Origin of the sequence: Paractinoplanes maris (assembly GCF_023544465.1) — a bacterium.
GTDB lineage: Bacteria > Actinomycetota > Actinomycetes > Mycobacteriales > Micromonosporaceae > Actinoplanes > Actinoplanes maris.
Map to the genome: position 1 here is coordinate 166980 of NZ_JALPVL010000009.1, position 57671 is coordinate 224650.

The window sequence follows — 57671 nt, forward strand, 5'->3', positions numbered from 1 at the left end:
TCACGGCGTCGACCATCGAGCTGACCAAGTTCGCCGGCGACACGCTCAACACCCGGGTCAACCCGACCCCGCTGGTGGTGGCCGGACTGCTCTACCTGGTGCTCACCCTGCCGCTGTCGCAGCTGGTCCGGGGGCTGGAACGTCGCGCGGCGAGGGAGAGGTGACGGCGATGTCGACGATCGAGATCAGCGGGCTGCACAAGTCGTTCGGCCGGCTGGAGGTGCTGCGCGGCATCGATCTCTCGGTCGAGCCGGGCGAGGTGGTCTGCGTCATCGGGCCGTCCGGGTCGGGCAAGTCGACGCTGCTGCGCTGTGTGAACCTGCTCGAGGAGCCGACCAGCGGCTCCATCCGGGTGGCCGGTGTCGAGGTCACCGACCCGGACTGCGACATCGACGCCGTACGCCGGGGCATCGGCATGGTGTTCCAGCAGTTCAACCTCTTCGGCCACCTGACCGTCCGGGAGAACGTCACCATCGCCCAGCGCCGCGTCCTCAAGCGGAGCCGGGCCGAGGCGTACCGGATCGCCTCGGACAATCTGAACCGGGTGGGCCTGGCCGACAAGGCCGACTCCTACCCGGCGCAGCTCTCCGGCGGCCAGCAGCAGCGGGTCGCCATCGCCCGCTCGCTGGCCATGGAGCCGCAGCTGATGCTCTTCGACGAGCCGACCAGCGCCCTCGACCCCGAACTGGTCGGTGAGGTGCTGGCGGTCATGCGCGGTCTGGCCGCCGAGGGCATGACCATGCTCGTGGTGACCCACGAGATGGCCTTCGCCCGCGAGGTCGCCTCCCGGGTGGTTTTCATGGACGCCGGGGTGATCGTCGAGCAGGGCCGCCCGGCGCAGGTCTTCGGCAGCCCGCGTGCGGAGCGCACCCGCGAGTTCCTGCACCGTGTGCTCGAGCCCACCCGGGTCAGCGAGTCCGAGATCGGGGCGAACCCGGGCGAGTGAGCCGCCGGCCTTACGGTGTCGCTCGCCGCCGGTTGTCGTTCTGCGGGGCCAGCTGCACCGTCCACGTGCGGGCCGCGCCCACCGCGGCGATGGCCCGGCACAGCAGGTCGCAGCCCAGCTGGGGGGTGCCCTCGGCGAAGCCGCGGTTGATGATGGTGACCGCCCGCGGGTGGTCACCCGACTCGAGCGCGTCGTCGAGCGCGGTGGCCAGGACCGCGCCGAGCGCGGCGTGGAAGCTGTCCGCACCCTTCTCGCGGAAGGTCTTGGCGGGTGCGGCGGTGACCTGGGGCGGGGCTGTCACGAAGGTCGCTCTCCTGTCGATGAGCTCGGATGGCGGCGGCGCGCCGAAATGATTTTGACGAACCGATCCGGTGACCAGCCTACTCGCGTTGGGCTCGGCCGACGAATCTGTGCTAGCTTGGCGTCGTTGCAGTTTTGATTTCCGTAGACGTTTTCGGCGCCTGATGGGGTTATCTGAAACCCGCGGGCGCTTTTTCGTTTTTCGTGTCGGTTCGGCGCGGGTGATCAACGCGGCGGCGTGCGAGTCCGCACAGTGCGAGCTCGAACAGCCTGCGAGGAGCAGACATGGTTACAGGTACCGTGAAGTGGTTCAACGGTGACAAGGGCTTCGGCTTCATCGCCCAGGACGGCGGCGGCCCCGACGTCTTCGCCCACTTCTCCGCGATCGCGTCGAGCGGATTCCGCAGCCTCGACGAGAACCAGCGGGTTGAATTCGATGTCACCCAGGGCCAGAAGGGCCCGCAGGCGGAGAACATTCGCCCGCTCTGATCTTTGAATTGACGAACGGCGGCCCGGCTGAATCAGCCGGGCCGCCGTTCGCCTATGTGATCTATACCGGCGGCGCTGTTGTGTAGATGGTGGCGTCGCCCTGTTTCAGCCAGATCCGGGGATTGTCGATCGGGGTGAAGGAACGGTCGCCGCCCGGCTCACGGGTGGTCGGCACGGTGTCCCCGTTCGGCCGGTGCAGGATGAAATTGATGGGCTTCGTGTCGTCGGCCAGCGGGATCTCGTAGGTCGCCCAGCCGTTCTCGATCCGGGTCGGCGGCCACGGCTTGTCCCAGGCGATCTGGGCCAGGACGGCCGGATCGACCGCCTCGCCCCACAGGTGCAGACCCCAGTCGCTGTAGTCGCCGGCCGGGCGGTGGTAGCTCACCGTGGCCGTCGTCAACGGCGGGCCGGCGTAGCGCACGGTCCGGATCGCGCTGACCACCGCCGGATCGCTGAGCACGGCCCGATAGCGGATCTGTGTGCCCGCGGCGAGGTTGAGCCGGGCCAGGTCGTCGAAGGCCGTGTACGTGGGCGACGAGTCGTCCCGGCCGATCGTGGTCCAGGCGCCGCCGGCCACGCTGCGCTCGAACCGGACGACGTGGGTGGCCCGCTCCGGATCGGCCACCGCTCGCACCTCGACGGTGCCGCGGACGTTGCTGCCCTCGGCCGGCGCCTCGATGGTCAGCGCCGGCGCGGCCACCCGGGTCGTCCGCGTCGCGCTGGTGGCGGTGTGCCCGGCGTTGTCGAGAACGACGGCGCGGTATTCCACCTTGGTGCCGGCGGCGAGCCCGGACACGTCGTGGAACACCCGGTAGGGCGCGTTGTCGTCGGTCCCGATCGGCGTCCAGCCCCCGCGCCCGGTGCGGGCGTAGAAGCTGACCTCGGCGAAGGACGAGCCGCCGACGGTCGCGCCGACCTGGATGCGTCCGCCCGGCTCGGCGGCCGGGGCGGCCAGGGACACGGCCGGGGCCGCCTTCGAGGCCGGGATCCGGCTCACCGAGGCGTAGACGACGGTGGACAGCGGCGGCACGGTGAGCGTGAGACGGCGGTCGGCGGCCGAGGTCGCCGTGGCCGGTCCGCTGCCGTGGACCCGCTCGAACCGGCCGCCGGACAGATAGGTCGGGATGGCCGCGGTCCTGGCGGTCGCACTGTTGTTGAGCGCGACCACGTACTCGCGCTGCTTGCCCCGCTCGGTGCGGGAGAACGCGTAGACCCCCGGGCCCTCGTCGGCATACCGGTGCTGGTGCGCGCCGTCCCGCAGGGCCGGGTGCCGCTTGGCCAGCGCGGCCAGGCCGGCGATGCCGGTATACAGCGGGTGGGTGGTGACGAAGTTGTCCTGCGCGTGCGTGGCGGCGGTGCCGAGCAGGTCGTCGTCCAGATACTCCGGGACCCGGCTGGCGAACATCGTCTGCCGGGCGTCCTGGTCGCCGCCCGGGCCGGTGAAGCCCTGCTCGTCGCCGTAGTAGATGACCGGGTTGCCGCGCGAGAAATACATCAGCTCGTGGGCCAGCCGGTCGCGGGCCAGCCAGGTGGCGTCGCCGGCGCCCGGGTTGTCGGCCTGCACGAAGCTGCCGATCCGGCCCATGTCGTGGTTACCGAGGAACGTGGGCAGCTGGTAGACGTTCGAGTCGGCGTCGGTGTACCAGTCGTCGCCGGCGAAGAACTGGCCCAGCGCGGCGGCCGACTGCCCCCGTGAGGCGTAGTTGCGGGCCGCGTCCTGGAACGGGAAGTCGAGCACGGCCTGCATGCGGTCGCGGGTGGTGAACTGCGAGGTGAAGCTCTTCGAGGTGTCGAAGACCTCGCCGAACATGAAGAACTCGGGCTTGCCGTGCTTGCGCGCGAACGACAGCACCTCGGGCCCGAACTTCTGCCAGAACTCGTCGTTGACGTGCTTCATCGTGTCGATCCGGAAGCCGTCGACACCGAAGTCGGCGATCCACTTCTCGTAGACGTCGGTCATGCCCCGGACGACCCGGGGGTGCTCGGTGAACAGGTCGTCGAGTCCGAAGAAGTCGCCGTAGAGGGAGTTCTCGCCGGTGAACGTCGTATCACCGCGGTTGTGATAAAGCGTGGGGTCGTTGAGCCAGGCCGGGACCTTGAGGTTCTGCTCGGCCGGGTCGAGGACCGGGACGTACGGGAACGAGGTCTTCGCGTCGAGCGGCGGGAACGTGGACTTCCCGGCGTAGTCGCGATCGTCGAACGGCCGGCCGGCGGCGGTCTTGTACGGCGAGACGTCCTTCGACACGTACGGCCGGCGGGCGCCCGACTCGTAGCCGATCACGTCCGCGGTGTGGTTGGTGATGATGTCGAAGTAGACCTTCATGCCCCGCCGGTGGGCCGCGTCGATCAGCGACTTCAGCTCGGCGTTGGTGCCCAGGTGCGGGTCGATCTGAGTGAAGTCGGTGATCCAGTAACCGTGGTAGCCGGCCGACGGGCCGTCTTCCAGCTGCACGGCCTTGTTCTTGAAGCTGGGGGTCAGCCAGATCGAGGTGGTGCCCAGGCCCTTGATGTAGTCGATCCGGCGTAGCAGCCCGGCCAGGTCGCCGCCGTTGTAGAAGCCCTTCTTGGTGGGGTCGAAACCCGACACCAGCGGGTCGGCGCCGAGGCCGCCCTGGTCGTTGGCCGTGCTGCCGTTGTCGAACCGGTCGGCCATCACGAAGTAGAAGTTCTCGTCGGTGACCGGCGCGCGCAGCGAGTGGCGGGCCGGGAGGCCGCCGCCACCGCCGGACGCGGCGGCCGGGGCGCTGATCGCCCCGCCGGCCAGCACCACGGACAGAAGGACGGCCAGTTTGCGGCGTATGTGCATCAGATCTCCTCGAGAGTCTGCGCTAGCAGGATTTCTCCGATGGCGGTGAGCAGTTCGTCGTCCAGGCCCAGGGCCTGCAGGGCTGACAGGCGGATCGCGAGGGGGCGGTCGGCGGTGGCGGTCTCGTGCACCCGGGTCTTGGTGGCATAGGCGATCTGGGCGCGGTCGAGCCGGGTGAAGAGCAGCCCGGCCACGTCGTTACGGCGCGGGCGGGGACGGGCGCCGACGCCGATCCGTAACGTGGCCGTGACAGGCACGTCTCGGACTGTAATGGATGTTCGAGTTTCATCGCGGTGAATCTCCGCCGGGACTGGCAGGTTGTCCACGCTCGCCACCGGATCGACGCCGGTGAGTGCCGGAAAGGTGGTTGTCCAGGTGCGCGTGACCAGCCCGGCCCCGGCCGCCGGCCCGGCCACGAGTTCACCCTGGTCCTGGCGCCAGCGCAGGGGCGTGGTGGCCGCGTCCTCGACGAGGTCGAACGAGCCGTCCGCGCCCACGACGACGAGCACCTCGAGGTGCTCCGGCTCGACCGGGTCGTTGGCGGGGACCGCCGCACCGTCCAGCGGGACGATCGCGCCGCCGGTGGCCAGGACGGGGATGGTGGCCAGGTCGCGGTGCAGATACAAGGTGCGCCCGCCGTCGTAGACGAGGTCGGTGAGCACGTCGACCCAGGTGCCCTCGGGCAGCCACGTCCGGACCCGGGCCAGGCCGGTCCGGCGGTCGGCGGGCGACGTGATCGCGGCGACCAGCAGCTCGGTGCCGAACTGATATTGGCCGGGCACCTCGTAGGCCTCGTCGGTGCCGGGCGAGCGGTAGTACATGGGCAGCACGAGGGGGAGTCCGGCCCGGTGGTTCATGGTGTGCAGGTAGGGCACGAGCCGGTGCCGCAACCGCAGGAAGGTTGTCATCACCTCCCGCGCCGGGGACGGGAAGGACCACGGCTCCTTGTGGAGGAACGGGTTCTTGGCCGAGTGCAGCCGCAGGATCGGCGAGAAGCAGCCGAACTGCACCCAGCGGGTGGCCAGCTCGTCGTCGCGGACGCCGAAGAAGTGCCCGCCGATGTCGTGACTCCACCAGCCGTACCCGATGTTGGCCGCCGTCGCCGTGAAGAAGGGCTGGAAGGCGAGCGACGCCCACGAGATGACGGTGTCGCCGGAGAACCCCACCGGGTAGCGGTGGCTGCCCGGACCGGCGTACCGGGAGAAGGTGAGCTTCCCGTTGTCGAGGAAGTGGAAGTGGTTGAGCATCCACAGCGGATCGATGCCGGCGATCCGCGAGTACGGGCCGGATTGCCAGTCCAGCCACCAGAAGTCGACGCCGTCGGCCTCGAGTCCGCGATGCAGCACCTCGAAGTAGGCGGTCAGGAACCGCCGGTCGGTGACGTCGAACGCGATCGGCTCGGCGGTGGACGGGTCGCGGTCGAGCGCGGCCGCCATCGCCGGATAGGCCTGTTCGTACGATCGGACGCCGTCGGCCGGATGGACGTTGAGCGTCACGCGCAGGCCGTTGTCGTGCACCCTCTTGAGGAATTCGGCCGGGTCGGGAAACAACGCGCGGTTCCAGGTGTAACCGGTCCAGCCGCTGCCGTGCCGGGGATCCACGTCGGTCAGGTGCCAGTCCATGTCGATGACCCCGACCGAGAACGGCAGACCCTCCCGGCCGAACCGGTCGAGCAGCGCCAGGTACGACTCGTCGGTGTAGGCGTGATGCCGGCTCCACCAGTTGCCCAGCGCCCACCGGGGCACGACCGGCGGCGGACCGGACACCGCGTAGAACGCCCGCACCGCCTCGGCGTAGTCGTGGCCGTAGGCGAACACGTACAGGTCGGTGCGGCCGACGTTGCCGGCGCTGACCCAGCCCTCGTCGTCGAACAGGAACGAGTGCGAGTCGTCGATGACCGCGAAGCCCGTGCGCGAGACGACCCCCGGTTCGAGCGGGATGGCCCCGTCGGTGTCGTCGAGGGTGCGGGCCGTGCCGCCCAGATCCCGCGGCGGCTGCCCGTACCGCCAGACCGAGTGATAGGCGCTGATCCCACCGCCCACCGCGAGGCTGAGGCCGCTGGTGGTGAAGGGCCCCCGGTCGTAGGTGAGCCGGAAGCGCGAGGTGACCACCTCGAGCCGGCCATCGCTTTCCCGTACGCGGAACTCCGGCACCGGCAGCAGCCGGTTGACCGCGAAGGTGGACGCGCGGTCCTCGAAGACGCCGTCCTCGGCGTACTCGAGGCGCACCAGGCCGTCGGTGAGCACGGTGATGCGGTAGTGCTCGCCCCGGACGACCGCCGCCGGATCGGCCACCGGCCGCATCAGTCCTTCACCGACCCGGCCGTGAGCCCGCCGACGATGTAGCGCTGCAGGTATTGGAAGAGCAGGACCACCGGCAGCGCGGTCATCAGCGCGCCGGCCGCGAAGACGCCCAGGTTGTTGGACCGGTCGGACTCGATGATCCCGTAGAGGCCGACCGCGAGCGTCTTGGAGCGGGTGTCGGTGAGGAAGATCGAGGCCAGCAGGAACTCGCCGATGACCCCGACGAACGCCAGCAGGCCGGTGACGGCCAGGATCGGCCGGGCCAGCGGCAGCAGGATGCGGAAGAAGACGGTGGCGTGGCCGGCGCCGTCCACCACGGCCGCCTCGTCGAGCTGGCGCGGGATGGTGTCGAAATAGCCCTTGATCAGCCACACCTGGGCCAGCGCGCTGCCCATCAGCACCAGGCTGTAACCGGCGATGGTGTTGAGCCCCAGCGCCGGCACCGCCGCACCGAGTTCGGTGATCATGGTGAACAGGGCGATCACGGCCAGGAACTGCGGGAACATCTGGATCAGGAGCAGGGTCAACAGACCGCCGCGGCGGCCCCGGAACCGGAAGCGGGAGAAGGCGTACGCGGCCATCGCGCTGGAGAGGACCTGCACGACGGTCACCGCGGCACAGACCACCACGGTGTTGAGCAGCCAGCGCGGGAACGGCCGGGCCGGGTCCTCGAACAACGACCGGAAGTGCACGAGGCTGAACTGGGTCGGCACGACGTCGGTCGACACCACGGTGCCCAGCGGGTTGAAGGCGGCCGAGACGATGTAGAGCACCGGGACGACGGCGAAGACCACGGCCACGAGACCGCCGGCGTGCCGCCAGCCGACCTCGCGCCACCAACGGGTTGTCACGTCAGTGCACCTCCTCGAGACTGCGGGTGGCCCGGAACTGGGCCGCGGCCAGCACCCCGGTGATGACGAAGAGCAGGGTGGCGATGGCGGCCGCGAAGCCGAACTGCGCGCCGCCCGCGCCGAACGCGAGCCGCACGGTGTAGCTGATCAGAATGTCGGTCGCGCCCGCGTCCGGGTTGTCGGGCGTGAACGGGCCGCCGTGGGTCAGCAGCTCGACCACGTTGAAGTTGTTGAAGTTGAACGCGAACGACGCCACCAGGATGGGCGCCACGGCCACCAGCAGCAACGGGAACGTGATCCGGCGGAACGCGGTGAACCCGCCGGCGCCGTCGATGATGGCGGCCTCCTTGAGTTCGCCCGGGATGGCTTGCAGGGCGCCGGTGGCCACCAGGAACATGTAGGGGAAGCCCAGCCACAGGTTGAGCAGCAGCAGTGCGACCTTGGCCCAGAACGGATCCCCGAGCCAGTCGATGCTCAGCCCGGTCAGGTTGTTGATCAGCCCGAACTCCTGGTTGAAGAAGCCCGACCAGACCAGGATGCTGATGAACCCGGGGATCGCGTACGGCAGGAGCAGGATCGAGCGGTACCACTTCTGACCCCGTACGCGCGGGTCGTTGAGCATCCCGGCGAGCGCCAGCCCGACGGCGAAGGTGAGCAGGACCGAGCCCGCCGCGAAGATCACCGTCCAGCCGAAGATGCGCAGGAAGCCGCCGAGGATGCGCGAGTCGGTGAACGCCCGCCGGTAGTTCTCCAGCCCGACGCCGGCCCGCCAGGACTGGTCGGACAGCCGCTCCCCGCCGCTGTCGACGTAGTACTCGCGGTCGCCCTGGCGCTGCACGGTGTATCGCGTGCCGGACCGCTGGTCGACGATGGTGTCGCTCTCCGGGTCGTACCGCAGCACCGCGCGTCCCTCGAAGGCTTCGCGCAGCCCGCGGCGCAGGATCGCGCCGCCTTCGGTGGGAACGGCGAAGTCCCGCAACTGCTCGGCCGCGTCGTTCACCTGGGCCGCCGACAGCAAGGTGTAGCCGGGCGCCGCCGTGACGAATCCCCGGGTGACCGTCACCGCCTCCGCGCTGAGCTCGGCCAGGCCGTCCGGAGTTCCCGCGTACGCCCGCCCGGTCGCCCGGTCGACCAGGAAGAAGGTGAAGCCGCCGGGACCGGTCGTGGCCACCGACAGGTTGAACGTGGGGGAGTCCGGTGTCGGCACGACCGAGTTGGCCAGGATCCGGGCGACGGTCTGCTCCTTGGTGGTGCGGGTGCCGTCGCCGTAGTTGGTGGTCGACATCTGCACGGTGGCCAGCACCGGGGCCACGGTGAACAGGACGAGCAGGAGCGTGCCCGGGACCAGATACTTGGCCAGCAGCGCCCGGCGGGTGGCGTAGGTGGCCAGCAGCACCGCGACGACAACCCAGGCGATGCTCAGCACGACGTAGTGGCCGCCGGCGACCAGACTGGGAGTGAGCGCCGCCGCGGTGCCCACGGCGGTGCCCAGACAGAGGATCCGGGTCACTTCGCCCGGACCGCGCTCTCGATGGTCCGGCCGGTCTTGGTCATCGTGGACGCGGGGTCGGCCCCGCCGACGATCGTGGCGTAGGCCTGGCCCAGCGGCGGCCACACGCCCGCCATGAACGGGAAGTCGGGCAGCAGCGTCGCGTTCCTGGCCCCCGCCGCGAGCTTGCCCATGTCGGCGTCCTGAGCCGAGACAGTGGCCAGCACGTCGGTGCGGACCGGTGGGCGCGGGTCCTGCTCGTACATGGCGGTCATCGCCTCCGGGGTGTTCATCGTCTTCGTGACGAACTCCTCGGCGAACGCCGGGTTCTTCGCGTTCGACAACATCCAGAAGGCCTGCACGCCCAGGAACGGTGCGGCCGGCTTCCCGCCCTGGAACGGCGGGATGGGCGTGATGTCGTACGGGAGCTGGGATTTGCGGATGTCGGCCAGCGCCCACGGGCCGGAGATCAGGTAGGCCGCGTTGCCCGCGGTGAACTGCGCGATCGCGTTGGAGCCGTCGATCGAGCGGGACAGCACCTTGGAGCCCTTCTCGCCCAGCGCCGCGATCTTCTTCGCGGCGGCGATCGACTCCGGCGACCCGATGCCGACCTTTGTGGTGTCGTACTGGCCGCTCGCGTCCATCGCGAACAGCGAGCCGCCGGCCGAGGTGAAGAACGGGTGCATGTGGTAGGCGTCGCCCTCCTGCCCGACCGGCAGCGAGAGTGCCCGCTTGACGGTGCCCTTCCTGACCGCGGCCTGCCCGGTGCTCACCAGTTCCTCGACGGTCGCCGGGGCCCCGGGCACCGCCTTGGTGTTGCGGTAGAGGACGAGGTTCTCCATCCCGTACGGCAATGCCCAGACCTGGCCGTTGCGGCTGACCGACGCGATCGCGCTCTGCTCGTACGCCTCGAGGTCGGCCGCCCCGAGCGAGAGCGGTTTGACCGTGCCGTTCTGCAGCGCGCCGCCGAGGAAGTCGTTGGGCAGGGTCAGGATGTCGGGGCCGTTGCCGGCCTGGTTGGCGGTGATCGCGTTGGCCGCGAGGTCGGCCGCGATCACCTGCACGGCGACGGTGATGCCGTTCTCCTGGCCGAACCTTTGGGCGATCGGGGTGACCGCCCGGCTCGCCGCCTCGGAGGTCCAGATGACCAGGTCGGCGTTCTCGCGGGCCGGGCCGCCGGAGGGTGCCGCGGCGGCCGCGGAGGCCGAGGCCGGGGCCGGCGCCTCGGGTTCGCCGCTCGTGCACGCGGCCGTGGGGAGCAAGGTCGTCGCCGCCAGGACGGCGAGCAGTCGGGTCAGCCTCATCGGGACTCCTCTGTCGGTGTGGTCGCCGGGAGCTGCTACGTAAGCGTTTACGAAACGAGAGTGAAACACGTCACCGCTGCTGTCAACCACGAATTTCGATGTCTCACTGAACTGGCACAACCGGGATCACGCTGGTGACGTAAACGCTTACGTGCTCTACCGTGATGACCGTGACGAAGCGACCGGTGTCCCTGAACATGACGGACCTGGCCGAACGCGCCGGCGTCTCGATCGCCACGGTGTCGCGGGCCCTGAGCGGCGCTCCCGGCGTGTCCGAGGAGACCCGGCGCAAGATCAGGATGCTGGCCGACGACCTGTCGTACGCCGTCTCACCCGACGCGGCCCGCCTGGCTCGCGGCTCCAGCGGCCGGGTCGCCGTCGTGACCCCCGACGTGGCCCACTGGTTCTACGCGGCCATGCTCGACGGCATCGTCACCGGGCTGCGCGGCACCGACCTCGACGTGCTGCTCTACGAGGTGAAACAGGAGCGCGAGCGCCGCCGCTTCTTCGAGGAGCTGCCGGCCCGCCGCCAGGTCGACGCCCTGATCCTGGTCGCCCTGCCGATCAGCGACGACGAGCGGCGCCGCCTCGACCTGATGGGCGTCACCGTGGTCATGGCCGGCGGCACACTGGGCGAGCACCCGCACGTCCGCATCGACGACGTCGAAGCCGGTCGCCAGGCCACCGCCCAGCTGGTCCGGGCCGGCCACACCCGGATCGCGATGATCAACTCAACCGGGACGTGGAGCCTGGAGTACGCGGCCCCCAGCGCCCGCCTGCGCGGCTTCACCACGGTGCTCGAGGAGGCCGGCCTCGAGGTGAACCCGGCCCTGGTCGTGCACCGCCACTGGGGCAGCCACGGCGGCGTCGAGGGCATGAGCGAGCTGCTCAGCCTGCCCGACCCCCCGACCGGCGTGGTCGCCTTCTCCGACGAGGTGGCCTTCGGCGCCCTGCGCACCCTGCGCCGAGCCGGTGTGGCCGTCCCCTACACGATCTCGGTCGTCGGCATAGACGACCACCACCTGGCCGACATGTTCGACCTCACCACGGTCCGCCAGCCCGTCACCGAGCAGGGCCTGGTGGCCGGCCGCCTGGTCCACGAGATCCTCCAGAAGGGAGACCCGGAGGCCGCCCACGTGACCCTGCCGACCCAGCTCGTGGTCCGAGGCACCGCCGGCCCGGTCGCCCAGCCCTGACGTGTTCAACTCGCTCGTGAGCCGGTCGACAGGCCCACTTCGAGGGCGGCCAGGAAGTCCAGCAGCTCACGCCGTGCGGCGTCGTTGTGCGTGTGGTGGTTCAAGAACAGTGACGTGACACGGTTGGCGCGGTCCTCGACCAGCTCGATCAGCTCGGCGAGTTGACGCCGGGCCTCGACCACCGCGACCGGCCCCACCGCACGACACCATGCTGCGACAAGGGCCCGATCGGTCGAGACGGCGCCCGCATCGACTACGTCACCACACATTTCCCGCAGCGGGTGTTCGCGTTCGATGAGTTCGGGCCGCTGGCCATCCGCCCACAGGCCGGCTCCGGCTGGGCACCCAAGAACCATCCGCGGCGGCTGCCGGCGAACTATCACAAGCTGCACCGTGTCCGGCAGTTCCACGGCCGCTATTCGGTCGGCGACGACCAACTCTGGGGCGTCGTGCACCGCCGCAAGAGCGCGGTGAACACTCTCGCCGCGCTCAAGTCGATCCGCCGAGCGAGCGTCCTGGGCCAACCCGATCGAGGCCCAGTTCGGGCCGCTACGCACCTTCGTGATCGCCGGCTCGGACCACCCGAACCATCCGGCGCTGACCCGTCACCTGCACCGATACCTGCGCTGGCGCAACGCTGACGCCCGCCATCCTGACGTCCTCGCCGCCCAACGCCGCGAACGTGCCCGCATCCGCAGCGAAAGACAACGCCGATGGGGCCAATCCACCGCTCGAGCGGCCTGACTGATTGTCTTCAGGCCTTCGGACACCGTTTGAACATCACTTTTGACACCGCTTGATCACTGGCGGATTTCGCGTCCGCGAATGTCGGCACCACGGACCCGATGAAGATGGTCTGACGCGATGGCTAGGCGTCGATGAGCGTGGCGGCCCAGGGTTCGGCTACGTCGGCGAGGCCGAGCATGGTGATGACGTTGTCGAGCATGCCGGCGGCAAACCACTGCCGGACCGCCTCGTCGTCACCGTCCAACAGCTCGCGGACGATCGTTACCTGCTGGGCATAACACGTGCGGACCGCATCGCGAATGACCGGTTCGTCGGTGGCACAGTTGGCGTGCATGAGGAAGCGCAGGACGTCACCGTCGGTGATGAGCGTGCTGTACGCGGCTCGCAGTGCTTGCGGCGGGCTCATCGTGTTGTTGGCGGTCTTGGCGGCGGTGAGCGTTTCGGTCAGCAGGCCGCCGACGTGCGTGACGGCAGCAGCGAAGATCGCCTGCTTGTTGGCGAAGAGCCGGTAGAGGTAGGGCTGCGAGATGCCGGCGCGCTCGGCGATCTCGTTCGTGGTCGTACCGTAAAAGCCTCTCCGCGCGAAACAGCTCACCGCCGCGTCGACAACGTGCTGACGGCGTTCATCGCTCTTCGTGGTCGTCCCGGCGGCAGGCATGGTGTCAGCCTATCCACGGCACCTGGACCGCCGGTTCGCTCCGTTCAGCTACCGAAAGAGCCGGCTACACCCACGGTTCCGGTTGCCTCGGGGTCGCTGGTTGTCAGCGCTTCAACGGCGGCCAGAGGGTTCCAGTAGTCGTCGTATCGAGTGATCAGCCCGTCGGCGTCGGTCTGCACGATCCCGAAGCAGTCCTGGTGAAAATGCTTCCCGGTGGGCGTCGCCGTCCCGTCCAGCGTCCACAACGCCACCGCGATCTGCGGGCTCGTAGTCGCGATGTAGCGCAGATTCACGGCCTGCACGTCGAAGGTGGCTACGAAGTTCCGCATGTGCGTGATCAGGGCTTCGCGCCCATGCAGTTCGGAGACCATCCCGGCTGGCGCAAACGGAAACGTGAACGTGGCGTCGGCGGTGTACAGCTCAGCCCAGGCGTCCAGCCTGCCGGTGGTCAGAAGCCGCAGGTGGTCGGACACCGCGTGCTGTGCCGGGGAGCGGTTCTCGGTCGTCTCGGTCATGTACCCACCATAGCGATCAAGTTAGTGGTCGACCTATAACAGATCTGGTGAGAAGGATCGCGCCCGGTGCGGTTGTCTGATGACACCCATCCCTGCTCTGCATCCGGGACGGTCAGGGCAACCTGGCCACCCTCCTGCCAGCCCGATACATCAACGACGGCCCCGGCTGGCTGATCGACATGCTCGCGCTCACCGGGCTCCGCCTGCAAACCGCCGGCGACCCCGCCCAGCCCATGGCGGCGGATCAGAGTGCGGTCAAGACTCGCGGAGATTGATCACCAGCCGAACCGATCAACGGAGTCAAAACTCACGAACCTCCGTGTCGTTTGTCGCGAGCCAAATCACCTGGCCCCAGCACCCTCAAACGTTCGTGGTCACGGCACTAGCGCCGGGAGTTTTGAGCCGTGGGGCGGCTTGGGCACGGATCAGCCAGCAGGCGGCGGGGAAGCGGACCTCGGTGCCGTGGATGAAGGGGGTGAAGGCGGCGCGGACGGTGGTGATGACCTCGGTGCGGGTTTCGTCGTCGGCGTCGGGGAGGGCCAGGCCGACCGGGCCCAGCCGGGTGAAGTAGCCGACGAGCTCCGGTTCGGGCAGGGTGCACTCGACGTCGGTGGGCTCGACGGTGATGCCGGTCCAGCCGGCGGCGTCGAGGAAGTGGTGGACCCGGGTGGGGTCGGCGAAGGCGAACTGGCCGGGGCCGTCCGGCCGGCGGGGCGGCAGGTTCGGCAGGAGGGGGGCGGCGGCTCGTTCGGCGACCGTCATGAACGGGTTCTCCGCGATGTCGCGCCAGGCCAGGAAGACCAGGCCGGCCTCGGGGGTCGCGGCCCGGTGCAGGTGGGCGAAGGCGCGTACGGGATCGTCGAAGAACATGACCCCGAAGCGGGAGATGACCGCGTCGAACGAGGCGGGGGCCCATTCGTGGTCCTGCACGTCGGCCCGGACGAACTCCAGCTGGGCGTCGCGCGCGCGGGCGGCGCTGATCATCGAGTCGGAGATGTCCACCCCGGTGACCCGGGCGCCGGGACCGAGCTTGCGGGCCACGGCGACCGTCGTCGCGCCCGTGCCGCAACCGACGTCCAGGACACTGCGGCGCGCCGGATCGACGGTGTCGACGAGGAGGCTCTCGAGTGGCCGGTACATGTGGTCCATCACCGATTGGAGCTGGACCCAGGCCTGCCCGGACCGCCCGTTCCACCGGGCGGAGGCGTCGTATCTGTTGCCGCCCATGCGCGTTCCTCCCGGTTACGAGAGCAGCTCCCACTCGGCCATCTGGGTCGCCGCGCCGCCGTGGTTGGCGGTGATCTGCAGACGGTAACGCGGGTAGGCCGTGGTGTTGGGGATGACGAAGGCCCGGGTCTGGCGGCGGTCGGCGAAGTCGAGGTTGGTCCGGGTGTCGAGGGTGACCCAGGTGGTGCCGTCGGTGGAGCCCTGCAGGGTCCAGCTCCGGGGGTCGCGTTCGGCCGCGTCCTCGGCCGACGTGAGCGTGTACTGCTTCACCGCGGCCGCGGCGGGCAGGCGGTATTCGAGGGTGGCGGTGTTCTGGAAGGTCAGCCACTTGGTGAGCGACGTGTCGTCGACCAGCTTGGCCGCCGACTCGGTGGGGGCGTTCTCACCGCTGGCGGTCAGGGTGCCGCCGGTCAGCTTGTCGGTCAGCGGGCGGGGGAGTGCGCTCCCGGTCGTGAGGGACGGGGGCACGTCGCCGGCGCCGGTCCCCCAGGAGGAGGGCGACGGACCCATCACGAAGCTGAGCGTGCCACCGGCTTGCAGGTCGGCGTGCGTGAGGTAGTTCCTGGTGTACGGCGCCCCGTTGAGCGTCGCGCTCTGGATGTAGCGGTTGGTGTCGCTCACCCCCGGAGCCGAAACGGTGAAGGTGCGCCCGTTCTCCAGGCTGAGGGTGGCCGACGGGTGCAGCGGCGCCCCGATGGTGTAGTCGGTGCTGCCCATCCGGGCCGGGTAGAAGCCGAGGGCGCTGAAGACGTACCACGCGGACATCTGGCCGTTGTCCTCGTCGCCCAGGTATCCGCCGCCGTTGCCCGCGCCCGAGCCGTAGAGCTTGGTGAGGACGTCGCGGACCCGGTTCTGCGTCTTCGCGGGGGTGCCGGCGTAGTTGTACATGTAGAGCATGTGGTGGATCGGCTCGTTCGGGTGGGCGTACTGGCCCATGTTGGTGTCGTAGGCCTCGCGCATCTCGTGGATGACACCGCCGTACGAGCCGGGCAGGTAGTCGCGGGAGGCGGCGAACACCGAGTCGATCTTGGCCGAGAGTTGCGCGCGACCGCCGTACAGGTTGGCCATGCCCTGCGGATCCTGCGGGGCCGGCGTGGCGTAGTGCCAGGGCGCGCCTTCGGTGAACTCGTAGCCCCACTCGTTGGGCCGGAAAGCGGCGTCGGTGGTCCGCCAGGCGCCGGACGAAGTCTTGCCGCGGAAGAACCCGGTCGAGGCCGAATAGAGGTTGGCGTAGTCCAGGGCCCGGTTCTCGAAGTAGGCGGCGTCCTCGGTGAACCCGAGCGCCCGCCCCAGTTGCGCGATGCCGAAGTTGTTGTTGGCGTCCTCGAGGGTCCAGGAGGCCGCCTCGCCGCGGACGTCGGTCGGCACGTACCGCTTGAAGGTCGACACCTCGATCCCCTTGCGACCGCGCGAGCCGGACGAGGAATGGACCGCCGCGTTCTTCACCATCGAGGCGTAGGCCGCCCGGGCGTCGAAGTTGCGCACCCCCTTGACGTACGCGTCCGCGAAGGCCAGATCCTGATTCGTGCCGACCATGATGTCGATGTAGCCCGGGCCCGACCAGCGCGGCGTCCAGCCCCCGTTCTTGTAGGCGTTGACGAATCCGTCCAGCATTTCCCCCGTACGGGTGGGGGTGAGCAGGGTGTAGAGCGGCCACACCGCCCGCGCCGTGTCCCAGAACCCGTTGTTCACATACATCTGGCCGTCGTGGACCGCGTTGTCGTACGGGCTGAAGTACTTCCGGACGCCGCCCACCGTCTCCGACATGTTGTTCGGGTACATGAACGCGCGGTACATGTTCGAGTAGAACGTGACCTGCCGGTCGGTGGAGGCCCCGTCGAGGCGCACTTTGCCCAGCGTCGAGTCCCAGGTGGCGGCGGCTTCCTCCCGTACGGCATCGAAGGTCTTGGCCCCGACCTCCTGGTTCAGATTCGCGGTGGCCTGCTGCACGCTCAGATACGACGTCGCCAGCTTCAGCGTGATCTGCTCGCCGGCCGCGGTGGCGAAGCGGACCCAGCTCGTCACCCCCTGCCCGCTGACGTTTCCGGTGGCGGCGATGGCCTTGTCGACGGTGGCCGAGAAGTAGAGCCTCGGTCCTTTGTGGTCGACGTAGCCGGTGATCGTGCGGGCCGCGGCGTCGACGGTGATCGAGCCGCCGACCTTGTCGATCGTGTCGAGGACGAGGACCGCCTCGGACGTGGCCGGGTACTTGAACCGCATCACCCCGGCGTGGTCGGTCGGCGACATCTCGGCCGTGATCCCGTACGTGTCGAGCTGGGTCTTGTAGTAGTGCGCCTTCGCCACCTCGTTGCTGTGGCTGAACGTCGACTTGCGCGCGTCCGGCGTCGTCTTCACCGCGCCGGTCATCGGCATCACCTGCAGGGCGCCGTAGTCGCCGATCCACGGGCTGGGCTCGTGGCTGACGCCGAAGCCCTGCACGGTGGTCGCGTTGTACTGGTAGAGCCAGCCGTCGCTGTTGCCGTTGGTGATCGGCGTCCAGAAATTGAAGCCGTTGGGCACCGTCGTGCCGGGGAACGTGTTGCCGCGCGAGTAACTCGGGTCCGAGTTCGAGCCGCGGCGGGTGTCGACCAGATCGGACAGGCGGGCGGCGGGCGCGGCGGCGGTGATCGCGAGGTCGTCGAAGTAACCCCGGAACGTGCCGGTGTTGGCCGGCTGGTCGTAGCCGACGAGGATGCGGTCGATCGTCCGGCCCGCGACCCAGGTGCCGATGGCCGAGGTGACGTAGTTCCACCGGTCGAAGCCGAGCACCGAGCCGTTGCCCTGGAAGGCCGGGTGCACCCGGATGCCGTTCTGGTCGGTCGCACCGGAGTCACGCAGCCGGCTGCCGTCGGTGAAGACCAGGTCGACGGCGACGTCGAGGTGACCGCCGGATTGCGGGAAGATCCAGTACGAGAGCGTGGTCGCGGCGGTCACCGGCAGGTCCACGTCGAAGACCCGGTTGTACGAGTACGACGAGGTGGTGCTGGTGTCGTTGCCGGAGTACATGAGCGCCGACGTGCCGGTGTGCGCGGTCTCGGCCCGGGTCGCGCTCTCCATCCCGGTCAGCCCGCAGCAGTAACCGCCGATCCCGGCGCTGCTCTCGACACTGCTCGACCAGGTCGGCGACGGATCACCGGCCTCGAACCCGGTGGCGAAGTCGCCCGGCGCGGCGACGGCCGGAGTGGTGATCGCGAGGCCCAGGCCGGCGGTCAGCAGGAGGGTGGCGAGCCAGGAGACGGTTCTGCGCATGGCGTTACCTGCCGTTCGGGGGACCGGGCCGGTGACAACGATGTCACCGTAAATTCATAGATGGAAAACTGTCAATGAACCTTCCGCTGCCGATCGGCGGTTTCTGCGACATCGCCGGGCTGACCACCCTCGACGAGCTGGCCCGGCCGAGGAGTCCCGGGCGATGTGGCGCTACCCGGCCTGGAAGCGCACCGCGATGATGCTGGCCGGCCCGGTCATGCACGTCGTGCTGGCCGTGGCGATCCTCTACGCGATGGCGGTCAGCCTGGGCCTGCCCAACCTGAGGCCGGTCACCGAGCCGGTCGTGGCGGCCACCTCGTGTGTCGGCGCGGTGTGCCCGGCCGGGGCGGCCGGATTGCGTCCGGGCGACCGGATCGAGTCGGTGGCGGGCCGGCCCACCCCGCTGTGGCGCGACGTCATCGCGGCCGTGCAGGCCGCCGGTGGGCCGACCCCGGTGGTCGTCCGGCGCGGCGGCGAGACGCTGACCCTCACCGTCGACGTCGCCCGGGTGCCGCAGTCCGGCGGCGAGATCGGCATGATGGGCGCGACGCCCCAGCCGCCGCCGGCCTCGCTGCAGTACGACCCGATCGACGCGGCCGGAGCGACGGCGGCGTTCACCGGCGAGCTGGTCTCGGGCACGGTGACCCAACTGATCGCGTTCCCCGAGCGGGTGCCCGCGGTGGTCCGGGCGATCGGCGGCGAGCGCGACCCCGACACCCCGATCAGCATGGTCGGCGCGAGCCGCCTCGGCGGCGAGGCGGTCGAGCGCGGCCGGTGGGGCACGTTCCTGCTCCTGCTGGTCAGCCTCAACCTGTTCCTGGCCGTGTTCAACCTGCTGCCGCTGCTGCCGCTCGACGGCGGCCACCTCGCGATCGTCTGGTTCGAGCGCGTCCGCGACGCCGTACGCCGGATGCGGGGCCGCCCGGCCGCCGGCCCGATCGACTTCACCAGGCTCTTCCCGGCCACCATGGTCCTGGTCGCCCTGGGTGGTGCCGTGATGCTGCTGACCATCACCGCCGACCTGGTGAACCCGATCCGCCTCTCCTGACGGGATAGCGTCGTGGCATGAATCAGGAAAATGTGCGGTCGGTGGAGCTAGAGCGCTCCGGCGCCGGGCGGTTTGTCGTGCGTAATGCCCGGGGCGGCGAGATGCCGCTGGGCTCGGGCGAGGACGAGGCCTTCACGCCGGTCGAGCTTCTGCTCGCGGCCATCGGCGGCTGCACCGGCATCGACGTCGATCTTGTCACCAGCCGCCGGGCCGAGCCGGCCCGCTTCGTCATCCGGGTCAGCGGGGAGAAGATCAAGGACGACGCCGGCGTCAACCGGATGGAGCACCTCGAGGTCGAGTTCGACGTGGTCTTTCCCGAGGGCGCACAGGGTGACAAGGCGCGCGAGGCGTTGCCCCGCATCATGAAGCAGTCGCACGACCGGCTCTGCACCGTCACTCGTACGGTCGAGCACGGCACCCCGGTCGCCCTCCGCCAAGCCGACTAGGCCGACTCAGGAGCGCAGACTCACCTGGCGGGCGAGGGCTTCCCGGCCGGCCGCCTCCCGTTCCGCCTGCTCGTGCTCGGCGGCCGCCCGCCGGTCGTAGGTGTCACGGGCCGTCGCGATCCTCGACTGGTGCTCCTCGGTCCAGGTGACCAGGGTCTGGATCGTCAGGTGCAGGGTCGAGCCCATCTCGGTCAGCGCGTAGTCGACGCGCGGCGGGACGGTCGGGTGGACCGTCCGGCTCACCAGCCCGTCCCGCTCGAGGTGGCGCAGGGTGCGGGCCAGCATGCGCTGGCTGATGCCGTCGACCTCGCGGCGCAGCTCGGTGAAGCGCATCGTCCGCCGCTCCAGCAGGGCGATCACCAGCAGCGACCATTTGTCGGCGATGCGGTCGAGGATCTGCCGGACCTCGCAGTCCTCGCGGGTGTCCCACTGGCGCGCGTCGTACGGGTCCTCGGTATCACCGCAGATACCGAGGGACTCCGAAGTTCCGTCTTCCACAGCTCGATGGTGCCTGGTGGTGTGGTCGGTGACAAGAAGTAACCGGCTTGCACGGGGGTAACCGCCATGGGTCTGCGCGCTTGGAGTGTGTTGTTCGTCCTCTGCGGAGCGATCTTCCTCGAAGGCATCGACATCGCGATGCTCAACGTGGCGCTGCCCGCCATCCGGGCCGACCTGGGCCTGTCCACCGGTGTGCTCAGCGGCGTGGTCAGCGCCTACGTTCTCGGCTACGGCGGTTTCCTGCTGCTCGGTGGCCGCGCGGCCGACCTGCTCGGCCGGCGGCGGATGTTCCTGTTCTGGCTGGTGGTCTTCCTGGCCTTCTCGGGGCTCGGCGGGCTGGCCACCGAGGGCTGGCAGCTGCTGGTGGCCCGGTTCGTCACCGGTGCCGCCGCGGCCTTCCTGACACCGGCCGGGCTGGCCCTGATCACCGCCAACTTCCCGGACGGGCCGCAGCGCAACCGGGCCCTCGGGGTCTACGCCGGCACCGCGGCCGGCGGGTTCTCGCTGGGACTGGTGGCCGGCGGGGCACTGGTCACGATCGGGTGGCGCTGGGTCTTCTTCGCCCCGGTCCTGCTGGCCGCCGTCATTCTCGCGGCCGCGGTGCCGCTGGTGCGGGACACTCCGCCGCCGCGGCGGCCCGCGCGGGCCTTCGACCTGGGCGGTGCGGTCACGGTCACCGCGGCGATGCTGCTTCTGGCGTACGCCGTGGTGGACCTGACCGTCGTCCCGCTGCTCGCCGGGCTGGTTCTGCTGGGCGTGTTCGTCACGATCGAACGTCACGCCCCGCATCCGCTGGTGCGTCTCGGCATCCTGCGGTCCGCGCGCCTCGTGCGGGTCAACGTGACGGCCCACCTGTTCCTGTTCGCCTTCGCCGGTTTCCAGTTCGCCGTCACCCTCTATCTGCAGGAGTTGCGCGGCTGGAGCCCGATGCGGACCGGACTGGTGATGTTGCTGGCCGGTATCGACACGGTGCTCGCCCCGACGCTCACCACCTGGCTGGTCAACCGCCACGGCGCCGTACGGGTGCTGTTCGGCGGCCTGCTGGCCGGTGTGCTGGCCTACGCGTTGTTCCTGCCGGTGACCGAGGACTGGACCTACGCGGCGATGGTGCCCAGCCTGGTCCTGCTCGGGGTGGCCTTCGCGCTCGCCTACGGCCCGCTGACGATGGCCGCGACCGAGGGTGTCGCCGAGCACGAGCACGGTCTGGCCGGCGGGCTGCTCTACACCGCGATCCAGTTCGGCTCGGCGCTCGGCATCTCGGCGGTCACCGCGGTCAGCCTGGCCGGCGGCGTCAGCATCGGCTCGATCCGCGCGGCGCTGTGGCTGCCGGTCGGTGCCGTCGTCGTGGCCGCCGCGGTGACGGCGTTCGGCCTGACCGCCGGCCGGCAGCCGACTCCAGCCGTCGCGCTGCGCCGCGGTTGACGTTGTCGCGCTGCGCTGCGGTTGGTTGACGTTGACGGGCTGCGCTGCGGTTGGTTGACGTTGACGGGCTGCGCGGCGGTTGACGTTGACGGGCGGCGCTGCGGTTGACGTTGTCGCGGTGCGCTGCGGTTGACATTGACACTGTGACAAGGTTTTCACTGGGATGCCGGAGGTGGTCGCCATGAACACGACCCTGATCGACCGGCTCGGCGCCGGGGACTCGTCGGCCCGGCTGCAGATGGCGCTGGCCGCCGGCACTAAGGCCGACCCGGACCTGCTCGACGCGCTGGTGGCGCGGTGCGCGGTCGAGCCGGACTTCTTCGTCCGGGACATGCTCACCTGGGCCCTGACCCGGCTTCCGGCCGCGATCACCGTGCCCCGGCTGGTGGCCGAGCTGCGGTCCCCGGCTCCGCAGGCCCGGAGCCAGGCGTTGCATACGCTCTCCAAGGTGGGCGACGGGACGGCGTGGCCGGCGATCACCCGGTCGCTGCTGCGCGACCCCGACGACGAGGTCGCCCGGGCAGCCTGGCGCGCGGCCGTGGTCCTGGCGCCCGACGAGGAACAGGAGGAACTGGCCGTGGAACTGGTCACGCAGCTCGGTCGCGGCGACCGGAACGTGCGACTGAGCCTGAGCCGGGCGCTCGTCGCACTCGGCGAGGCGGCCGAGCCGGCCCTGCTTTCCGGGGAGGCGAGCGCCGACCCCGAGGTGCGGGCCCACGCCCACGCCACCGGGACGTTGCTGCGCGACCCGGAGGCCGGCTTCGACTCCGCGATCGAGGACGCCCGGCGGATCGTCGCGCTGGGACCGGAGAAATGCTGATCGGTGAGGTCGCCCGCCGCTCGGGGGTGAGCACCCGGATGCTCCGGCACTACGACACCCTCGGGCTGGTGCGGCCGACCGGCCGCACCGTGGGCAACTACCGCGAGTACACCGACGAGGACATCCGGCGGATCTTCCACGTGGAGAGCCTGCGGTCGCTCGGGTTGTCGCTCCGGCAGATCGGTTCCGCCCTGGAGGATCCCGAGTTCACCCCGGCCGAGCTGGTCGGCGATCTGATCCGCTGGACCGAGCAGCGGGTGGAGCGGGAACAGGAGCTGCTGCAACGGTTGCGGGCGGTCGATGCCACCTCGCCCGCGGGCTGGCCGGACGTCCTGCGGATCGTCGAGCTGATGCACGGGCTCGACTCGCCCAGCGCGGCGCGGCGGCAGCAGGCCGTCCTGGCCCGGGCCGAGGACGTCCGGGTGCCGGTCGAGCTGCTGGCCGGAGCCGTCCTGGCCGAGGCCGACACCAACGTGGCCGGCGCCCTGCGGTGGGCGCTCGCCCGGGCCGGCGGGGACGGCCTGGCCACGGTGGCGTCCGGGGTGTCGTCGGCCGACGTCGACATCCGTCGCCGGGCGGTGCTGGCGATCGCCGGGATGGCCGGCGACGAGGCGACCGCGGTGCTGGCCGGCGCCCTCGGGGACGAGGACATCACCGTACGGGGGAATGCCGCTCTGGCCTTGGGCGCGCGAGGCATGGCCGCGGCCGTGCCAGTGCTCGTCGCCTTGGTGGTCGCGGGGGTGAAGGACGTCGACGCGGCCGAAGTGCTGGGCGGGCTGTCCAGCGATCCGGCGACCGCCGACCGGATCCTGGACGCGCTGACCGGCGAACTGGCCGCCCATCCCACGGACGCGGCGGTGCGCATCCGCCTCACCCAGGCCCTCTTCGAGCTGGGCGCCGGCGACGTCCTGCGGCAGCTGGCCGAGGATGACGACCGGTCGGTTGCCCTGGTGGCCACGGCCTTTGTCAACCTGCTCTAAGCGTGCGGCACGGCCACCGGAAAGGCGAGAATGCTGGCCTCGCGGACCGGGCGGCGGGCGTGCTCGTAGAAGTCCGGGGCCGCGCAGGCGAAAAGCGTCGAGCCGCCCAGGGCGCAGGCGTAGACGTTGATGCCGGGCCGGATCTCGTCGGTGATCTCGCCGCCCTCGACGACCCGGATGAGGCGGCCGCCGACGGCGTCGGCCACCCACAGCCCGCCCTCGGCGTCCAGGCACGAGCCGTCGGGGGCGACGGTCAGCTGGGCGATCGCGCCGGTGACGCTGGGGTCGGTGGGAAGCGGCCCGAACTCGGCCCACACCCGCCGGTCGGTGAGCTGCCCGTCGCCGGTCAGGTCGAAGGCGGTGATGCGGTTGCCGAAGGTCTCGTTCACCAGCAGGCTGCCGCCGGCGGTGATCGCGATGGCGTTGGGGAACCAGAGATCGGTCGCCAGCTCGGTCACCGTGCCGTCCGGATCCACCCGGTGCAGGCCGGCCGGCGCCAGCGGTGCGCCCCCCATCAGGTCGAAGCCGAAATTGCCCACGAAGGCGCGGCCTCGGTCATCCACCACCATGTCGTTGAGGTGACCGGTCGCGTGCTCGCCCAGGTCGGCGTGGGTGACCAGGCTGCCGTCGGGTTCGCGGCGCACGATCCGGCGGTCGCGCATCGAGACGATGAGCAGCCGGCCGTCGGGCAGCCAGCCCAGCCCGGACGGCTGCTGCTCCACGGTCGCCTCGAGGCGGAGGCCGGTGCCGTCGGCGCGGACCGAGTTGACCTCGGACGTGTAGAAATCGGAGAACCACAGCCGGTCCTCGTGCCATCGAGGCGCCTCGGTGAAGCTGAATCCGTCGAGCACGGTGGTGGCGGCGTGCGTCATGGTGATCCTCCTCGGCGTACGGACCCTGATGGTGGATCCGCACCGGCTCGAGCCGCAAGGGGCTCGGTGGTCCGCGGCTGCTGCGGACCGGGCCCGCCGACGGCAAACTGGCACTGGTCCCGAGCACCGCGGAGAGGTGAACGATGATCGTCCTCAACGACGGCACCACGATTCCCCCGGTCGGGCTGGGCACCTACGCGCTGGCCGCGGATCAGGTACTCGGTGGGCTCGAGGCCGGCTATCGGCTGGTCGACACCGCGCTCAAGTACGGCAACGAGTCCGAGGTCGGCCTGGCCGTGCGCCGGTCGGGGATCGACCGGTCCGAGATCCGGGTGACGACCAAGGTGCCGGGGCGGTTCCACGGTTTCGAGCAGACCCTCGCCGGCTTCGAGGTGTCGCTGCGCAACCTCGGCCTCGACTACGTCGACCTCTATCTGATCCACTGGCCGCTGCCGCGCCTCGACCTGTATGCCGACTCCTGGCGGGCCATGATCAAGCTCCGTGACCAGGGCCGCGTCCGCTCGATCGGGGTCAGCAACTTCACTGTCGAACAGCTCGACCGGCTGTCCGCCGAGACCGGGGTCACGCCCGCGGTCAACCAGATCGAGCTCCACCCCTACTTCCCGCAGGCGGCTCAGCTGGCCGACGACCGCACCCGGGGGATCGTGACCCAGAGCTGGAGCCCCCTCGCCGCAGGCCGGGAGCTGGGCGCCGACGCGACCATCGCCGCGGTCGCCCGGGCTCACGGCGTGACTGCGGCCCAGGTCGCGTTGCGCTGGAACACCCAGCTCGGGGCGGTGCCGATTCCGCGCTCCGGCGATCCGGACCGGCAGCGCCAGAACCTGGACATCTTCGGGTTCTCCCTCACCGGCGACGAGATGGCGGCGCTGTCGTCGCTCGGCTCGGGCCGCCTGTGGGGAGCGGACCCGGACGTCTACGAGTCGTTCTGAGCGGTGGCCAGGGCCTGGGCGCCGATCACCGAGAGCAGTTGCAGCTTGTCGTAGCTCTCGGTGCCGGGGGTGGCGGTGTAGACCAGCAGGATGTGCGACTGCTCGGGGTCGATCAGCGCCTGGCAGGCCAGATCGAGCGGGCCGACCTCGGGATGCACGAAGCGCTTGCTCTCGTCGAAGCCCACGCTGACCTCGTGGTCGTTCCAGATGGTGGTGAACTCCTCGCTGCGGGCCAGCAGGAGCCGCGCGAGATGGGCGGCCCGGGAATCGGGGCCGCGCAGGGTGACCATCCGGCGGAGCCCGGAGACGTAGACCCGTGAGTGGTGCTGGTGATCCTCGGGCGGGTGCAGGGCGCGGGCGGCCGGGTCGGTGAACCAGCGGAAGCCGATGGAGCGGGCGGGACCGGTGAAGCGGGTGTTGTCGCCGGTGAGGGCGACACCGGGTGGGGTCTGCCGGAGGGTCTCGCCCAGCTCGGTGACGATCTCGGCCGGGCTGTCGGTGAGCCGGTCGAAGATGCGCAGCAGGCCAGGGCTGATGTGCTCGCTGGTGGTGCCGCGGGTGGGCGGGTTGTGGCCGGCCAGTCGGAACAGGTGGTCGCGCTCGTCCAGTGACAGGTGAAGACCCTGCGCGATCGAGGCGATCAGGCGCTCCGACGGGTGCGGGCCGCGTTGCCGCTCGAGCCGGCTGTAGTAGTCGGCCGAGATGTGGCAGAGCGCGGCGACCTCCTCGCGGCGCAGCCCGGACGTGCGGCGGCGCTGCCCGCGAGGCAGCCCGACATCTTCAGGCTGCAGGGACTCCCGGCGGTTGCGCAGGAATTCGGCGAGGCCGGCTCGATCGATCACGACTCGGTTCTACCAGCCGCCGCGAGGCACAGCCACGGACTACCGATCCCCCCTTCGCAGCCTGGGATCGGTAGTCCGTGGTTGTCCCCGGCGATCTGCCGCACTCTGGGTCCAGCACCACCGCCGCCGACTCCAGGAGCACCTCATGGCACGCACCCGACCGGACATCACCGTTCCCGACCTCACCGGCAAGCTCGCCGTCGTCACCGGCGCCAGCGACGGCGTCGGGCTGAGCCTGGCGAGGCGGCTTGCGGCCGCGGGGGCCGAGGTGCTCATGCCCGTCCGCAATCAGGCCAAGGGCGAAGCGGCGGTCGCGGCGATCAAGCAGGCCCATCCCCGAGCCGCCGTGTCGCTGCGCGAGCTCGAGTTGTCGTCGCTGGAGTCGGTGGCCGCGCTCGGTGCCCGGCTCCGCGACGAGGGCCGGCCGATCCACCTGTTCATCGGCAACGCCGGCGTGATGACCCCGCCCGACCGGCAGACCACGGCCGACGGGTTCGAGCTGCAGTTCGGCACCAACCACCTCGGCCACTTCGCGCTGGTGTCGCACCTGATGCCGCTGCTGCGCGCCGGTCGGGCCCGGGTGACCTCGCAGATCAGCGTGGCGGCCAACTCCAACGCCATCAACTGGGACGACCTCAACTGGGAGCGTTCCTACGACGGCATGCGGGCCTACAGCCAGTCGAAGATCGCCTTCGGCCTGTTCGGGCTGGAGCTCGAGCGGCGCAGCCGGGCCGGCGGCTGGGGCATCACCAGCAACCTGGCCCACCCCGGCGTCGCCGCCACCAACCTGCTGACCGCGCGCCCCGAGGTCGGCCGGGCCCGGGCCACCACCGGCGGCCGTTTCATCCACGCCATGGCCCGCCGCGGCCTGCTCGTCGGCACCCCCGACACCGCGGCGCTGCCCGCCCTGCTCGCCGTCACCGGCCCCGACGCCCGCTTCTACGGTCCCAGCGGTTTCCAGCATCTCGCCGGCGCACCGGCCGAGCAGACCCTCTATCCCCGCCTCCGCAGCACCGAGGACGCCGCCCGCATCTGGGAGATCTCCGAGCGCCTCACCAGCACGTCGATCCCCGCATGAGCGACCTGGCGGCCTTCGCGTCCGAGTTCGTCCGCGCCCCGATGGCGGTCGCCTCGGTCACCCCGAGCGGCCGGGCCCTGACCCAGCAGGTGACCTCCCCGGTGCCCGCCTCCGGTGACCCGGTGGTGGTCGAGCTCGGCCCCGGCACGGGAGCGTTCACCCAGGCCATCCAGACCCGGCTCGCGGGCCGCGGCCACCACCTGGCCATCGAGCTCAACCCGCGCTTCGCCACCCTGCTGGCCACCCGCTTCCCCCAGCTCGAGGTGGTCACCGCCGACGCCCGCGAGCTGATCACCGTCCTCGCCACCCGCGCCCGGCCCCACGCCGACGTGATCGTCAGCGGCCTGCCCTGGGCCGCCTTCGAACGCACCCAGCAGCAAACCGTGCTCGACGCCGTGGCCCAGGCCCTGACCCCCACCGGAGCCTTCACCACGTTCGCCTACGTCCACGCCCGCTGGACACCCCCGGCCCGCCGCCTGCGCCGCGCCCTGCACGACACGTTCGAAGAGGTGGTCCTGGGCCGCACGGTCTGGGCCAACCTGCCGCCCGCCCTGGTCTACCACTGCCGCCGAGCCCGAACCTGACCGATGTTCCGGCGTCGCCCGCTCAGCCGCCTTCCCCGCAGTCCTCGACCTCGCCCCCGTTCTTCTGCGGGTCGTTGTCCATCGGCACATTGCGGAGCTTGCCGGCGAGTTCGGACGAGGTCCGCCGAGCCTCGGTGAGGCGTTCGCTCGTGAGCCGCCAGCTCCGGGTGTCGACGGTGAACTCCAGCCAGATCCTGCTGTAGTCGATCACTCGTCGGTCGTTCTTGGCGAAGGCGTCGCTGTGCGGCGCGGCGATGCGATGCGTCTCGATCGTGCACGGCGGTATGTCGGTCAGCGCGACCTCGGCGTTCTGGCCGGAGGAGAGGGTGGCCAGGACATGGACGTCGCGCAGCGGCGCCGGGGATCGGTTCTGGATGAACATGTCGAAACCGGCGGGCAGCACGCTGCTGTACTTCCGGCCGGTGACGGCCCAGATCGCCACCCTCGAGCTGTATTTACGCTCGTCGCGCCGCTGGGCGTACTCGTTGAGAATCTGTTGATCCTCATTGAGGTCCAATTGCTGGATGAACGCGACTGTCGAGATGAGCAACGCGATCACGGCGGTGATGCCCTGAAGATAGGAGGCGCGCAGGTTCCGCCGCTCGGCGACGGTCAGGCCGGAAGACGTCTGCACCGGCGTGGCCGGGCCGGCTCCGTCAGCGGTGGGCAGGACGACCGGAGCAGATATGACTGTTGGAACCGGTGTGCTCTGTGCCGGCGCCTGCTTTCCGGTTACCCGCTTTCGCGGTTTCGGGATGGATGGGCGGCGGCGGCTCATCAGCCGGTACAGGACTGGGCGTAGGTCTCGGTGGAGACGGTCTCGAGATTGATGTGCCCGTTGACCATCTCGTCGGATCGGCGCAGAACGTCGTCGAACTGGTGGGCGTGCAGCCGGTCGACATCCTCCTGTTCCAGAGCGGCCTGGTCCTCCTGTCCCGGGCAGATACTCGGGGTGACGCGGAACGGACCGTCCGACGGCCCGATGAGCTGGGTGTATTCGGCGCCGTCATGAATGTAGGTCAACGCAAGCTCGAAGGTGCGCGCCCGTTTGAGAAGGGTGCCGACGATGAGAATCTGCCTCATCTCGCCGGAGGGGATGTCGATGGTGTTGCTGTCGAAGTACGGGGTGTCGGCGACGGTGCCCGAGTCGGTCGGCACCATGCCTATCGGCCGATCGGCGTCGAAGTTCATGGCGAGGGTGGTCTCGTCTCCGCCTTCGGTGCCGAGCAGCGCGAGCAGGCCGGATGGCATGCACACGTCGCGGGTGTTCACCGCCCGCACGTCGGTGACGACGATGTCCTCGTGCTCAGCGTTCTCGACGAAGAGATTGATGTCGGGATTGCCATAGATGAAAGCGCCTTCCGCGATCGCCCGGTCGAAGGGTTCGGTGGAATCACCGGTGAACTCCCCGGCCCGGAACGCGGGATAGTTGCTTCGGATCCCGGCGGGCAGGACGAAGTCCAGCCGGCCGTTGCTCGCGGTGAAGCCCAGGCTGGTCACCTGCAACAACGATCCGGTTTCGGAAACCGTGTTGGTCACCGCGGATTCGCCGCAATCCTGCTGTTGAGTGTCGGTGCTCGTGACCACGACGGTCGGAGTGGGGTCGGATTCGCCGGTTGCGTCGCTCCGGCTGCAACCGGACAGCGACGCTACTGCCAGAAGGGCGATGCTGGAGATGGCGAGCGGCCGTTTTGTGATTGTCATGTGGCCCTTCCTCGGGGGAGATGAGGGTCACTCTGACAGCGGTACGCGATTACTTTCAGTGGACAGATGGCTCCTTCGGGGAACCGGTCCGGCCTGGTCGTCGGCGACGAGTTGATCCACAGAGGTCCATGCGGCTGCGGTGACCCCGTCAATTGGCGGCCTGCCGTTGGCCGGTCGCTCAGTTACCGAGGTACCCCACCTGAGCTATGACAGCCGCGGACGACGACGCTCGTCACGTGTTCAGGTTGAACAACGTGCGGGCGTTGGTCTCCAGGAACTTGCGGGTCACCGCGGGCTTCAGGCGCTTGGCCAGGCGCAGCAGGGACTGGTTGTAGTTCTCGCGCATCTCGATGTTGGGGGGCTTGCGGACGAAATGGGTGGGGCCGTCGGTGGCGGCGTCGGAGCCGAAGAGGACTCGGTCGGGGCCCAGGTCGTCGAGGAGGCGCTCGGTGAACGTGGAGGCGCACCAGGAGGTTTCCAGGTGCAGGTTGGGGAGTCGTTTCGCGTGCTGGGTGGCTCGGCGGCGGCCCTCGGGCGGGCCCAGATAGGTGTGGTAGAGCACGAACTGGACGGTGGGGAAGCGCTCGGCCAGGTGGGCGATCAGGTCGGGGTCGGCCGGGCCGGGGGCGCTGTGGATGGTGACCGGGACGCCGGCCTCCTGGGCGATCTTCAGGTACGGGTCCAGGCCGGGGGTGTCGGCCGGGAAGTTGTCGTAGGCGGGGTGCAGCTTGAGGCCGGCTGCGCCTTCGGTCAGCCGACGGCGTACGTCATCGGGGCCGGGACCGCCCGGGCGCACCCACACCAGGCGGGTGAGCCAGGGGACGGCCTCGGCGACGATGTCGATGAAGTCGTTGTCGCCCCAGCTCACCACCGCCTGGGTCATGCCTCCGGACCAGGCGGCGGCGAGCAGGCTGTCGAAACCCAGCTGGTCGCGGCCGGGCGTCCGGGCGTGCACGTGTGCGTCCACCGGGTCGAGGCCGATCCACAGGCGGTAATCGGCGCCCTGGTTGTTGTCGCAGCGGGTGGCGGTCTCGTCGCGCACCACGCAGTCGAGCACCGCCCGGTCCCGCGTGGTCACGGCGGCTTCCCAGGCGTGATCGCCGACCTGCTCCATCGGCACGTCCACCGGCGACTTCCAACCGTCGTGGCCGACATGCAGCACCAAAGCCCGGCCACCGGCAGTGAGGCCACGGGCGGCGGGGCGGGCGGTCCGGGGGAGGCCGGCGGCGGTGACCCGGCCGGCGCGGGCGAGGGGCCCGGTGTAGCGCACCCGGCCCCGCACGGCCCGCCCGGCCGCGGGTGTCAGCCAGCGCAGCGGGTGGTCGTAACGCCTCACAGCTCGACTGTCCAGCCCGCACCGCCGTTGTCGTCCCAGCTCTCGAGGTCGTCGGCCGGGTCGGGACGCCCGTGCCGGATCAGGTGGAAGCCGTAGCGGATGCGCGTGCCCCGGACACCCCACACCCGGCCCCGGAACGTGTGCGGCAGCGGCTGCGCCCGGACGAACTCGTACAGGCTGCCCTCGTCGGGCGCGTCACCCATCGTCTCGAACGGCAGCCCGTCCATCACCGTGCTCGTGTAGTTCGGCACCGACGGCTCCCCTTCGCTCCACACCACGCCCACCGCCGTGAATTCCCCCGAAGCGTCCTCGTACGCCACCTCGGCCGACACGATGTCCTCGGTGAAGACCGGCGACGCGGCCCGGTCGTCCGCCCCGACCACGAAGAAGAAGTGGTGCAGCGCGAAACCGGAGTCCAGCCGCGGCACCTCGAGCACCGCCGTACGCAGCGGCCCGTCCTGCGGCGACAGCACCACCTGCTCGGCCGCCGACCAGTCCGGCGCCACCTCGCGGGCCGACCACGTGTAGTGCGCTTGCACCATCGAGATGCCCGGCCCCGGGTCCAGCCAGGACTTCCGGAGGCTGAAGAAAGGGGTCACAGATGATGGATCCAACAGTTTCCACCTCCCGGCGCCGACGAGCCGTACGGCCCGATCCAGGTCTCGCTTTTCTCCTCGGGCGGATACATGCGCCCGATGTGGTATTGCTGGACGATCGACGCGCCGCGCGGCCCCCACATGCGCGAAGAGAAGCGGTGCGGCAGATCCAACTCGTACAGCATCTGGTATTTCTCGCGGTGGAAACGCTCTTTGTCGTTGTACGTGTAGTAGTGGCGGGCCAGGAACTCGGAATCGGCCGGGATGCGCGGGTCCTCCATCGGGCTGTAGACCGGCGCGCCCCAGTCACCGACCGACCAGTAGATGCAGATGTTGGTGATCCAGCCGGTGTCGTCCACGTATTCGAGGTCGCGATAGACGATGTCCTCGGTGAACAGATCCGTCGTCCACCGGTGCCCGTTCTGGTGGACCTCGAAGTAGTAGTGGAACCGGTATTCCGGCGTGGACCAGCCGTGCTCCATGTCCCACACCTCGCGCGGCATGCGCAGCACCTTGAGCCGTTGCCGTGGATATCCGCCGAAGTCCTGCAGCACCCGGGCGTCGTGGCTCCAGCTCCAGTCCGGCCACTGACCGGGCGGCGTGCAGCTGTAGTGGATCAGCACCTGGTCGATGCCGTCCTCCTGATCGGTCCAGCCCTTCGGGTAGTACCAGCTCACGAGGGCCCCCACCCGTTGGCGCCGATGACCTCGAACGTCCGGACGCTGGGCACGCCCATCAGCAGCTCGGGCAGCGCCTGATAGAACGCGCTGGTCACCGGCTGGTCGAGGTAGCGCTGCATGTCGTCGACGCTGCGCCAGCTCGAGACGGCGAGCACACTGTCGCCGCTGCGCAGGGACTGCGCGAAGACGATGCCGGGCGCGTTCGCGACAACGTCCTGTTCCTGCTGGACGAGCAGCTCCGAGAGCCGGCCGATGGCGCCGGGCCGGGCGGTGGCCTCCAGAATGCGGAAGACGGCCATGGGTCCTCCTGATCAGTCGCGGTGATCGACCAAGCGCTGGATCTTGCCGGCCGAGCGGGCGAGCGTCTCCGGTTCGACGCCCACCACCTCGACGCTGGTGCCGATGGTGTCCTTGACCGCCTGGGCCACCTCGGCGGTGGCCGCGTCGCGGCGGTCGGCCGGGCAGTCGGGGCGGCCCTCGACCTGCACGGTGAGGTGGTCCATCCGGCCGCGGGTGGTGAGCACGAGCTGGAAGTGCGGGGCCAGCCCGGGCGTGCGCAGGATGATCTCCTCGATCTGGGTCGGGAAGAGATTCACCCCGCGCAGGATGATCATGTCGTCGCTGCGGCCGGTGACCTTCTCCATCCGCCGCATCCCGGGGCGGGCCGTCCCGGGCAGCAGGCGGGTCAGGTCGCGGGTGCGGTATCGGATGACCGGCATCGCCTCCTTGGTCAGCGACGTGAAGACCAGCTCGCCGAGCTCGCCCTCGGGCAGCACCTCGCCGCTCTCCGGGTCGATCACCTCGGGATAGAAGTGGTCCTCCCAGATGTGCAGGCCGTCCTTGCTTTCCACGCACTCCTGGGCCACCCCGGGCCCGATGACCTCGGACAACCCGTAGATGTCGACGGCGTGCAGACCGGCCCGCTCCTGCATCTCGAGGCGCATCTGCTCGGTCCACGGCTCGGCCCCGAAGATGCCGATCTCCAGGCTCGACTTGCGCGGGTCGAGGCCCTGCTTCTCGAACTGGTCGATGACGGTCAGCATGTAGGACGGCGTCACCATGATCACGCGCGGCTGGAAGTCGGTGATCAGCTGCACCTGCCGCGGCGTCATGCCCCCGGAGACCGGGATGACTGTGCAGCCGAGCCGTTCGGCGCCGTAGTGCGCGCCGAGCCCGCCGGTGAAGAGCCCATAGCCGTACGCGTTGTGCAGCCGATCGCCCGGCCGGCCACCCGCGGCCCGGATCGAGCGGGCGACCACCGTGGCCCAGAGGTCCAGGTCGTTCTGGGTGTAGCCGACCACGGTGGGCCGCCCGGTGGTGCCGGACGACGCGTGGATGCGGCGCACGTCGGCCTGCGGCACGGCGAACATGCCGAAGGGATAGTTCTCGCGCAGGTCGGACTTGCTGGTGGTCGGGAAGCGGGCCAGGTCGGCCAGCTCGTGGCAGTCCTCCGGATGCACCCCGGCCTCGTCGAACGCGCGCCGATAGTGCGCGACATTCTCGTACGCGTGGTGAAGCGTCCATCGCAGCCGCTGCAACTGCAGCTCGCGCAGCTGATCGACGCTCATCCGCTCGGCTTCGTCCAGCAGATCGGGGGGCGGCGCTTCGCCGAATGCAGCCGTCATGGCCCAGCCTCCATCGAGCCGATCGACCGGCCCGGGAGGGGTGCCCGGTAACGGTTCACCGACGCTCCGTATACCAAACGCTCGGCCCGGGGCGGCTGTCAAGACCGGCCGAACCGGCGGTCCGGCCGGTCACGGTGGCCCGCTGTTCAGGCAGAGGACGCGGGGGGTGCCGCCGAACACCGCCCGGCCAGGGCAGACTCGTACCGGTGAACGGTGATCAAGCTGCCGACGGCGACGCGCCGGGACTGATCGGGCGGGTGGGGCTCTGGGCCGAGCTGACGGCGTTGCTCGGCGAGGGGGCCGTGCTGCTGGTCGGCCCGGCCGGGATCGGCAAGACCGCGCTGGTGCGACGGTTCACGGCCGCCGCGGTCGCCGCCGGGCAGGTCGTGGTGCGGGCGCACGGCCGGCCCGGGATGTCCTCCGACCCGTACGCGGGATTGCGCGAACTTCTGGCCGGTCCGGAGCCGGCGGCGGCGGTGGACGCGTTGCCGGCCCGGCAGCGCGACGCCCTGCGAGCTGCCCTGTCCGGCGCGACCGACGGCATCGACCTGCTGACGCTGCGCCTGGCGCTGCCGGCGGCGCTCGAGTCACTGGCCGGGGACCGCCCGCTGGTGCTGGTGGTGGATGACGTGGACCGGCTCGACGCGCCCAGCTTCGACCTGCTCCTCGCGGCGACCGCGACGATCGTCTGGAACCAGCTGCCGGTGGTCGCCCTCTTCGCCGCCCGCGACGACCGGATGCCGCTGGAGCTGGCCGACCTGGCCCGGGTGGTCACCGTGCCCGCGCTGTCCGAGCCCGAGGCGGAGCGGCTGCTGGACACCGTCGCCGACGCCTCCGGCCGGGCCGACCGGCAGCGGCTGTTGCGGCTCGCCGCGGGCAACCCGCTGGCCCTGATCGAGCTCGGCGGCCGGGGCGAGCTCCCGGACGACACCGTACGGCTGTTCGTGGACCAGATCCGGCGGCTTCCGGAGGCCGCCCGCCGGGCCCTGACCTTCGCCGCCGCGGGCGAGAGCCGGATCTCGGTCGTCGCGGCCGCCGACCCCGGGATCACCGTGGACGATTGGCAGGACGCCGCGGCGGCCGCCCTGATCGAGGTGTCCGACGGGTGGGTCCGGTTCCGCCATCCGCTGGTCGAGTACGCCGCGCTGCTGGAGGCCGGCCCGGCCGCCGAACGGGAGGCGCACCGGCTGCTGGCCGCGGTCGTCCCCGATCGTTATCTGGCGCTGTGGCACCGCGCGTCGGCCGCCGAGGGCCACGACCCGGCACTGGTCGAGGAGCTGGTGGCCGCCACCGAGGAACCCGCGGTCGACCCACCCACCGCGCTGCGCCTGCTGGAGCTCGCGGCCGATCTGTTGCCGGTCGCCGAGCGGGCCCCGTTGTTGCTGCTGGCGGCCCGGCGCGCGGCGGCGATCGGCCGGGTCAACTGGGCCGCCACCCTGCTCGACCGGGCGCTGGCCGGCACCGACCCGGCCGCCGACCCCGGCCTGTACGTCGATCTGCTGGCCCTGGCCAGCTGGACCCTGACCGTGCGCGGCCGGCTGGACGCGAGCGCGCGGATGCTGCGTACCGCGATGGCCGAACGCCGGGCCGGTGTCACCGACCTGGTCCAGGTCGTGGTGACCGCGGGCTTCCCGGCCTTCCTGATGGGCTCGCCCGAGATGGACCGCGACGTCCTCGACGGGCTGCACCGGCTGCCCCCGGGAATCGGCGGGATCACGCTGATGCCGCGCTCGCTGACCGAGCCGGACCCGGGCATGATCGAGGTGGTGCGGGCCGCGCCGGCCGCCGAGACGCCGGCCGAGGTGCTGCCGATGGCCGCCTTCGCCGGTGGGGCGATGCTGCTCGACGAGCCCGAGCACAGCCTGCGGATGCTCGGCCCGGCGGTCCGGCTGGTGCTCGACGGGGCCGCGACCTCGGTGTATCTGACCGCGCCGGGCGTGGCCGGCTGGGCCCTGATCGATCTCGGCCGGTGGGCCGAGGCCGAGCAGATGATCGTTCCGCTGCTGTCCTTGCCGGTGGCGTCGGAGGCAGCGGTGATCCGGACCGGGGCCTACGCGCAACTGGCGGTGATCGCCTACAACCGGGGCCGGATCGACGCCGCCGAGGACTTGCTGCAGCAGGCCCGGCGGCAACTGGACGCGTTCGACGTGCCGGCCTTCGCGATCCGGCTGCGCTGGGCGCAGGGGACCGCGGCCCTGGCGACCGGCGACCACGACCGGGCCTACGAGCTGCTGCGCGCGGCGGCCGACGCCGACGGGGTCCACCACATCTGGCAGGTCCTGGTGTTGCCCGACCTGGTCAGCGCGGCCATGCGCACCGGCGCGACCGAGCACGCGAGGACCCTGGTGGACCGCATCGCGAGCCGCCCGGGGTGGCTGACCGGGCGACGAGCGGCCCGGCTGGCCGCCGCCCGGGCGCTGCTGGCCGACCGGCCCGGCGACCTCGTGACCGACGGGCCCGGTGCGTGGCCGTTCGAGGAGGCTGTGCTCGCCGTCGAGGTCGCCGACCGGCTGCGCCGCGCCCACCAGCCCGGCCCCGCCCGGACCCGGCTGCTCGACGCCCTGGAGACCTTCGACCGGATCCGGGCCGGGCGATGGGTCACCCGCACCGAATCCGACCTGCGGGTGCGCGCCCCCGCCGCGCGCACCGACCTGTTCGAGGCGGTGACCGCGCAGCAGGAGCAGATCGCCCGGCTGGCCGCCGCGGGCCTGACCAACCGAGAGATCGGTGAACAGCTGTTCCTGTCCCCGCGCACGATCGCGTCTCACCTCTACAAGGTCTTCCCGCTGCTCGGCGTGGCCAACCGGGCCCAGCTGGGCGACCTGCTGGCGACGGCCGACCAGCACCAGCCGGCCGGCCGATGAGCGGGCCGACCGGCCGGGAGGACGTCCTCGGCGCGCTGGCGGCGGGCGGCTCGGTGCTGATCGCCGGCGGCCGGGGGACGGGCCGCACCGCCGTGCTGGCCGAGGCCGCCCGCCGCTTCACCGCCGCCGGCGGGTCCGTGCTGGCCACCCGGGTCCTGGCCGGTGACGGCGCGGTGCCCCTGGCCGCCCTGCAACGCCTCCTGGCCCCGGTCCGGGACCGGGCCGTCGACCTGCCGCCGGACGCCAAGACCACGCTGGACAGCCTGTTCGGCACCGGCGGCCCGGACCACGGCCCGGTGCCGTCGGCCGGCACCCTGGCCCGCGCCGTCGGCCACCTGACCGCCGCGATCGAGGCCGAGGGGCGCTGGCTGTGGTGCGTCGACGACCTGGACCGCTGCGACCCGGCCTCGGCGTCCGTGATCACCACGAGCGGGGTCCCGGTCCTGGCCACCGCGGTGACCCCGCCGCCCGGCCTGGCCTGGCCGGTGGTCCGGCTGAACCCGCTGCCCCGGACCGCCGCCGCCGGCCTGCTCGCCGGGCTGCCCGGAGCGGCCTCGCACCCGGCCGCACATGTCGTGCTGGCCCAGGCCGGCGGCAACCCGCTGGCGCTGGTCGAGCTGGCCCGGACACTGCCGCCGGCGGCCGGTCTGCCGGCCACGGTCACCGAGCTGCCGGTCCCGGCCCGGCTGCGCGGCGCGCTCGCCCCGGCCGTCGCCCAGCTCGAACCGGCCGAGCTGGACGCCGCCGTGCTGGCCGCGCTGGCCGTCGAGGCACCGGCCCGCGAGCCGGCCGGCCGGTGGGATCAGCTCGTCGCTCCGGACGTGTGGGACCGGCTGATCAGCGCGGGCATCGTGCGACCGGGCCGCCGGCACCGCCCGAGCCACCCGGTCGTCCGGGCGGCCGTCCTCGACCGGGCCGGGCCGGCCGCGCAGCAGGAAGTCCGGCGGCGGCTCGCCGCCCACCTCGACCCGGCCGGTCCGGCGTACGCGTGGCATCGCGCCCGCGGCGGCCAGGAGCTCACCGCGGCCCAGGCCACGGCACTCGAGCACGCCGGTCACGCGCTGGCCGCCACCGGCCGGCTGCGGCCGGCGGCCTACGCCCTGGCCATGGCGGCCGAGCACACGCCGCCCTCCCCCGTGGCCGACCGGCGCCGGGATCAGGCCGTCCACTGTGCGCTGTCGGCCGGGGAGGTCGCCTGGGCCGATCGGATCGCCGCCGGCGGCGTCAATCCCGGAGCGTCGATCATCGATCTGGTCGGACAGGCCTGGCTGCGCGGCGACGATCGGTCCCGGGCGGCGCTGCGCTCGGCCGTGAACCATCCGCGGCCGGCCTGGGTCGAGGCGATCACCGACGACGCCGACCCCGGCGGCCGGTTCGCCCGCGAGATGCACCAGGACCGGCCCCACCCGGGCATCGCGCAGCTCACCCCTGCGCAGCAGTGGACCATGTACGGGGTGATGGCGCTGTCCCGGCACGAGACCACACAGGCGCGGCGCTATCTGCTCGAGGCCACCGATCTGGCCCCCGGCGCCGGCTACCAGCTGCCGATCGCGGCGACCGCCCTGGCCTGGGCCGAGTTCGACGCGGGCGAGCTCGACCGGGCCGACCGCACCGTGGCGGCGGCGCTGCGCAATCCGGCGGTGGGCGGCGAGGTCGCCGACCTCGTACGGGCCGGGGCCTTCACCGTACGGGCGGCGGTGGCCCTGCTGCAGGAGCGGGACGACCGCGAGGAACGCCTGCGGGACGTCCTCGACGGCCCGGTGGCGGCCGCCCCCGCGCACGAGCAGCGCCTGATCCGGGCCCGGGGCCAGGCCGACGCCATCGCCGGGGACTTCGACCTGGCCTTCCGTCGCTTGCGGCGCCTTTATGACGACGACGGGCAGCCGGTGCACTACCGCGTCTCCGACCTCGGCCTGGCCGACCTGGTGAGCGCGGCGGTGACGCTGGACCGGGCCGGCGAGGTGACGGCAATCGTCGCCGCCGCCGAGCCGCGGGTCCGGGCGCTGGGGTCGCTCCGGCTCACCGCCATCTGGCAGCGCGCCCGGGCCCTGCTCGCCGGGCGGGACGCCGCGGCGGAGACGCACTACCGGCTCGCGCTGGACGATCCCGGCACCGGTCAGTGGCCGGTCGAACGCGCGGCCGCCGCCGTCGACTACGCCCGCTGGCTGCGCCGCGGGCGCCGACCGGCCGAGTCGCGGGCCCTGCTCGAGTCCGCGCGCGACGCCTTCGCCGCGGCCCGGCTCCCGGCCTGGCGGGCCCGCGCCGACAGCGAACTGGCGGCGGCCGCGGCACCGGCCCATCGCGACGTCACCGCCCAGCTCACCCCGCAGCAACGCGAAGTGGTCCGGCTGGCCGCCCAGGGCCTGACCAACCAGCAGATCGCCACCCGGCTGGCGTTGTCGCCGCGTACCGTCAGCACCCACCTGGCCCGGGCGTTCCCGGTGCTCGGGGTCACCCGGCGGGCCCAGCTCCGCGCGGTCCTCGACCCGCCCGGCTGAGGCCGTCAGTCATTCAACGGACGACGACCCCCACCCGCGCTCGGCAGCATGGCGGCATCACATCCGGCGCACAGGGGAGACCACCATGCCGCAGAACCCGACCATCGTCCTGATCCACGGAGCGTTCGCCGACGCCGCGTCCTGGGCCCCGGTCACCCGGGAGCTTCTCGACCGCGGATACCGGGTGCTGGTCCCGCCGGTCTACAACCGCAGCCTGATCGAGGACGCCGCCTCGGTCAAGGCGTTCGTCGAGTCCGTCGAGGGCCCGGTCGTGCTGGCCGGCCACTCGTACGGCGGGGCCGTCATCACCGTGGCGGGCGTCGCCGACAACGTGGCCGCGCTGGTCTACGTCTCCGGCTACGCCCTGGAGGAGGGCGAGAGCCTGGCCCAGCTGCAGGGCGGCTTCCCCGATTCCGACCTCGCGGCCAACCTCGTCTACACGCCCTACCCGGTGGCCGGCGGCGAGCCCGGGACCGACGTCTCGGTGAAGGTCGACGCCTTCCCGGCCGTGTTCGCCGCGGGTGTCGACCCCCGGGTGGCCGAGGTGCTGGCCGTGTCCCAGCGCCCGCTGTCGGCGGTCGCGTTCGGCGAGACCGCGCCGGTGGCCGCCTGGAAGACCAAGCCCGGCTGGGGCATCGTCTCGGCCGCCGACCACACCATCAACCCGAACGTCGAGCGCTTCGGCTACAAGCGGGCCGGCCTGCGCGAGGTTGTCGAACTGGACGGCCCGCACCTGGTCATGCACGCGCTGCCGGCGCGGGTCGCCGACGTCATCGAGACCGCCGCCCGCGCCTCCGCGTGATCACCGTGCGGGACCGGCCGGTCCGGATGGCGGGGATCGACGAGCAGTGGATCACCATCGACGGTGGACCGGCCGGCCCGGTCCGGGTGAGCATCGTGCGCCCCGAGGGGGCGACCGGAACGCTGCCGGTGGTGCTCCACACGCACGGCGCCCCAGCGGTGTCCGGCGACGAACACACCCACGACCGCCTGATGCGCGACCTGGCCACCGGCACCGGCGCCGCGGTGGTCTGCCCGCGCGACCCGGTCGCCGACGAGCAGTCGTACGCGGCCGCGCGCTGGGTGACCACCCAGGGCGGGGAGCACGGCCTGGACGGCTCGCGGATGGCCGTGGCCGGGGACTCGGTCGGCGGCCGCACGGCCATCGCGCTGACCCTGCTGGCCCGTGAGCGCGGGGACGTCACGTTCCGCGGCCAGGTGCTGTTCTGCCCGGTCACCGGCACCGACAAGCACCTGCGGTTCGCCGAGGGATACTGGCTGCGCCGCGACGCCCTGATGTGGTTCTGGGACCAGCACACGACCGGCGCCGCCGAGCGGAAGCCGGCGCCGTGGGCCACCACCGAGGACCTCACCGGCCTGCCGCCGGCCCTGGTGGTGACGGGCGAGTGCGACGGCCAGCGCGACGAGGGCGAAAGCTACGCGACGCGCTTACGCGCCGCCGGCGTCCGGGTCACCGCAGTCCGGTACGGCGGAATCACCCACGACTTCGTCACGGCCGGCAGCCGCCCCGACACCCCACAGGCCCGCGCCGCCGTGGCCCAGGCCGTGGCCCACCTGTCGTCCGTCCTGGCTTCCCCACTCCCACGCTGAACCCCAGCCGGGGTCAAGCAGTGCTGGGCACCGCGGGTACGAGTCACCTCGCGCAGAAGGGGGCACCCTGAGCAGCGCGGGGCACCTCGCAGTGGGGGGCACCTGGCAGTGGGGGGCACCTCGCAGTGGGGGGCACCTCGCAGTGGGGGGCACCTCGCAGTGGGGGGCACCTCGCAGTGGGGGGCACCTCGCGCAGTGCGGGCACCCCGCGCAGTGCGGGGCACGGGCTCGGGCATCGCGGCCATCGGTCGGCCTCGGTCGAACAGCAAGGGACCCTCGCAAGCTGCGGTTGAACAGCACGGGACGCTCGCAAGCTGAGGTCGGGCAGCATGGGGCGTACGCCAGCTGTCGTCGAGCAACACGGGGCACTAGCCGGCCGCGGCCGGTTGGCACGTGTTACCTGTCGTTCGCGGTGCGGCTGGCGGGAGCCATCGGCCGGGTGGCATCGGCGTTTGTGATGGGACTCGCGGGCCATTGGTCAGGTGGCATCCGTCAGGCGTGGTGGGGCTGCGCGGGATACCGGTGGGCCGCGGTTGGGTGGCACCGATCACTGGTCAACCGGGCCGGGTGGCGGGGGTCACCGGCACTCGCGTCTGGTTGGCGTCCGTCGCGATGGTGAAGCGCCGGGCGCCAAGCAGCGAGAATGCGGACGACTACCGGATGGCTGGTATCGCGGGATTGGGGCCAGCAGCATTGCGGGGGTGTCCAGTCCGGAGAACCGTGGGCCGCACGAGGAAGCCTCCCGAAAGGACCGGACCGATGGCCAGTCACGCATTGCCCACCAGATCGCATGTCGCCTGGCGCGACATCCCGATCGTTCAGCGCGTCCTCGCCGTGGTGACCGCGGCGCTGCTGGGAGTGGACGGATATGTCCATCTGAAACACGCCGCCCAGTACGACCAGTTCCGCTCGTCGGTGATGAGCGAGGGCACACTCTTCCGCATCCAGGCGGTGGTGGCGATCGTGGTCGCCCTCGCCCTGCTCATCCGGCCCGGCGTCATCACCTGGATCATCTCGCTGCTGGTCGCGGGCAGCGCCGCCGTGGCGGTGACCCTCTACACGTACGTGAATGTCGGCCAGCTGGGCCCGCTGCCCAACCTGTACGAGGGCACCTGGAACGTTCCAGGCAAGGTTGGTTCGGCCGTGGCCGAAACGATCGCCGCCTTGATCTCGATCGCGGGTTTGGTGCTGGCCCTGCGCTCCCGCCGGGCTCACACCTGACCAGCCCACCGGCCGACCGGGCGGACATCTGATCAGCCCGGCCGACCGAGTGAAACCCGCTCAGCTCACCGGCGGACGCCCGATCAGCCGCCGACGAAGTCAAAATCTGCTCAACCCGCCATGCGAACGCCCTTCAGCCCACTGGCGGGGCGCGCCTTTCGGCTCACCGGCCAAGAGAGCACTATGTAGTCCCCTGGCCGGATGAGCGCTTTCGGCCCTTCACCCGGGTGAGCGCCTTTCAGCGCACTGGCCGGGCGGACGCCATTCAGTCCACTGGTCAAGCGAGCGCCATTCAGTCCCCGGGCCCGGCATCACGGTGCAGCTCGGTGGGGTGTCGACCGGGGCTGGGGCGGGGCGAGCGCCTTTCGGCCCTTTGGCCGGGTGAGCGCCTTCAGTGCACTGGCCGGGCGGACGCCACTCAGCCGACTGAGCGAACAACTGATCAGCCCGCCCGATGGACGGCTGGTCAGCCGCCGCCGGCTCGTAGGACGTCGCCGAGGCGGCGGCGTCGGCGTACGGAGGCTTCGGTGGCCACGACGGCGGCCAGCACCGCGGCCAGCGCGCCCACCGTGCCGAGTTCCAGCACCCACCATGGCACCACCATCGCCGGGTCGGCCACCTGGCCGGTGAGCATCCGCAGGGCCAGCGGGCCCAGCGTCAGCCAGGCCAGCAGAGCGCCCAGCGCTGGACCGCACACCCCCGCCACCACCAGCACCGGCAGCAGTTCGCCGGCCGCCACCCGGTGGCTGTCGCGCGGCCGCAGGCCCAGTGTCCGCAGCCGGGCCAGCGTCTCCCAGCGCTCGGGCGCACTCGCCGCGGCGGCCAGCGCGAAGCCGAGCAGGGCCAGCGCCAGCAGGATCGCCGCCGCGACCAGATAAAGGCGGGTGAGCCCGGCGGTCAGCGGCGCCGTGCGGCGCTCGTCGAGCAGGCCGGCCCGGGTCGTCAGCCGCCCGTCGGCCCCCGAGGCCTGGATCGCCGCGGCCGCGCCGGGGCCGGTCGCCCAGATGGTGTCGGGCTCGAAGGCCAGGCCGCCCGCCTTCGCCGCCGCCACGTCCACCACGACCACGTCGTCGCCGGTGCCGACCGGCGGCGCGGCACCGACCGCGACCAGCGGGATCGCGCTGTTGGTCTGCAGCGGGATGCGGAAGCTCGTGCCGGGCCGCAGGGTGTTGTCGCTCGTGCGGACCAGGGCCGGGATGGTGCCGTCGCGAGCCGTGGTCAGTCCGGCCGGGTCGGGCAGGCCGGGCAGGGGAGTGCCGGCGAGCAGCCGGCGGAAGCTTGCCGTGTCCACCACGACCAGGCGGGCGACGATCGCGGTGGAGTCGGCGATGAAGCGCTCGTTCTCGACGACGCGGGCCGCGACGACGTTGCGGACGCCGGGTGCCGCCGCCACCTTGGCCGTGACCGGGACGGTGGCGCCGGCCGCCTCGGAGCCCATCGTCAGCCGGGCGTCGGCGCCGGCCGACTGCCAGGCCCCGTCGGCCAGGCCCTGCTCGGTGGTGGCGTTCAGGGTGAAGGCGTACGACGCGAGGGCGATCGCCGTGATCAGGGCGAAGGCGGGCAGCACGCGGGAGGTGGCGGCGGCCCGGGCCGCGGCGAACAGCACGAGTGGGCGCCGGGAGCGCAGGGCCATGGCGAGGGTGGCTCGGGTGGCCGACGGCATCAGGCGTACGAGAAGGAGGGCGACAGCCAGGGCGACGAGCGCCGGCGCGGCCGCGGGCAACCCCACGTCGCCGTCGGCGCTGGAACCGATGCCGCGCTGCCGCAGGGCGATGAGCGCACCGGCGGCCAGGGCGACCACGGCGGCGTCCAGCGCGGCCCGGCGGAGCTGACCGGTGCGCCGCGCCCACCGACGGGCGCTGCGGTTGGCCGGCGCCCGGCGGTCGCGGGTGGCCCGGGCGGCGGCCAGCGTGCCGAACGCCGGCCCGGCCGCGAGCGCGATCACGACGAACGGAAGAACCCAGGTCAGCGCGGCTCCGCCGGCCAGCGCGAAGCTCAGGGCGAGACCGAGTGCGGCCGCGGGCACCGTCACCGCGACCGACTCGATCGCGAGCTCGGTGGCCAGGCCGGGCAGCGAGGCGCCGCGTTGCCGGGCGGTGGTCAGAGCGGCCGTACGCCGCCGGGTGAGCAGATCGGCGGCCAGGCTCACGACGAGCAGCGCGCCGGCCAGCACGGCGATCAGCAGCACGGCGGCCTGGGCCGAGGCGGTGGCGATCTGAGCACGCAGGTCGCGCAGCACGCTGTCGAGCTGGGTGGCCCACTTGAGAGAGTCGTCGCGCTCGGCCGAGACCGCCGAGCCACCCTTGAGAGCCGCCACCGCTTCGGCCAGCGCCTGGGCCGACTTCCAGGTGAGCCTGTCCGGGTCGGCGTCGAAGCGGACGGTGCGGCGCAACTGGTCGGGGCGGAAGGCCAGGCGGGCGTCGGGCAGCGACTGGTCGGAGAGCCAGCCGCCGAACCGGGTGCTGCCCAGGCCGTCCCGGTTGGCCGCCGGCTGCAACAGCCACGGTGCCAGGCGCCAGGCCGGGTCGCCCGGGTCCACCGGCCGGAAGATGCCGCTGACCCGGACGTCGTACGGGGTCCGGCGCTCGTCCTGCACCGGGAGCCGGTCGCCCGGCTTCGCCCCGAGCGCCTTGGCGTCGGCCTCGGACAGCCCGATGTGCATCGGCCACGGTTTGCCATTCAGCGGGATCTCGACGGACTGGTCGGTTGTGGCCGGGCCGGGGGCGCGCCCGGAGATCCAGGTGACCGCCGGACCGCCGGAGTCGTCGCGCAGGTATTCGAGCTGGAGCCGCCGCTGCACGCTGCCGTCGGTGACCGCCATCGAGATGCTCGAGACGGTCGTGACCGGTGGCCGGAGCGCCGAGCGCAGGCTCGCGTCGAGGTCGCTCTTGGCCAGCGAGCCGATCCCGGCGACGTCGTCGGCCAGCCGCGGGGAGCGGAGCCGGCCGCCGGTCGGCCCGTAGTCGTCCGGCCAGTCCGACTCCACCCGCACGGCGGCGTCGTCGGCCGCGCGGCGGATCGCGTCGCGGGTGGCCTCGTCCGAGGTCGTGCGGATCAGCGGCGGCGTGGCCCCGGCCAGCAGAGCCACGACGGCGACGACGCAGGCGACCAGCAAGAGCGGACCGGCGTCGGCCCGGGCCCGGCCGCGGATGCTCGGCCAGTGCAGGGCCGGCCAGGCGCTCACGACGCCACCCGCAAGGCTGCCCGGGCTTCCACGACGCCACCCGCAGTGGCCGTCCGGGCCTTCACGACGCCACCCGCAGTGGCCGTCCGGGCCTTCACGGCGCCACCCGCAGTGGCCGTCCGGGTCTTCACGACGCCACCCGCAGGTGTGCCGCGTCGGCCCGGCTGACCTGCACCAGGACGGCCGAGCCGACGGCCAGCGCGCAGGCCGCGACCAGCCCCGCGAGAAGCAGGAGCTCGCCGCCCCAGGGCCAGTGGGCCACGGCCGACGGCACGGCGGCCGCGCCGGTGTCCGAGCGGATCAGCAGCGGTGCGATCAGCCACGTGGCCAGTGCGCCGACGCCGGCGCCCGCGGCCAGCAGCGGCAGCACGACCGCGGCGTGTTCGCCCAGCAGCGCGGCCCGGATGCCGCGGCGGGACACGCCGAGCCCGCGTAGCCGGGCCACCTCGACCGCGCGTAGCTGCGTGTCGCAGGTCACCTGGAGCAGCACCCCGCCCAGCAGCAGGACGATCGCGGCCACCACGAGCACCCGCAGGACGGCCGGGAAGGAGGCGCGCAGCGGGCTGCCGGTCAGCCGCTCGCCCTCGGCCTGGCGGGTGGTGACGGTGCCGAGGCGCAGCTCGCCGATCCGGGCGGCGGCGTCCGCGCGGGCCGGGTCCCCGACCCACCACTCGGTCACCGGGGAGTCGACGTTGCCGCGTACGGCCAGGGCTCGCGTCAGCCGGTCCACGTCGACCAGCAGCGCGGCGGCACCGGCGGCCGACGGCACCTGGGGCACGATTTCGGCCACTGTCGCGTGCACCGCGGTCTGGTCGAGGGCGAACGAGATCTCGGAGCCGCGGCGGGCGCCGACGTCGGCCGCGAACCGTTGGGAGACGACCACCGGCACCGGGCCCGGATCGGCGAAGGCGGTGGCGACCAGGACCCGGGTCAGCGGGGTCGTCTCGGCGAAGCTCACCGCGGCGCTCAGCCTCAGCCGCGTGCCGGTGACCCCGACCTGGGCGTTGTTGAGCTGGTTGGCCTCCGGCGCGGCGGCCCGGACCGTCCACGCCGACGTCGACGGACCGGGCAGCGTGATCGTGGCGTCGATCGCGGCCACGTGCTGGATCCCGGTCTCGCCCAGCACCGACAGCGTGACGCCGATCAGCCGCAGCCCGGCGATCGGGACGCAACCCGGCAGCGGATGGGGACGGCCGTCCAGCGCGACCGGGTCGCCGTCACAGGTCGTCCGCAGCCCGATGTCGTCCTGCAGCAGCAGGTGCGGGGTCACGGCGATCGGTTTGTCGCCGGTGGCCGTCCCGGTGAGCGACGGGGTGTTGCCCTCGGGCAGGGCGACGCCGGTCACCGGGGCCGGCGGCACCAGGGCCCGGGTCGCGCCGGCCCAGCCGTCCGGGTGATCGGCCCGGCCCCGCAACAGGGCGTCGGCGTGCCGGGTGTCGATGGCCACCAGCTGCGGGGCCGTGGACGGGCCGCCGAGCCACTGGCCGACCACGATGTTGTTCTTGGCGACCGGGCTGATCACCCCGCCGGTGGCCGCGCCGACCTGGGCGCTCTGCCCGGTGGCGGGGGCGGTGGTCAGGGAGACGGCCAGGTCGGTGCCCACGGACAGGTCGGCCTGGTCGCGCTGGGAGGTGTTCCAGGTCGAGCCGAACGCGGTGCCGAAGGTCGCGGCGGCACAGCCCAGGCAGATCAGCAGCCCGGCGGCCAGGGCCTGCGGGCGGCGGGCGGCCCCGGAGGCGGCCAGCGACAGGGTGAAGCCGCGGGCCCGGCCGGCCAGCCGCTCGGCCCCGCGCAGCAGCGGCGGGACCAGGCGCAGGGCCAGCGCGGCGCCGGCGGTCAGGATGAGGGCGGGCGCCAGAACGCGTACGGCATCGGCCCGGGACCCGGCGGCGGCCGGCTGGGCCCGCAGCTGCCACCAGCTGACCACCGCGAGCGCCAGCAGCAGGAGGTCGAGCCCGGAACGGGCGAGCAGCTCGCGGTGGGTACGGCGATCCCCGGGATCAGCGGCCGGCCGGGTGCCCAGCCCGACGTTGAGCGCCGCCAGGGCCAGCGCCCCGCCGGCCACCACGGCGATCTGGGCTCCGGTCACGGTCACCGGGGCGGCGAGCCCGGCCCCGTCCAGCGGAGGGAGCCGGGTGAGCGCGGCATACAGCAACGCGGAGAGCGGCACCGCCAGCGCGGCCGCCACCACGGCGATCGCCCCGGCCTCGGCCGCGGCCACGGCGGTGAACTGGCGCCGGCTCGTGCCGAGGGCGGCCAGGAGGTCGAACTCGGCGGTCCGGACCCCGGTCGTCAGCCGGCCGGCCAGGGTGAGCGCGATCGCCGTGAGGACCAGGCCGATCAACGCCAGCGCGAGGACCGCCCCCGAGGTGAGCTGCTGCTGGTCGCGCGCGGCGAGCAGCAGCTGGGGGAGCGGGGACGAGACGCGCTGGATCTCCACCCGGTCGCCGAGCGTGCCCTCCAGCTTGCGGTTGGCGTCGAGCAGCGACGCGGTGAGCTGGTCGAGCCCCCGGCCGGTGGGCGCGGAGAGGTCGGGCCGGGCGGTGACCTCGAGCCGGCTCAGCGCCGACCCGCCGGTCAGCAGGTCGCCCAAGCCCACCAGGAACGGCCCGTAGGCGTGGATCTGCCGGGCCGAGGTGCTCTCCGGCGGGTCGGCGTCGAACCCGGTCCCACCCAGCGGGTCACGGTCCCAGCCGGTGTCCGGCAGCGGCCGGACGACGGCGACGATCCGCAGGTCGACGGGCTGGTTGGGGGAGCGGCCGAGCTCGGGGCCCAGGTGCACGCGGCTGCCGGGCTTCAGTCCGAGCAGCCGGGCGGTGCTCTGCAGGACGGCCGCCTCCAGCGGCGCCCGGGGCCAGCGGCCGGAGACCAGTGCCGCCCGCGACCGGAGATCCTCGATGGCGCCCAGGTAGCCGCCGCCCAGGACGCCGTCGGAGTCGGCCGCCGGCAGCAGCCGGAGGGCGGCTGACACCCGCGTCGTCGTGGTCACCCGGAACGGCGCCACCGCGGTGGTCAGCACCGTGCGGGTGTCGGCGGCGACCGACTCGGCGTCGGCCGCCGCGACGGTTCCCACATAGGCGGTGGCCGTGGTGTCGTCCGGGTCGGCCCGGGCCGCGGAGACCTCGACCGCGCGTTCCGAGGTGCGGGTGACCAGCAGCGTGCACGTGCCGAGCAGGGTGGCCCCGATGACCAGGATCGTGAGCAGGGAGGCCAGCAGCGGCCACTGGGCCCGGGCCCGGCGCGGCAGAAGTCTCAGCACGCGGGGACCCGGCCGTCGCTGATCTGGATCACCCGGTCGGCCAGCGCCATCATCACCGGGTCGTGGGTGGCCACGACGGCGGTGACGCCCTCGGACTCGACCACGCCGCGCAGCAGCCCCATGACGGCCAGGCCGGTCTCGGCGTCGAGCTGACCGGTCGGCTCGTCGGCGATGAGCAGGCGGGGTGAGGCGGCCAGGGCGCGGGCGATGGCCACGCGTTGTTGCTGGCCGCCGGAGAGTTCACCCGGTCGCTGCTGGGCGTGGTCGGACAGGCCGACGAGGTCGAGCAGCAGGGCGACGCGGCGTTCGCGGTCGCCGGGTTCGGCGCGGGCCAGCCGCAAGGGCACACCCACGTTCTCGGCGGCCGAGAGCACCGGGATGAGGCCGAAGGTCTGGAACACGTACGAGACTTTGTCGCGGCGCAGGCGGGACAGGCCGTCCTCGTCGAGGCCGGTGACCTCGAGCCCGTCGACGACGACCGTGCCGGAGTCGGGGCGGTCGAGGCCGCCGATCACATTGAGCAGCGTGGTCTTTCCGGAACCGGACCGGCCGACCAGGGCGACCATCGTGCCCGGCTCGACGTCGAACGACACGTCCCGCAGCGCGTGCACGGCCGCCGTACCCGAGCCGAAGGTCCGATTCACTTCCCGTACGGCGAGAAGGGCCCCGTTCACGCGTCGGGCCGGATCGTAATGTGGTCGGGTTCGAGAGCGAGCCGCACCCGGCGGGTGAGGGCGAGCGCCTCGCGGTAGTCGCGGGGCAGCTGGATGCGCCCGGCCCGGTCCATCACGGCGTACTCCTCGGCGATCACGTGGGTGCCGCCGTCGTCGGCGGTGGCCGTGCGGCGCAGCACTTCGCTGCTGGTGCGCCCGTCGCGGATGGCCACGGTGCGCTCGACCTGACCGCTGACCGCGGGGTCGTGGGTGACCACGACGATGGTGACGCCGAGGTCGCGGTTGACGTCGCGCAGCGCGCCGAACACGTCGGCCGAGGTCGTGGTGTCGAGTTCACCGGTCGGCTCGTCGGCCAGCAGCACGTGCGGCTGGTTGGCCAGGGCGACGGCGATGGCCACGCGCATCTGCTGCCCGCCGGAGAGCTGCCCGGGCTTGCGGTCGGCGCAGTCGGCCACACCGAGTGACTCGAGCAGCTCGCCGGACCGTTGCCGGCGCACACTCGACGGCGTGCCGGCGGCGGTCATCGGCAGGTCGACCATCTGCCGGGCCGTCAGATACGGGATCAGGTTGCTGGCCGTCTGCTGCCGGACGAAGCCGACGGTGTGCCGCCGGTAGCGCACCCGGTCGGCCCGCGACATCGCCAGCAGGTCCCACTGCTCGACCCGGGCCCGCCCGGCGGTCGGCGCGTCCACCCCGGCCAGGATGGACAGCAGCGTCGACTTGCCCGAGCCGGAGGCCCCGACGACGGCGATCATCTCGCCCTTCTCGACCACCAGGTCGAGCCCCTGCAGAGCCTGCACCTCGACCGGGCCGGTCTGATAGATGCGCACCAGGCTCTCGCAGGCGATCAGCTCGTCCGACACGCTCCACCTCCGCCCTCAGGGATCATGTTTATACCGGTGCCGCAAGACCGTGAGGCTACGCGGGCCGACGGCCGCTTGCAGCCGGTCCCGGACCGGTTGATCGGCCAGGTCCCGCCGGACGGTCCGGACCGCCGCCCACGCCTCGTCGACATCGCCCGGCCGCACCGTCTCACCGGACCACACCGCCCGGTCGACGACCGCGCCGAGGCGGCGCAGCCCGGCCGCCCGGGGCGCGGGTGCCACGTCGGCCAGGTCGCGCAGGGTCAGGGCGGGCGAGACGACGACCCCGTACGCCCGCAAGCGATCCCGGACCTCCTGGGCCGCCGCCAGCACGCCCGGCGCCCCGGTCCGCCGCCGCCGTCGTCCGGCTCGGATCGCCCACAGCAGCGGCACCAGCGCCGGCCCGACCAGCAGCACGGCCGGGGCGAGCAGCAGCCAGTACGGCCACCGTCGCGCGGCCGGTGACGGTCGCACGGGCGCCGCCACGGGGGCCGGGGGAGCCGTCACCGTAGCGCCGGGCGGCGCGGACCGGGCCTGCTGAGCCGCGGCGGCCGGACCGCTCACCCCGAGGCCGGTGGCCGATGCCTGCCCGGTCGGGTCGAGCGGAACCCAGCCCACCCCGGGCACTGCCACCTCGGGCCAGGCCAGCACGTCGCCGTTGCGGACCGTGTAGGCGCCGTCGGCGTCCGGCCGCGCGGGCGTGCGGTAGCCGACAGCCAGCCGGGCCGGGATGCCGATCGTGCGGGCCAGCGCGACGTACGCGGCGGCGAACTGCTCGCTGGTCCCGCGCCGGGTCCGCAGGAACTCGGTGAGCTGCGGCCAGCCGTGGCCGGCGGGCCGGTCGGCCCCGACGGCCAGGCGGCAGCGGGTGCGGAACCACTGCTCCATCCGCAGGGCGGTGCGGAAGGACGGGCGCCCACCGGCCGCCTGGGCCGCGAGCTCGGCCATGCCCGCGGGCGCGCTGCCGACCGGGTCGAGGCCGCCCGCCGCGTCGTGATCCAGGCCGGACCGCAGCAGCGTCGCGCCGTCGATCTGCGGCTCCCACCAGCGCAGGGTGTAGTCGACCGGCCCGGCCAGCAGCAGGGTGCCGTGCCGGGGCGCGACGTACGGGGCCGCGCCCTCGACCGCGGCCGGCCAGGTCTGGCTGGGCAGCCACGGGCCCGGCGCGCCGATGATGCGCGCGCTGCGCTCGCGTACCGGACCGCTGATCGCGGGCTCGAGCCGCGCGCCGAGGCGGCGCAGCCGGTCGCCGGGTGTCCAGCTCACCCCGTCGAACTGGTCGAGCACGACCAGCGGCCACCGGTCGGGCACGGCGTCGGCCCGGAACCGGAAGACCGGCGTCCGAGGGCTGGCCAGCCGTCCCGGGAGCTCGTCGAGCGGGCTGGTCAGCGGGGCCGGCACGGACGGGGCCGGCGGGTCGGCCCGGAAGGTGAAGCGGGCCGGTCCGGCCGGTACGACCAGGGCGGCCAGCACCACCGCCCCGGCCGCGCCGGCGGCGATCGGGGGCAGGGATCGCGCCCGGCCGGCGGTGGTCAGCAGCAGCCCGGCCAGCCCGGCCCAGACCACCGCGACGCCGGCCGCCGGCCAGGGTGCGAGCGGGACGTGGGTCTGGGCGAAGATCAGCAACGCGAGGCCGGGCAGCAGCGACGGCAGCGGGCTGCGCACCCGGTGGGACAACTCCAGCCCGGCCACGGCGGCCACGACGACCAGCAGCGGCACAAAGATGAGCAGCCCCGGCTCGGGGCGGACCGGCCAGGTCGACTCCAGGGTCCGGCCCCACGACCGGGTCACGCCGTCGGTGAGGCCGTGCAGGGTGGCCGCGGTCGGCAGCCCGGCCACCGTCGTCCGCCACAGCACCGTCTCGACGACCGCCAGCACCCCGGCCGCGGCGGCCAGCAGCGGCCGCCAGTCGGGCCGGCGGGCACTGGCTGACGCGGCCACGAGCACCGCCAGCCCGGTCGCCCCGACCGGCCCGAGCAGCGCGGTCAGGCCGAGCACGGGAGCGAACAGCAGCCCGCCGAGGACGGCCGTGGCCACGACGGCCGGAGCCCGCACGCCGGTCACCGATGCGCCTCGTTCCACACCCGCAACGCCTGCTCGGCACCGGCGCCGCGGCCGAGGGCCAGCACCACGACGCTGTCGAAGGCCCGGCCGAGCGCCGCCGGGGCCCGGGGCTCTCCGGTGATCAGCACGAGCCGCCCGCCACCGCGCGCGGCCAGGGTGCCCGCGCCGCCCTGCCGGACGCCCGCCAGCACCTCGAGGAAGTGCCCGGCGGGCTCCCGGCCGTCCGCGGTGACCAGGCGCGCGGGCAGCCCGGCCCGACCGGCCGCGCCGAGCAGCGACGCGGCCAGATCGACCGCCTCCTCGAAGTCGCCGGCCGCGAGCACCCCGGCCCGGGTGTCCAGCAGCACGGTCAGCCGGGCCTGTCGCGGATCGCCGAGGTCGCGCACCATCAGCCGGCCGGTGTGGGCGGTGGCCCGCCAGTGCATCCGGCGCACCTCGTCGCCGGGCTCGTACTCGCGGATGCCGCGCGGCTCGGCGGCCCCCCGCCGCAGATCGTCGGTGGCCGGCCCGGGCGGCGTCCGGCGCGACGGCCCGCCGCCGGCCCGGGCCGGGAGCTGCCGCGGATAGACCACCAGCGTCGTGGCCGAGCCGGTGCGGTGACGGCCGCGGGCCAGCCCGAGCGGGTCCTCGCGGCCGACCTCGAGCGGCCCGACCGGGTGCCGGCCGCGCACGCCGGTCGGCAGCGGGTATTCGCCGGTGTCCCCGGTCCGGACGACGTGGACCTGTCCGGCGACGACGTCGCGGATCTCGACCTCCGGGCCGGCCGGACGCACCGTGAGGACGGCCGTCGCCGGGCGGCCGCGCTCCACCTGGGCCGGGCTGATCGTGCGGGTGACCTCGACGGGCGGGCGCCGCCGTACGGTCAGCAGCGCGACGGCGAGCGCGCCCAGCCCGGCCGCCCCGATCAGTGCCGCCAAGGGATAGCGCAGCCACCATCCGCCGGCCAGCAGAACCGTGCCGGCGATCAGAACCGCCTGGCCGCGCCGGGTCGGCCGCACGGTCAGCGGCCGGCGCCCGCCGCGGGCACGGCGGTCGCGCTGAGCACCTCGGCCACGATCTCCTCGTCGCCGCGCCCGGCCAGCTCGGCCTCGGGCGTGCGTACCAACCGGTGCGCGAGGACCGGCCCGGCCACGTCCTTCACGTCGTCCGGGGTCACGAAGTCGCGTCCGGCCACGGCGGCGAGCCCCTGCGCGGCGCGCACGAGGGCGATGCTGCCCCGGACGCTCACGCCGTAGCGGACCGCCGGGTGGGTGCGGGTGGCGGCGGACAGCGCGACCGCGTACGCCGCGACGGCCTCGTCCACCCGCAGTGCCCGCACCTGGGCCAGGGCATCGCGCAGCACCCCGATGTCGACCACCGGCCGCAGGTCGTCGGGCGACTCGCCGAAGCGGTCGGCCAGCACCACCCGGACCTCGTCGGCCGGCTCGGGATAGCCGACCGAGAGCCGCATGAGGAACCGGTCGAGCTGCGCCTCCGGCAGCCGGTAGGTGCCCTCCAGCTCGATCGGGTTCTGGGTGGCGACGACCAGGAAGGGCCGGGGCGCCTCGTACGTCTCGGCGTCCACCGTCACCCGCCGCTCGGCCATCACCTCGAGCAGCGCCGACTGGGTCTTCGGAGTGCCCCGGTTGATCTCGTCGGCCACCACGACGTTCGCGAACACCGCGCCCGGGTGGAACGTGAACCGGTTGCTGCCGGGCAGGAACACGCTGACCCCGGTGATGTCGCCGGGCAGCAGGTCCGGGGTGAACTGGATGCGGTGCAGCGAGCCGCCGATGCTGCGGGCCAGGCAGCGGGCCAGCGACGTCTTGCCCAGGCCGGGCACGTCCTCGATGAGCAGGTGGCCCTCGGCGAGCAGGGCGGCCACCGCGTACCGGATCAGCCGGGGTTTGCCGCGGATGATCCGCTCGACGTTCTCGATGATCCGGGTGGCGATCAGGTGGGCCGTCACGACGGTCCCTTCTCGGGCCAGAGGAAGCGGTTGGACTGGGTGTCGCCCACGTCGATCCAGATCGTCTGGCCCACGCCGCTGAACGGGAACCGGCTTCTCGAACGCAGGTAGCCCTCCTCGTTGGTGATGAGCTCGGCCCCCACGTTGAACCGGCCCCAGACCGAGGCCATCGGCGTGAGCTGGATCGCGGTCTTGGGAGGGAAGCCGAACAGCTCGATGTACGGATAGGCGCACGCGGGCGGTCCGCACTTGTCCTCGTACGTGATGTCCGTGCCGCGGCGGACAGTGATCCATCGGCTCGGCAGAGCGGTCTCCACGACCGCGGGCACGCCCACGCCGCCGGCATTGCGGGCGAAGACCCCGATCCGGTACGGCTTCTCGCGCACCAGCCCGCCGATCGCGACGGTCCGGGCCTGCCCGCCGGTGGTGGTGGCGCCGGCGGCGCCGTCCGGGCCGGTCCACGTCACCTCGTACGCGGTGATGTCGGTGCCGTTGGCCGGGGCCGCGTCCCAGGTCAGGATCATCTCGATGCCGCGCGCGACAGCGGTCAGCCCGGGCGGCATCCCGGGCCGGCTCGGCGGCAACACCGGCTGCTCGGTCTCCCCGCTCCCCGGCGGCCCGGTTTCGCCGGGCGGCCCGGTTTGTCCAGGCGGCCCGGTCACCGCGGGCGGTCCGACGGGGCCAGGCGGTCCGACGGGGCCAGGCGGTCCGACGGGGCCGGGCGGTCCGGTGGTCTCCGGCGGTCCGGTGGTCTCCGGCGGCACGGTCGTTACGGGCGGTCCGGTCGTCGCCGCCGGACCCAGAGAAGGGCGGCTCGGCCAGATGGGCTCGGCCGGCCCGGTCGCCGGCAGAAGCGTGGTTGTCGGCGCGGAGAGAGTGCGGACCGGAGCTCCGGGCGGCGTGCTGGTGGGTGGCCCGGCAACCGGGGCGTCGGTGGCCGCACCGGGTGATCGTGACCCGCCCGGCGTCGCCTGGCCCGCGCCCGCCGTGGCCGCCTCGGCGCCGCCCTGGTCGTCCACCACGAGCACGTGCCGTCCACGACCGGCCTGCACATAGACCCGCCCGTCCTGGCCCTGCCGCAGCTGCGCGTCCTCGCTGCCCGGCGGCAGCGACGTGACCCGCTGCGGCCGGCCCGCCGGGGAGTACGTGTGGATCTGCCGGCGCCGCAGCTCGAGCAACACCACCGACGACCGCCCGGCCATCGGCGCCGCCCACCGGCCCGGTGGCAGCGCCACCCCACCGGCGATCCCGCGCGCGTCCAGCAACAGCAGGTCACCACCGGCCAGCACGGCCAGCCGGCCCTGGACCGAGGCCGGGGCGACCCGCAGGCCGTCCGGCAGGTCGGCACCGACCGAGGTCACCGGGCCCGGCCCGTCCGGGGTCAGGGTGGTCAGGGTGTCGTCGGCCGGGTCGAGGAACACCGCGACGCCGTCGAGCACGCTCAGCGCCCCGGTGGTGGCCGGCGGCACGGGGACGGCGCAGGTCACCCGGTCGGCGCCGGGCGGCAGGTGGCAGAGCAGCCCGGCCGCGGTCCGGTGCAGCCAGAGCGTGCCGTCCGGGGTGGCCACCGGCTCGCCGAGCGGACCGCCGGCCTGGATCACCGTCCCGGCCGAGCCGAGCCGCACCACGAGGCCGGCCCGGCGGTACACCGCGTACGGCTGCCCGGCTGCCTCCACAGTGGCGGGACGCTCGCGGACGGGGGGCGTGGAGGAGCCCGTCACCGTCAGGCTCGACCGGTCGAGCTCGCGGATCTGCTCCGAGCCGATCACGTACGAGCTGTGCTCGCCCTCGACGACCTCGGTGCCCGGCTCGACCCGGCCCACGGTGGCGCGCGCGTCGACCGTACGGCTCACGCCGTTGACATGGATGACCGTGTCGTGGCCCGGGTCGGCGAACCACCGGCCGACCGCGGCGAACCGCACGCCGGGGCTGCCCGTGCTCGCTCCGGACACCGCGGCCACCCCGGCCACCAGTGTCAACGCCACCAGCATCACCAGCGGCCAGCGGTTCCGGCCCCCGCCGCTCGACCTGCTCACCGGCCGAGCATAGACAACCGCCTACATCTTCGGTCCACATGCGATACAGAATTCATCCATCGTCCGCGGGCAGAGCCAGTTCGAAGATCGCCCCGCCCTCCTCGGCGTTGTAGACGCGCAGCACGCCGCCGTGGGCCTCGGCCACCCAGCGGACGATGGACAGGCCGAGCCCGCTCGAGCCGCCGGTGCTGTGGAACCGGTCGAAGGCGGCGCCGGCCAGCTCGGGGTCGATGCCCGGCCCGTGGTCGGCCACGATCACCCGCCCGCCGGCCACAGTGATGTGCACGACCGCGGCCTGACCGGGCGCCTTGCCGTGCCGCAGCGCGTTGTCGAGCAGGTTGCCGAACGCCCGGCGCACCAGGGCGGCGTCGGCCACCACCCGGCTCGGGGCGGCGGTCACCGTCACCTGGGCGCCCTCGGCCGGCGTCTCGTCGACCACGGTGCTGACCAGTTGGTCGAGCCAGACCGGCTCGCGCTCCAGGGTCTGCACGCCGGCCGCCAGCCGGGCCCGGATCAGCACACCGTCGATGATCGTGCCCATCCGCTGGGCCAGCTCGACCGTACGGGGCAGCAGCTCACCCCGGTGGCCGGGGTTGAGCAGGGCCGCCTCGGCCAGCGCGCGCAGCGCCGCCACCGGGGTCCGCAGATCGTGCGCGGTGTCGGCCAGCAGCACCTCCTGCTGCTCCAGCGCGGCCGCCACCGGGCGCAGCGCGCGGCCGGCGAGCAGGCGCCCGGCCACCCCGGTCACGACGAGCAGCAGAACGCCGCCGGCCACCAGCACGAGGATGGTCCGCCGGTGCGCGGCCGCGGCCGGGGCGGCGTCGGCCACGGCGACCACCGCGCCGATGGCCTGCCCGTCGGGCTGCCGGAAGGGCTCGGCGGCCAGCCGGACCGGCCGCCCGTCCTCGGCCACGCTCGTGACCCAGATCAGCCGGCCGGAGCGGGTGGCCCGCTCGGCGGCCGAGGTCAGCACGACCGGGTCGACGGGCACGCACTCGTGCCGGCTGAAGTGACCGCCGAACCGCACGGACGCGCCCGGCAGCACGGCGAACTGCGGGCACGACTCCTCCAGCGGATCGCGCAGCACGGCGGCCGTGGTGACCGTGCCGTCCAGGCGGATCAGCCGCGAAACCGTCGAGGTGACCCGGCGCAGGTCGGCGTCGATCTCGGCGTCGCGGCGGTCGGCGTCCGACCGGACCAGCAGCAGGCCCAGCACGACGACCCCGGCCGCGCCGGCCAGCACCGACCACAGCGTGATCCAGCGGGGGAGTGAGCGCAGCCGGGCCGAGGCGTTCACGATCCGGCCTCCGGGGCGAAGCGGTAACCCCGGCCGCGGACGGTGTGGACCAGCTCCGGCGGCCCAAGCTTGGCCCGCAACCGCCGCACGACGACGTCGACCACGTTGGACATCGGGTCGGCGCTCGTGTCCCAGCAGTGGTCGATCAGCTCGGTCCGGCTCACCGCCTGGCCGGGCCGGCTCATCAGGTGCTCGAGCACGGCGAACTCCTTGGCGGTCAGGCCGAGCAGCACCCCGGCCCGGCGGGCCTGCCGCCGCGGGCCGTTCAGCTCGAGGTCGGCCTGGCGCAGCACGGCCGGCCGGGCCGCGCCCCCGCGGCGGACGAGGTTGCCGACCCGGGCCACCAGCTCGGCCATCGCGAACGGCTTGACCAGGTAGTCGTCGGCGCCGTGCTCGAACCCGGCCACGACGTCGGCCACCGTGTCCCGCGCGGTCAGGAAAAGCACCGGCGTGGTCCACCCGCCCTGTCGTCGCCGGCCCACGTAGCCGGCCGCGTCGCCGTCGGGCAGCATCCGGTCGAACACCACGCAGTCGGCCCCGCCGGACGTCAGCATGGCGTCGGCGGCGGCCAGGCTGCCCGCCGCCCGCACG

General features: G+C 72.6%; 48 protein-coding genes and 1 pseudogene (2 of these 49 cut by a window edge). 18 read left to right on the forward strand and 31 right to left on the reverse strand.

From position 1 onward, the window contains the following. Together NAG42_RS26220 and NAG42_RS26225 are read left to right on the forward strand one after the other, a co-directional pair. A protein-coding gene (locus NAG42_RS26220) for an amino acid ABC transporter permease (protein WP_250033931.1) crosses the window boundary here: on the forward strand, positions 1–164 show its final stretch. It extends 631 nt beyond the left edge of the window; 164 of the gene's 795 nt are visible here — the last part of the coding sequence; the start codon falls outside the window, past its left edge; it ends in the stop codon at positions 162–164. 5 nt (positions 165–169) lie between these two features. Further along, a complete protein-coding gene (locus NAG42_RS26225; protein ID WP_250033939.1) occupies positions 170–946 on the forward strand; it encodes an amino acid ABC transporter ATP-binding protein in 777 nt (258 codons plus the stop codon). Between the two features lie 10 nt (positions 947–956). Here NAG42_RS26225 and NAG42_RS26230 read toward each other — a convergent pair whose 3' ends face one another. Continuing rightward, positions 957–1247, reverse strand: coding sequence for a hypothetical protein (locus tag NAG42_RS26230; RefSeq protein WP_250033940.1), 291 nt, complete (start codon positions 1245–1247; stop codon positions 957–959). A 284-nt stretch (positions 1248–1531) separates the two neighbouring features. On the opposite strand from NAG42_RS26230, the gene NAG42_RS26235 reads away from it, so the two are divergent. After that, entirely contained in the window at positions 1532–1735 is a 204-nt protein-coding gene (locus NAG42_RS26235; RefSeq protein WP_250033943.1) for a cold-shock protein, read from the forward strand. A 61-nt stretch (positions 1736–1796) separates the two neighbouring features. On the opposite strand, the gene NAG42_RS26240 is transcribed toward NAG42_RS26235, so the two are convergent. Genes NAG42_RS26240 through NAG42_RS26260 form a run of 5 tightly spaced genes read right to left on the reverse strand, consistent with a single transcriptional unit; the run spans position 1797 to position 10488 of the window. Continuing rightward, positions 1797–4541 carry an alpha-amylase family glycosyl hydrolase gene (locus NAG42_RS26240; RefSeq protein ID WP_250033950.1) on the reverse strand — a complete coding sequence of 915 codons (2745 nt, stop codon included), beginning with the start codon at positions 4539–4541 and terminating at the stop codon, positions 1797–1799. Then, positions 4541–6844 (reverse strand): glycoside hydrolase family 31 protein, encoded by a 2304-nt coding sequence (locus NAG42_RS26245; protein ID WP_250033953.1) that lies wholly within the window; start codon positions 6842–6844, stop codon positions 4541–4543. The genes NAG42_RS26240 and NAG42_RS26245 overlap by 1 nt, the downstream gene beginning before the upstream one ends. After that, positions 6844–7695: a sugar ABC transporter permease gene (locus NAG42_RS26250; protein ID WP_250033956.1), complete on the reverse strand. Its 852-nt coding sequence runs from the start codon at positions 7693–7695 to the stop codon at positions 6844–6846. The genes NAG42_RS26245 and NAG42_RS26250 overlap by 1 nt, the downstream gene beginning before the upstream one ends. Position 7696: 1 nt before the next feature. Then, positions 7697–9205 (reverse strand): ABC transporter permease subunit, encoded by a 1509-nt coding sequence (locus NAG42_RS26255; protein WP_250033957.1) that lies wholly within the window; start codon positions 9203–9205, stop codon positions 7697–7699. Continuing rightward, positions 9202–10488 carry a sugar ABC transporter substrate-binding protein gene (locus NAG42_RS26260; RefSeq protein WP_250033959.1) on the reverse strand — a complete coding sequence of 429 codons (1287 nt, stop codon included), beginning with the start codon at positions 10486–10488 and terminating at the stop codon, positions 9202–9204. Before NAG42_RS26260 ends, NAG42_RS26255 begins: the two co-directional genes overlap by 4 nt. Before the next feature lie 170 nt (positions 10489–10658). Between NAG42_RS26260 and NAG42_RS26265 the strand changes: the two genes are divergently transcribed. Continuing rightward, entirely contained in the window at positions 10659–11684 is a 1026-nt protein-coding gene (locus tag NAG42_RS26265) for a LacI family DNA-binding transcriptional regulator (protein WP_250033960.1), read from the forward strand. Between the two features lie 5 nt (positions 11685–11689). Here NAG42_RS26265 and NAG42_RS26270 read toward each other — a convergent pair whose 3' ends face one another. Further along, a complete protein-coding gene (locus NAG42_RS26270) occupies positions 11690–12040 on the reverse strand; it encodes a DUF6331 family protein (RefSeq protein WP_250034534.1) in 351 nt (116 codons plus the stop codon). On the opposite strand from NAG42_RS26270, the pseudogene NAG42_RS26275 reads away from it, so the two are divergent. Continuing rightward, positions 11930–12428: pseudogene (locus tag NAG42_RS26275) on the forward strand (IS630 family transposase); the annotation flags it as partial. The gene NAG42_RS26270 and the pseudogene NAG42_RS26275 overlap by 111 nt on opposite strands. 124 nt (positions 12429–12552) lie before the next feature. On the opposite strand, the gene NAG42_RS26280 reads toward NAG42_RS26275, so the two are convergent. From NAG42_RS26280 to NAG42_RS26295, 4 genes are all read right to left on the reverse strand, one after another. Next, positions 12553–13089, reverse strand: coding sequence for a TetR/AcrR family transcriptional regulator (locus tag NAG42_RS26280; RefSeq protein ID WP_250033962.1), 537 nt, complete (start codon positions 13087–13089; stop codon positions 12553–12555). Positions 13090–13133: 44 nt separating this feature from the next. Further along, complete coding sequence (locus tag NAG42_RS26285) at positions 13134–13604, reverse strand: nuclear transport factor 2 family protein (RefSeq protein WP_250033964.1); 471 nt, start codon at positions 13602–13604, stop codon at positions 13134–13136. Positions 13605–13964: 360 nt separating this feature from the next. Then, positions 13965–14831 carry a class I SAM-dependent methyltransferase gene (locus NAG42_RS26290; protein WP_250033966.1) on the reverse strand — a complete coding sequence of 289 codons (867 nt, stop codon included), beginning with the start codon at positions 14829–14831 and terminating at the stop codon, positions 13965–13967. 15 nt (positions 14832–14846) lie between these two features. Next, positions 14847–18080 carry a GH92 family glycosyl hydrolase gene (locus NAG42_RS26295; RefSeq protein WP_250033977.1) on the reverse strand — a complete coding sequence of 1078 codons (3234 nt, stop codon included), beginning with the start codon at positions 18078–18080 and terminating at the stop codon, positions 14847–14849. Between the two features lie 163 nt (positions 18081–18243). Here NAG42_RS26295 and NAG42_RS26300 point away from each other — a divergent pair, with 163 nt between their 5' ends. Together NAG42_RS26300 and NAG42_RS26305 are read left to right on the forward strand one after the other, a co-directional pair. Next, the gene (locus NAG42_RS26300) at positions 18244–19128 is read left to right on the forward strand and encodes a site-2 protease family protein (protein ID WP_250033979.1); all 885 of its coding nucleotides are present in this window, start codon (positions 18244–18246) and stop codon (positions 19126–19128) included. A gap of 17 nt (positions 19129–19145) precedes the next feature. Beyond that, positions 19146–19574: an OsmC family protein gene (locus NAG42_RS26305; RefSeq protein ID WP_250033988.1), complete on the forward strand. Its 429-nt coding sequence runs from the start codon at positions 19146–19148 to the stop codon at positions 19572–19574. A gap of 6 nt (positions 19575–19580) precedes the next feature. Here NAG42_RS26305 and NAG42_RS26310 read toward each other — a convergent pair whose 3' ends face one another. Then, positions 19581–20042 (reverse strand): winged helix-turn-helix transcriptional regulator, encoded by a 462-nt coding sequence (locus NAG42_RS26310; protein WP_438872452.1) that lies wholly within the window; start codon positions 20040–20042, stop codon positions 19581–19583. A gap of 96 nt (positions 20043–20138) precedes the next feature. On the opposite strand from NAG42_RS26310, the gene NAG42_RS26315 reads away from it, so the two are divergent. From NAG42_RS26315 to NAG42_RS26325, 3 genes are all read left to right on the forward strand, one after another. After that, positions 20139–21494, forward strand: a complete 1356-nt coding sequence (locus tag NAG42_RS26315) for an MFS transporter (RefSeq protein WP_250033997.1) — start codon at positions 20139–20141, stop codon at positions 21492–21494. 181 nt (positions 21495–21675) lie between these two features. Next, a complete protein-coding gene (locus tag NAG42_RS26320) occupies positions 21676–22314 on the forward strand; it encodes a HEAT repeat domain-containing protein (RefSeq protein ID WP_250033999.1) in 639 nt (212 codons plus the stop codon). After that, a complete protein-coding gene (locus NAG42_RS26325; RefSeq protein WP_250034000.1) occupies positions 22308–23294 on the forward strand; it encodes a MerR family transcriptional regulator in 987 nt (328 codons plus the stop codon). The genes NAG42_RS26320 and NAG42_RS26325 overlap by 7 nt, the downstream gene beginning before the upstream one ends. On the opposite strand, the gene NAG42_RS26330 is transcribed toward NAG42_RS26325, so the two are convergent. Next, entirely contained in the window at positions 23291–24166 is an 876-nt protein-coding gene (locus NAG42_RS26330) for an SMP-30/gluconolactonase/LRE family protein (RefSeq protein ID WP_250034003.1), read from the reverse strand. The two genes, NAG42_RS26325 and NAG42_RS26330, sit on opposite strands and share 4 nt — an antisense overlap. Before the next feature lie 143 nt (positions 24167–24309). On the opposite strand from NAG42_RS26330, the gene NAG42_RS26335 reads away from it, so the two are divergent. Then, entirely contained in the window at positions 24310–25116 is an 807-nt protein-coding gene (locus NAG42_RS26335; RefSeq protein ID WP_250034007.1) for an aldo/keto reductase, read from the forward strand. On the opposite strand, the gene NAG42_RS26340 is transcribed toward NAG42_RS26335, so the two are convergent. Then, complete coding sequence (locus tag NAG42_RS26340) at positions 25101–25958, reverse strand: helix-turn-helix transcriptional regulator (protein ID WP_438872448.1); 858 nt, start codon at positions 25956–25958, stop codon at positions 25101–25103. The genes NAG42_RS26335 and NAG42_RS26340 overlap by 16 nt on opposite strands. 145 nt (positions 25959–26103) lie before the next feature. On the opposite strand from NAG42_RS26340, the gene NAG42_RS26345 reads away from it, so the two are divergent. Together NAG42_RS26345 and NAG42_RS26350 are read left to right on the forward strand one after the other, a co-directional pair. Further along, on the forward strand, positions 26104–27036 hold the full coding sequence (locus NAG42_RS26345; protein ID WP_250034010.1) for an SDR family oxidoreductase: 933 nt from the start codon (positions 26104–26106) through the stop codon (positions 27034–27036). Beyond that, positions 27033–27620 (forward strand): class I SAM-dependent methyltransferase, encoded by a 588-nt coding sequence (locus NAG42_RS26350; protein ID WP_250034013.1) that lies wholly within the window; start codon positions 27033–27035, stop codon positions 27618–27620. The genes NAG42_RS26345 and NAG42_RS26350 overlap by 4 nt, the downstream gene beginning before the upstream one ends. Before the next feature lie 22 nt (positions 27621–27642). On the opposite strand, the gene NAG42_RS26355 is transcribed toward NAG42_RS26350, so the two are convergent. The 7 genes from NAG42_RS26355 to paaK all read right to left on the reverse strand — a co-directional run bounded on the left by NAG42_RS26355 (position 27643) and on the right by paaK (position 33561). Beyond that, the gene (locus NAG42_RS26355) at positions 27643–28398 is read right to left on the reverse strand and encodes a hypothetical protein (RefSeq protein WP_250034016.1); all 756 of its coding nucleotides are present in this window, start codon (positions 28396–28398) and stop codon (positions 27643–27645) included. Beyond that, positions 28398–29324, reverse strand: coding sequence for a hypothetical protein (locus NAG42_RS26360; RefSeq protein ID WP_250034019.1), 927 nt, complete (start codon positions 29322–29324; stop codon positions 28398–28400). Before NAG42_RS26360 ends, NAG42_RS26355 begins: the two co-directional genes overlap by 1 nt. 232 nt (positions 29325–29556) lie before the next feature. Further along, positions 29557–30660, reverse strand: a complete 1104-nt coding sequence (locus NAG42_RS26365) for an amidohydrolase family protein (protein ID WP_250034022.1) — start codon at positions 30658–30660, stop codon at positions 29557–29559. Next, on the reverse strand, positions 30657–31259 hold the full coding sequence (locus NAG42_RS26370) for a hypothetical protein (protein WP_250034025.1): 603 nt from the start codon (positions 31257–31259) through the stop codon (positions 30657–30659). Before NAG42_RS26370 ends, NAG42_RS26365 begins: the two co-directional genes overlap by 4 nt. Beyond that, the gene (locus tag NAG42_RS26375) at positions 31256–31933 is read right to left on the reverse strand and encodes a hypothetical protein (protein ID WP_250034028.1); all 678 of its coding nucleotides are present in this window, start codon (positions 31931–31933) and stop codon (positions 31256–31258) included. Before NAG42_RS26375 ends, NAG42_RS26370 begins: the two co-directional genes overlap by 4 nt. Continuing rightward, positions 31930–32235, reverse strand: coding sequence for a hypothetical protein (locus NAG42_RS26380; protein WP_250034031.1), 306 nt, complete (start codon positions 32233–32235; stop codon positions 31930–31932). Before NAG42_RS26380 ends, NAG42_RS26375 begins: the two co-directional genes overlap by 4 nt. Positions 32236–32247: 12 nt before the next feature. Next, positions 32248–33561 (reverse strand): phenylacetate--CoA ligase PaaK, encoded by a 1314-nt coding sequence (paaK, locus tag NAG42_RS26385; RefSeq protein ID WP_250034047.1) that lies wholly within the window; start codon positions 33559–33561, stop codon positions 32248–32250. A gap of 206 nt (positions 33562–33767) precedes the next feature. On the opposite strand from paaK, the gene NAG42_RS26390 reads away from it, so the two are divergent. The 5 genes from NAG42_RS26390 (at position 33768) to NAG42_RS26410 (ending at position 41755) form a co-directional block, all read left to right on the forward strand. After that, on the forward strand, positions 33768–36425 hold the full coding sequence (locus NAG42_RS26390) for a helix-turn-helix transcriptional regulator (RefSeq protein WP_250034051.1): 2658 nt from the start codon (positions 33768–33770) through the stop codon (positions 36423–36425). Continuing rightward, positions 36422–38923, forward strand: coding sequence for a helix-turn-helix transcriptional regulator (locus NAG42_RS44385; protein WP_284045899.1), 2502 nt, complete (start codon positions 36422–36424; stop codon positions 38921–38923). The genes NAG42_RS26390 and NAG42_RS44385 overlap by 4 nt, the downstream gene beginning before the upstream one ends. 85 nt (positions 38924–39008) lie before the next feature. Then, positions 39009–39725 carry an alpha/beta fold hydrolase gene (locus NAG42_RS26400; RefSeq protein ID WP_250034053.1) on the forward strand — a complete coding sequence of 239 codons (717 nt, stop codon included), beginning with the start codon at positions 39009–39011 and terminating at the stop codon, positions 39723–39725. A 5-nt stretch (positions 39726–39730) separates the two neighbouring features. Then, entirely contained in the window at positions 39731–40534 is an 804-nt protein-coding gene (locus NAG42_RS26405) for an alpha/beta hydrolase (RefSeq protein WP_250034057.1), read from the forward strand. A gap of 759 nt (positions 40535–41293) precedes the next feature. Next, positions 41294–41755 carry a hypothetical protein gene (locus NAG42_RS26410; RefSeq protein WP_250034060.1) on the forward strand — a complete coding sequence of 154 codons (462 nt, stop codon included), beginning with the start codon at positions 41294–41296 and terminating at the stop codon, positions 41753–41755. 466 nt (positions 41756–42221) lie between these two features. Here NAG42_RS26410 and NAG42_RS44390 read toward each other — a convergent pair whose 3' ends face one another. From NAG42_RS44390 to NAG42_RS26460, 10 genes are all read right to left on the reverse strand, one after another. Further along, positions 42222–44939: an FtsX-like permease family protein gene (locus NAG42_RS44390; RefSeq protein WP_308201192.1), complete on the reverse strand. Its 2718-nt coding sequence runs from the start codon at positions 44937–44939 to the stop codon at positions 42222–42224. A 127-nt stretch (positions 44940–45066) separates the two neighbouring features. Beyond that, on the reverse strand, positions 45067–48198 hold the full coding sequence (locus NAG42_RS26420) for an FtsX-like permease family protein (protein WP_250034064.1): 3132 nt from the start codon (positions 48196–48198) through the stop codon (positions 45067–45069). Beyond that, positions 48192–48872, reverse strand: a complete 681-nt coding sequence (locus tag NAG42_RS26425; RefSeq protein ID WP_250034073.1) for an ABC transporter ATP-binding protein — start codon at positions 48870–48872, stop codon at positions 48192–48194. Before NAG42_RS26425 ends, NAG42_RS26420 begins: the two co-directional genes overlap by 7 nt. Beyond that, entirely contained in the window at positions 48869–49735 is an 867-nt protein-coding gene (locus NAG42_RS26430; RefSeq protein ID WP_250034074.1) for an ABC transporter ATP-binding protein, read from the reverse strand. The genes NAG42_RS26425 and NAG42_RS26430 overlap by 4 nt, the downstream gene beginning before the upstream one ends. 15 nt (positions 49736–49750) lie before the next feature. Next, positions 49751–51799 (reverse strand): transglutaminase TgpA family protein, encoded by a 2049-nt coding sequence (locus NAG42_RS45065; RefSeq protein ID WP_250034077.1) that lies wholly within the window; start codon positions 51797–51799, stop codon positions 49751–49753. After that, on the reverse strand, positions 51796–52797 hold the full coding sequence (locus NAG42_RS26440; protein WP_250034079.1) for a DUF58 domain-containing protein: 1002 nt from the start codon (positions 52795–52797) through the stop codon (positions 51796–51798). The genes NAG42_RS45065 and NAG42_RS26440 overlap by 4 nt, the downstream gene beginning before the upstream one ends. 2 nt (positions 52798–52799) lie before the next feature. Then, a complete protein-coding gene (locus NAG42_RS26445; protein WP_250034082.1) occupies positions 52800–53747 on the reverse strand; it encodes an AAA family ATPase in 948 nt (315 codons plus the stop codon). Further along, entirely contained in the window at positions 53744–55783 is a 2040-nt protein-coding gene (locus NAG42_RS45070) for a fibronectin type III domain-containing protein (RefSeq protein WP_308201193.1), read from the reverse strand. Before NAG42_RS45070 ends, NAG42_RS26445 begins: the two co-directional genes overlap by 4 nt. A 52-nt stretch (positions 55784–55835) precedes the next feature. Further along, the gene (locus NAG42_RS45075; RefSeq protein WP_250034085.1) at positions 55836–57080 is read right to left on the reverse strand and encodes a sensor histidine kinase; all 1245 of its coding nucleotides are present in this window, start codon (positions 57078–57080) and stop codon (positions 55836–55838) included. Next, positions 57077–57671, reverse strand: partial view of a response regulator transcription factor gene (locus tag NAG42_RS26460; protein WP_250034088.1) — the 3' portion only. The gene runs 80 nt beyond the window's last position; the window shows 595 of its 675 coding nt (coding positions 81–675); its start codon lies off the right edge, out of view — the gene reads right to left on this strand; it ends in the stop codon at positions 57077–57079. Before NAG42_RS26460 ends, NAG42_RS45075 begins: the two co-directional genes overlap by 4 nt.

Excerpts from the sequence above, each read along its gene's own strand:
- NAG42_RS26225 (WP_250033939.1), top strand. The coding sequence starts at position 170 with ATGTCGACGATCGAGATCAGCGGGCTGCACAAGTCGTTCGGCCGGCTG.
- NAG42_RS26235 (WP_250033943.1), top strand. The coding sequence starts at position 1,532 with ATGGTTACAGGTACCGTGAAGTGGTTCAACGGTGACAAGGGCTTCGGC.
- NAG42_RS26240 (WP_250033950.1), bottom strand. The coding sequence starts at position 4,541 with ATGCACATACGCCGCAAACTGGCCGTCCTTCTGTCCGTGGTGCTGGCC.
- NAG42_RS26245 (WP_250033953.1), bottom strand. The coding sequence starts at position 6,844 with ATGCGGCCGGTGGCCGATCCGGCGGCGGTCGTCCGGGGCGAGCACTAC.
- NAG42_RS26260 (WP_250033959.1), bottom strand. The coding sequence starts at position 10,488 with ATGAGGCTGACCCGACTGCTCGCCGTCCTGGCGGCGACGACCTTGCTC.
- NAG42_RS26270 (WP_250034534.1), bottom strand. The coding sequence starts at position 12,040 with ATGGTTCTTGGGTGCCCAGCCGGAGCCGGCCTGTGGGCGGATGGCCAG.
- NAG42_RS26280 (WP_250033962.1), bottom strand. The coding sequence starts at position 13,089 with ATGCCTGCCGCCGGGACGACCACGAAGAGCGATGAACGCCGTCAGCAC.
- NAG42_RS26285 (WP_250033964.1), bottom strand. The coding sequence starts at position 13,604 with ATGACCGAGACGACCGAGAACCGCTCCCCGGCACAGCACGCGGTGTCC.
- NAG42_RS26290 (WP_250033966.1), bottom strand. The coding sequence starts at position 14,831 with ATGGGCGGCAACAGATACGACGCCTCCGCCCGGTGGAACGGGCGGTCC.
- NAG42_RS26295 (WP_250033977.1), bottom strand. The coding sequence starts at position 18,080 with ATGCGCAGAACCGTCTCCTGGCTCGCCACCCTCCTGCTGACCGCCGGC.
- NAG42_RS26300 (WP_250033979.1), top strand. The coding sequence starts at position 18,244 with ATGTGGCGCTACCCGGCCTGGAAGCGCACCGCGATGATGCTGGCCGGC.
- NAG42_RS26305 (WP_250033988.1), top strand. The coding sequence starts at position 19,146 with ATGAATCAGGAAAATGTGCGGTCGGTGGAGCTAGAGCGCTCCGGCGCC.
- NAG42_RS26315 (WP_250033997.1), top strand. The coding sequence starts at position 20,139 with ATGGGTCTGCGCGCTTGGAGTGTGTTGTTCGTCCTCTGCGGAGCGATC.
- NAG42_RS26320 (WP_250033999.1), top strand. The coding sequence starts at position 21,676 with ATGAACACGACCCTGATCGACCGGCTCGGCGCCGGGGACTCGTCGGCC.
- NAG42_RS26325 (WP_250034000.1), top strand. The coding sequence starts at position 22,308 with ATGCTGATCGGTGAGGTCGCCCGCCGCTCGGGGGTGAGCACCCGGATG.
- NAG42_RS26330 (WP_250034003.1), bottom strand. The coding sequence starts at position 24,166 with ATGACGCACGCCGCCACCACCGTGCTCGACGGATTCAGCTTCACCGAG.
- NAG42_RS26335 (WP_250034007.1), top strand. The coding sequence starts at position 24,310 with ATGATCGTCCTCAACGACGGCACCACGATTCCCCCGGTCGGGCTGGGC.
- NAG42_RS26345 (WP_250034010.1), top strand. The coding sequence starts at position 26,104 with ATGGCACGCACCCGACCGGACATCACCGTTCCCGACCTCACCGGCAAG.
- NAG42_RS26350 (WP_250034013.1), top strand. The coding sequence starts at position 27,033 with ATGAGCGACCTGGCGGCCTTCGCGTCCGAGTTCGTCCGCGCCCCGATG.
- NAG42_RS26355 (WP_250034016.1), bottom strand. The coding sequence starts at position 28,398 with ATGAGCCGCCGCCGCCCATCCATCCCGAAACCGCGAAAGCGGGTAACC.
- NAG42_RS26360 (WP_250034019.1), bottom strand. The coding sequence starts at position 29,324 with ATGACAATCACAAAACGGCCGCTCGCCATCTCCAGCATCGCCCTTCTG.
- NAG42_RS26380 (WP_250034031.1), bottom strand. The coding sequence starts at position 32,235 with ATGGCCGTCTTCCGCATTCTGGAGGCCACCGCCCGGCCCGGCGCCATC.
- paaK (WP_250034047.1), bottom strand. The coding sequence starts at position 33,561 with ATGACGGCTGCATTCGGCGAAGCGCCGCCCCCCGATCTGCTGGACGAA.
- NAG42_RS44385 (WP_284045899.1), top strand. The coding sequence starts at position 36,422 with ATGAGCGGGCCGACCGGCCGGGAGGACGTCCTCGGCGCGCTGGCGGCG.
- NAG42_RS26400 (WP_250034053.1), top strand. The coding sequence starts at position 39,009 with ATGCCGCAGAACCCGACCATCGTCCTGATCCACGGAGCGTTCGCCGAC.
- NAG42_RS26410 (WP_250034060.1), top strand. The coding sequence starts at position 41,294 with ATGGCCAGTCACGCATTGCCCACCAGATCGCATGTCGCCTGGCGCGAC.